The following is a 57,671-nucleotide window of genomic DNA, read 5'->3' as shown; positions in this document are numbered from 1 at the left end:
ATATGGCAATATAGATGTTTTGGTTAACGCAGCTGGCGGAAACATGAAAGGTGCTACCATATCACCAGAACAAAGCGTACTCGATAGTGATACAGAGGCCTTACGTACCATTATCGATTTAAACTACATCGGAACTTACTTAACCATTAAGGCTTTTTTACCGCAGTTCATTGAGGCAAAAAAAGGAAATATCATCAATATATCGAGCATGAGTGCCGAAAAGCCATTGACACGGGTAATGGGTTACAGTTCGTCAAAAGCTGCAATAAACAATCTAACGCAATGGTTGGCAGTAGAATTTGCGCAAAAATATGGCGAGGGTATTCGTGTCAATGCCATTGCTCCTGGCTTTTTCTTAACAGAACAAAATAGAACCTTATTAACCAACGAAGACGGTAGCTATACCAATCGCGCTAAGCTTATAACAAATAACACACCTATGAACCGCTTTGGACAACCAAATGATTTGCTAGGTGCCATGCACTTTTTATGCAGCGAAGCCTCAAAATTCGTTACAGGAATCGTGATGCCAGTAGATGGTGGATTTAGTGCATTTTCTGGTGTATAGACTTATCAAGTAACTAAGGAAATTAAGAATTGAATTGCGGAAAGAAATTTCCACTTTTGCAAAAATTATATGAAAAAACTAGAACAAACCATGCGATGGTATGGCCCTAAAGACCCTGTAAGCCTTGTAGATATTCGTCAAGCGGGAGCAACAGGGGTAGTGACCGCTTTGCACCACATCCCTAATGGAAAGCTTTGGACACTTGAGGAAATTTACAAACGTAAGTCAGAAATTGAAGCAGCGGGTTTAATTTGGAGCGTAGTGGAAAGCATTCCTGTGCACGAGGACATCAAAACTCGCAGCGGCAACTACCCCGAATATATTAAGATTTACAAACACTGCATTCGCAATATGGCAGAAGCTGGCATCAAAACTATCTGTTATAATTTTATGCCAATTCTTGATTGGACACGAACGGATTTAGCTTTTGAACTGCCTAATGGCGCCAAAGCCCTACGTTTTGAAATGGCCGCTTTGGTAGCCTTTGATGTCTATATTTTAAAACGTCCAAATGCTGAAAACGACTATACCGAAACACAACTTAAAGTAGCAAAGGATAAATACAATTCAATGATTGATACACAAAAGGATGAATTGACCAAAACGATTATCGCAGGTTTACCTGGTGCAGAAGAAGGCTATACTATTAAGCAATTTCAAGAGCAATTAGACAAGTATGCAAATATTGACCATAAAAGTTTGTCGCTTCATCTTAAATTATTTTTAGATGAAATCATTCCTGTTTGTGAAGAAGTTGGTGTAAACATGTGTATTCATCCAGACGATCCCCCTTACGATATTTTTGGTTTACCACGAGTAGTAAGTACGGCATCGGATATTGAGCGTATTTTTTCAGAAACAGATAGCTTTAATAATGGCTTGACCTTTTGTACAGGTTCTTTTGGTGTTCGTGCTGATAATGATTTACCCGAAATGGTGCGCCAATTTAAAGACCGTATTCATTTTATTCATCTTCGTGCCACACAACGTGATGAATTTGGCAACTTTCGCGAAGCAAACCACTTAGAAGGTGACGTACCAATGGCTAAGGTGATGAAGGAACTCATTCTTATGCAACAGGAAAAAGAGTATCCTGTACCGATGCGCCCAGACCATGGCCACCAAATGTTAGATGATTTGGATAAGAAAACTAATCCTGGATATACAGGTATTGGACGTTTAAAAGGTATGGCTGAATTACGAGGTCTGGAATTGGGGATTCAGTTCAATTTAGAACAATAAAACAATATGCTCAATTGTTATTGACAGAATAATAAAACCTATATAACAAATTTGCTTTCAGTTTTTAATCATCGAGAAACTCGGCCAAAGCTTTTTCATCTAGAATTAGACCTAAGCCAGGTTCCTGAGGTATATAGATGTAATTCTGTTCAACCTTAAAATAGTTTTTGAAGAATTTTTGTAAACCCATGTTCAATCTCGGACCTCCGTATTCCTGTACTCGCGCTGGATTAAAAATACTCGCCACCAAATGTAGAGAAGCCGCCGTTGCAAGTGTAGGTCGGGCGTTGTGTACCATAACTTCACGCTCAAAGGCTTGGCAAAGTACGGCTGCCTTTTTCATTTCGCTAATGCCACCGCCTTTTGTAGCATCCAGATTAAGAACACCGACATTTCCTTGAAGAATAAGATTTTTAAAATCCCATCGGTTAAATTGATGTTCTCCTGCTGCTATTCGAATTGGACTTTGCTGTACTACTTCTGCCAATGCTTTATAATCATGGTAATGAACAGGCTCTTCTACCAGGGACACGTTGTACTTTTCATAAAGCCGTTTTATCATTTCTACAGCTTTTCCTGCCGTATAACCATAATTAAAATCAACAAAAAGTGTGTTATTATCTCCAATAACCTCACGAACTGCTTTGACGTATTTTTCAGTTAAATCATTTTCAGGATTTCGGTTTTTTATGCGGATTTGCATACGTAGTTTGAACGTATCATAACCATTGTCAAGAAACTCTTGCGCTGCTGCTTGTGCTTTTTTTGTTGATTTTCTACCGTTATCAACACCAAAGCTTCCGTAAACTTTCATTTTTTCCATGCCGGCACCGCCCAAAAGCTTATAAACTGGCATGTTTAGCAATTTACCCTTTAGATCCCATAAGGCATTATCAAAACCTGCAAGTGCTGCTGTAAGTACACCGCTAAGTCCTAAATCCTCCCCAGAATACAACATATCGTGCCACAAAGCTTCACTTTGGAAAGGATCCTTATTTAACGCCATTGGCTTTATTAAACTTCTAAAAACTTCACTCACAACAGCAGGATTATCATGTCCAGCCTCGCCCCAACCACTAACACCTGCATCTGTTTCAACCTTTATGAAAATAGCTCTTGGTACACGATAGACCTTAACACTTGTGATTTTGACTACTTCTTTTACTGAATTTGGCACCTCCTCAAGCATAAAGGTCTCGTTAGTGAAACCACTAGTTTGTGCAGCTGCATACCCAAAAAAGGGTGTGACTAATGTACCTAATGCGGTGGTTCTTAAAAAATCTTTTCGTTTCATAAAACTATATTTTTGAATGATGTAGGGCAATGTCTTCCAACATTATCTTTGCCACCTTGCTAAGTGCTCCTTTGGGATTGGACAACGATTTCACTTTTCCAACGCTATCACTTAGGCTGTACCACTTTATAACATCGAGTTGGTCTTTTTGCATCTCCATTAGTTTAACACTTCCACCTATAACATAGCAAGGAATTCCTCTGTTTTTCGCCTCTAGAGCTACACCAAAAGGTACTTTTCCATTCAATGTACTTTTATCTATTTGTCCTTCGGCAGTAATAATAATATTTTGATTTTTAATTCTTTCACTAAACTTTGTTAATCTCATTATTTCTTCTGTACCGGGACTTAACTGCGCTCCAAGAAAAGCATAGGTTCCTAAACCCATTCCACCAGCTGCGCCACCACCTCTTATCTGTTCTAAATTTTGAAAGTCGTCTTTAGCAGGTCTTATGTTTTCAAATGAATCGTTGTTAGTTTTTAATAGTTCCACAATGTTGGTTAAGCCATTCTCTAAAATTCTTACCTCCTGAATATTGGCTCCCTTTTGTGGTGCGAATGCAGGTGCAGCTCCCTGTGAACCAAGTATTGTGTTGTTAACGTCATACAAGGTTATAAATGAGGTTTGCTTTATTACTTCTAAATTCTGAGGTAACTCAATTTTAGTTACTCTGTTTAATTGTCCTCCAAATGGTTGTATTTGCTTACCTTCTTTATCAAGAAATTTGTAGCCAAGTGCTGTTGCCATGCCAATACCAGCATCGCAAGTGGCACTACCTCCAAGAAAAAGATATACTTTTTTTATTCCGCTAGAAATTGCATGATTTATAAGTTCACCAAAACCATAGCTAGTGGTATGCATACAATTTCGTTTTTCAGGTGACACCTGAACCAAGCCAGCCGCTGCTGCCATTTCCACATATGCATTTCCTTTATTATCTACAGCATAATGCGATCGTATTGGTTCTAAAAGTGGTCCTTTAACTTTTAAATTTACTTTTTGTAATTGTAATACATTTTTAAGCACACTTAATGAACCGTCACCACCATCTGCAAGTGGCAAACTAGTGCAGTTAAATTTTACACTATCACCAATCGAATCTACATAATTATTTTCTAAAGCGACGCTTTCAATAATTTCGCAAATCTCTTTTGCAGAAAGTGTACCTTTCATCTTGTCTGGTGCAATAAGAATGTTGATAGGCTTGCTCATATTAAAATGATACTTAAAATTAAAACTATAGTCAACACGGTTAGTCCTTGTACACCAGAAATTAATGTATAACTCCTAAGCGCATCTTTAGTTTTTATACCAGAAAATTGACTTACAACCCAAAAGTAACTATCGTTAAGATGGCTCACCGTCATTGCGCCACCACCAATTGTAAGAACAGCTAATGCCAACTCCATTGATGATTGCCAACCAACAACCGGAAGCAAAGGTGCAAGAATACTTGATGTAATAATCATAGCGCTTGTACTACTGCCTTGAGCGCTTTTAAGAATTGCAGCAAGACCAAAGGTTATCAACAACAAAAAAATACTACTTGATGTTCCAATCTCCAACCAAGATGCTACTTCAGCAGATATTGTTGTAGCTTTTAAAACACCACCAAATGCGCCGCCAGCACCCGTAATGATTAATATTGGCCCTGCTGTTTTTAATGCGTAAGAAAACCAATCTTGTGTTACCTTTGAAATAGAAGTTTTACCCAGTACATCCTTAGATTCTTGTTTCACATCTTTCGTTTGTGGTTTTAACAAAAGCATCGCCAAAACTGCACCGACAAGAAGTGCTATTGTCGGATTGCAAATAAAAGCTATCCAATTAGGAAGTTCATGGCCTAAATTTAAGATGCTTCCTATCGCAATTAGTACTATTGGTACTACCAATGGCGATAAGGCTTTATAGAGTTTTGGCAAATTAAAGGTATCTGTGTTTTTTGGTTTTGCTATTTCGTTTGTTTCTATTCTTTTACCTAAATGTTTCGACAAAAAAATAGAGACTAAAAGCACAGGAATAGAGACTAAAATTCCTAAAAGAATAATAACCCCTAAGGCATCTATGGCATTTAGATTTCCAGCTGCTGCTACTGGACCTGGTGTTGGAGGGATTAATGTATGTGTGGTATACAATCCACTTGCAAGGCCAAGACTTAATACGGATTTTTTATTTTGAGTAGCTTTAGCTAAATCTTGTGTAATTCCATTTAATAAAATAAATCCGCTATCACAAAATACAGGAATACTTACGGTTGCACCTAATAAAGTTACAGCCAGTAACGTTTTTTTTTGACTGACGAATTTTGATATTCGATGGGCAATAGCGTTAGCGCCACCGGATTTTTCGAGATAAGCACCAATAATGCATCCAAAAACGACTATTAACCCAATAGATGCTAACAAATTACCAAAACCAGAAGTAATGCTTTTTAATAAAGTCTCTAGAGGCATTCCTGTAAACAGACCTAAGGCGAGACAACCAAAAATTAAAGATAGAAATGGGTTAAACTTAAAGCGAGAACTGGCAATGACTACTACTATGATTGATAGTACTATAGCCACCATAAGTCCTGCGCCAGTGTCCATTTAATTCTTTATTTTTATTTGGTATTGCGCTTCCATTTCATCATAGAAGGATTTGAGTACCCAATAGGCTTCTTTTTTAAATCCTCCATCACTGATTAATCCCTTACGATTCCAACCGTCTTGTATTAAAGGTAAATTTCGACGTGGCGACCTAAAATCCACTAAAATCCAAGGTGTACTACCACGAAGCGTTGGTATGCGTTTGAGCATGGCTATTTGTTTTTCATACAAGTATTTTTGGTAATCTTCCGTCCATCGTTCTAGCTTATCTCCACGGTGATTATACAAAGCACCGCCACCAAATTCACTAACAAAAAATGGCTTGTTGTTTGGCAATTCCCAAGATACCTCATCGCAACGGTCTGGTAGACCAGAATACCAACCAATATATTCATTACAGGCAATAATATCTACATCTTCTGCAAACGGGTCTGGAATTGTAATCACATCTGCTTTACTCTTTTCATCTCGCTCTAGTGCTGCACTGATAAAACGTGTATCGTCAATTTCTAGGGCAATAGCCTTTAATTTTTTTAGAAAGTTAAGACGAGATGGTACTTCTGGTGTTTCGTTTGCAAGAGACCAGATAATGACACTAGCTCGGTTTTTATCGCGTTGTATCAAGGTTTCTAGCTGTGTTTTTGCTTGGTTGAACACTTCAGGGTTTTCATAATCAATCCCCCAATAGACTGGAATTTCTTCCCATAACAAAATACCTAATTCATCGGCCAATCTTGGCATATATTCGTTATGTGGATAATGTGCCAAACGTACGAAGTTACAATTAAGTTCTTCCGCCCAACCAAATAGCGTTTTTGCATCTTCGTTGCTGTAAGCTCTACCACCACGTATGGGGTTTTCTTCATGAAGTGAAATCCCTCTTAAAAAAATAGATTGCCCGTTTAATAGAATGTCTGCCCCTTTTGTTTCAATGGTTCTAAAGCCAATTCTATCTGTAATGACATCCGCTGAAGCACTGATTTTTATATCATATAATTTCGGTCGTTGTGGATACCACTTTTTAATCTTTTTTGCAGGAATACTAAGTTCAGCTATTCCTTCAGCATTTGTAACGAGTTGAATTTCTAGTTTTATCTCGGGTATGGAAACATTTATTTTCTGTCCAATTTCATTAACATTCAACTTAATAAAACCTTTAATGTTTTCTGGGCTTTTGGGGTCTAGTTGAATCATGTAATCCTGAATATAGGTTTCTGGTAACTCCACAAGTTTTACTTCTCTTGTTAGACCACCATAATTCCACCAATCACTTGTGAGTCCAGGTACACGATTATTTTCCCTGCGGTTATCAACCCGGACCACTAAGGAATTGCGCTTTGGTAAAACCAGTTCAGTAATGTCAAAATTAAATGGGTCATAGCCACCAAGATGCATTCCCACTTTTTGACCATTGAGATAGACATCGGTTTGGTAATTGGCTCCTCCAAAATATAGGATAAGTCGTTTGTTGCTAGGCAAATCGTAATCGAATGTTGTGCGGTACCACGCACTTCCTTCATAGTAAAATAATTCTGGTTTCTGGGTATTCCAATCACCTGGCACTAAGATTTCGTCACTGGTATTAAAATTGTATTCCACACGGTCAGTTGGTGATTCTGCCACACGGTCTGTCCAATAGGGTTTTGCACTGGCCTTTGTGCTTTCAACTTTATCAAAAGGCTGCCAATTTCTATGATTTCTGTAGCCTGTTTCGTAAGGGTCAGCTACAAATTTCCAATGTCCGTTGAGCGAGGTTGCATCACGGCTATAAATGTTTTGAATCAGTGGTGTAGATTGGGCATTTAAGTTTAAAACAAAAAGCCAAAGCATTATGTTTAATAAGTTTATCTGTGTCAATTTACTCTTCAGGCGAAATTTTAAAATCTTTTTCATATTAACTGTTCTTTGAGGTCCAGTAAATTTTTTCTTTTTTCCAGATGTTACTATCATATTCTATACCAAGTCCTGGCTTTTCTAATATGGCTAACTTGCCGCCTTTAGGAATCACCGGACTATGCCAGTCCTTTTGAGTTTCTTCACCACCCACGCGGTATTCTTGATGGTGGGATAGTACAGGACAGACTGCAAAAACTTGGTTTGGAGCTGCTGCCATTGGGCCAGATTTTGGCGAATGCGGTGTAAAGCCAAGCCCATAATAGTCTGCTAAGTAAGAAATCTTTAAGGTTCTGACTATGCCGCCGTGGTAATAAACATCAGGTTGTAGAGTATCCATGGCACCGATTTGTGCCATGAGTTTGAACTGGTCAAAACTAAAATCCTGTTCACCACCTGCTATTTTGCAGCTTGTGGCGGCATCTTTTACCAATTTATGAGACCATAGGTCTTGCCAGTAGCATGGTTCTTCAAAAAACTCAACACCATAAGACTCTATCATTTTTAGGACTTCAATGGCCTCATCTGCAGTGTATGAACTGTTACCATCTACATACAAAGTAACGTTTTCGCCCACTTTTTTTCGCATGTATGGTACCCAGTCATTGGTGCGTTTAACATAAGGTTCTGTATTTTTCATACGGCCACCTATTTTAAATTTAACTGCCTTAGCACCTGTTGCCTCCAATGTTTTTAAAACACGTTCCGTTTCATCTTCATAGGGTTTTTCGCGTTCCAAACTAGAAATGTACACCTTATAGGCATCACGTTTCTTATCTCCTAAAAACGTATATGCAGGGCGATTAGCAATTCTTCCCAATAAATCCCAAAGTGCAATTTCAATAGTACCAATGGCATTCCAATAGGGTAGGCTTACAAACTTATAATTGCGTTCTATTTTTAGAATCTCATCAGGTAAATGAGCAATGTTTCTAGCATCCTTTCCTATGAAATTCATCGCAGCTAATTTGGCAAAAATGGTTTCTGAACTTCGGAAACGGCCTTTGTTCATAGGTGATACTCCGGTATTACCTTCTTTATCCGTAATGCGGCAAAAAAAACGTTTTTTCACATAGGCTGAATCAATTACTTCTATTTTATCAATGGTAATTGGACTAGGAAAAGTATCCATTACGCGTTGATGGATACGCTCTTCCAAGGCAGAGCCTGCAAAAGGCTTTTTTTGTACTTGAATTTCAGGTTTAAGGACTTTTGGTTTATCAGTACAGGCCACGAGTGGTAAAGTCGCTAGTCCTGCACCTGCTATCGTGGTTGCTTTTAAGAATTTCCGTCTATCGAACATAGTAACTATTTTTTGTCTTTATTCAGGGTTGTGTTAACATCAGCGTTGGTAATCTGTTTCCCATTGATGGATACCTTGTTCAATATCAAGTTTTGGGTATGATTGACAATAAAAGGTGCTGATGATTCCTTTAGACTAAGATTTTCGAGATAAACTCTTTTTATTTTTTGTTCATTTCTACCATTGATTTTTATAGAAATATCGGTGGCTTTGTTAACATCGATATTTTGAAAATAGAAATCGCTATACAACGTGTAGTATTTATTGCCTCTCCAACCTTTATAATCCGTCGTAAATTCCAGACCGTATTTTACAGTATCTAAAGCTTTGAAATTTTTGATAAAAACATCTTTTATAAAACCACCTCTATCTGGATTACTTTTAAACTGAAAAGCGTGTTTTTTACTTCCATTGAGCGTATTGTCATGGACAAACAAATTTTGAACGCCGCCACTCATTTCGCTACCAATACAAAAACCACTACCAACAGCTGTAGAAAAGGTGTTGTTACGGATAATAATGTTTTCTGAAGGCGGATAGTCCCAACCATCTTGGTCACGACCTGCCTTGATGCTAATACAATCGTCGTAGGTGTTGATGTTGCAATTTTCAATAAGAACGTACTGACTATTTTCTGGGTCAAAACCATCATCGTTATGAGTACCTTTTTTGATATTTAAATATCGTGTTATAACATTCTTACATAGCACTGGATGAATGGTCCAAAAGGGTGTTTCTTGAATAGTGAAATCTTCAAACAGAATGTTTTGGCAGTTAATAAATTGGATGCCCGAAGGGCGCAAAAAATGACCTTCACCAAATACACGTTCTTCAATTGGGATTTGATCATTGCCCATTTGTCTGATACGTTTTTTATCTTCTTTTTGTTTAAATTTCCACTCAGACCAAATGGGTTTGCAATTACCGTTGATTTGCCCTTTACCCGTGATTGCTAGATTTACTTTATCTATGGCATAAATTAAGGGGCTGTAATTCATAGCAAAAGTACCCTCCCAGCGAGTTTTTACAACAGGCAAATAATCTTCTGGATGAGGTGAAAATTCTAATATGGCGTTTTCAGCAAGATTGAGATTGATATTTGATCGAAACACAATAGGCCCGTTAACTTTGTAATTCCCAGTAGGAATATGAACAACGCCACCACCGGTTTCTGAAAGCTTGGTCATAGCTTTATGTAAACTTTCTCTAAAATATATCGTGTCGTTTACAACTATTGTATCTGGTTTAAATTTTGGCGGAACTATCTTTTTGACAATCTTTGGATAAGTCATATTCCAAGCCGTATCTATTTTTGCCTTGGCATATTCAATTGAAAAATCGTTTATAGTAGTTCGATTTTTTTTGCAGCCAACTATCAAAATAGAAGTGATTATGATTATGACAAACCTTTTCATATTTATTCTTTGAAAGCACTTTTATGGATTTCACTTAAAAAACGCATTCCAAATGCAGTATTGATGTCCCTATAATAGAGTTGCATTTCACCATTTTTCTTGCTTCGTTGTCTAATGCCGTAGTAAGCCCCAGCTAAATTTTTGTCAGGATGGTTTTCAGAAAACTGATTGGTTAAAGTGAATTCCAGTGCTTCTCGAATGGATTGTTCGAAACGGTCATAACCCAAGTGCCACAACTCCAACCATAGTATTCCTGCAAAACTGGTACAACTACCACAAGGGCTTCGCTTGTCATGATTACCATCCAAATAACTGGCATACCAAATCACACCAGTACGATCCTGAACTCCAGCCAAGGCATCTGCACATTTTAGAGCAGATTCTAAATAGTCTTTGTTATCTGTGAGTTTGTAAGCTTCAACCAATGCTTCTGCATTCCAAGTATTGAATCGTCCATGGACTCTACCTTTTGCAGGGTCATTAGGCTCATAATCCATCCAGAAACCGCTAGGACTTTGGTCTGCCACGAGTTTGTCACAAATTTCTAGAAAGGCTTTTTTATAACGTTCTTGGCCAGTATGATGATACATATCTAACCATAAATAGCCTTCAGCATTGGGTCTGGCCACATGTTTTATATCAAAAGGTAATCCTTCATGCTGCTTGTGCGGGCTTCTGGTTTTCCATATTTCACCAGTTTTACCATCTACAATATTATAAGATAGACGTTGATCTAAAATGTAAAGGTTATCCAAAATCCAAGCACCTGCATTGGTGGCAACATTTGCATAGGTATTATCTCCTGTAACTTTAGACAAAAGGAATAGTCCAGGCGTACCATCTGTAATGGTTGTGGTGTTGATAAGCTCTCCCATTTTGTCTCCATGAACTGCATTAAGAAAACCTTCGAGCTGGTGTCCTTTTGGAAATTGTAAACCTACCCACCAATTACCAGCCTTTAGCGAAGCATCTAAAGCACGCTGTTCTCCAGTAATTTTGTAAGCCTCTAACAAACCGAAAATGGCTTGACCAGTATGCCATGCCGTTTCGTAAGCTTCCCATTCACCTTTTAACCAACGGTAATTTCCTTTTGCTTCACCGTTTTCGGATAGCATGGCGTTAATGGTGTGACTGGTGGCATGCATGAGAGATTCAATTATTCTTTGGTTGTATGAAGCATCTAGCTTAAAGGTTCGTTGTTGAGCGCAGGAAGAAAATGAAAGCCATAAGAATACAGAAAAAAGCAAATGGATTTTTCTATTACGATATATTATGACGTTAGAATTTTTCATGCTTCAATATTTAGTTAAAGGCCTTTTGCTTTGTGTTTTCAATTTTAATTTGAGTGGTGTCAACTTTAGCCTTAATTAATTCAAAATTGGATTTGACCATACTATCCTGTTTTAAGACCACATTTTCAAAGGTTACAGCGTCTGCATGAGCAATAAGCATATCTGCTTTAGTTTGCACGTAATCACCCGCAGTTTCCCAACGTTGGATTGTTTTATTGCCTTTAGGTTTTACCCAATCGCTATTATCCAAACGTTGCTTATAGTTAAAGCTAACATTTTTAAAGCTAATGGAATCTATACCCTGTAATGGATGACCACTGATATAAGTGATGCCACTAGTATTAAATTCGCTATCACGAAAGTATATCTTTGAAATATCGCCTACGTTCCCATTTTCAGTTCTCGTATGGACATCAATAAAAATTGGATATTCTTGCTTATGTCTGCTTCCTGTTGTGGCGTTTATGTTAGAAAAGGTAATCTCCTCGTATCTGCCGCCATCCATCATAAACAAGGCAATTGCATATCTGGTTTTTTTTATTTGGATATGGTCAAAACTAATATTACGGGTAAGGTAACCACTACCCGTACCCAGCTTTAACGCAGAATCATCACTTTCGATATAACATTTACTAACATGTATGTTTTCAGTAATTTTTGATCTTGCTTCCCCTTTGCTATTTATCCATTTTTCCGGTTTTCGATCATTCTTGACGCAAATGGCATCATCTCCTGTTCGGATATCACAATCTGAAATCCTGACATTTGAGGAATTTCGGATATCAATACCATCTGTATTTGGTGATTGTGGATGATTTTTAATAGTTAGTCCCTTTACTTTAACGCCATTACAATAACTAAGATTTAATGTATGAGAAGGACTGTTAATTAGTGTTATATCTTCAATTCTTACATTTTTAGCATCTTTAATGTCTATCCACGGTTGTGGGCGTTCCGTAAATTGCCATTTATCATCAAAAAACGAACGTCCATTACCGTTAATGGTACCTTTACCCTTTATGGTGAGGTTATCTGCATAAGGCGCTAAAATAAACTCGTTGTGTTTATAATCTTCTAGATTACTACTCGCCATCAACACACAGCCTTCTTCAAGTACAATTGTAATATTCGGACCTAAAGTGAGTGCACCAGAATAATAGGTCCCCTTAGGGAAGACTAAAGTTCCTTTTTTTGAAATAGTAAAGTTAATAGCATCTTGAATGGCTTTTGTCGATAAGGTTTTTCCATCTGGGATAGCCCCAAAATCTGACACATTGAATATCATATTTTCTTTTTGACAGGTACTTAAATACAGTCCTAAGATGAGGAATAGTAGTTTGTAAAAAGTCAACTTTAGATATTTCAAAACAATACATTTATGTAATGGGTTAAGAACAAGTGGCAACCCCAAAATTAGATTGCCACTTTATCAATTAACTAACCTAACTACAAATTATAATCAATTAACTAAAGCACCTACCTGCCTTGTAAACATTAATTTCTTGGTGTGCCATCAATATTTACACACCATCCTAAAGTCCAATCATTTCCAACCTCAACAGCTCCTACATAATTAACATCGTCGAAAAAGGGATCTAATGCACCAGCAGATGTTGAATTTGTTGTATCTGTTCCGACATAGGAATCAACAATAGTAAAAGGTGTCACCGAGTTATTGAATGTTGGAATATAATCATTGTCTGTAGGATTAAAAAAATCTGTTGTACTGTGAAAACCTGTACCATTATTAGCTTCATTGTTAAAAGAAGCTGAATTTGCAAAAAAGCTTTCACCGTTAACAACACCTTGCTCACTGCCATTGCTAAACCTTATACTTGTATCAACTCCAGTAATGACAGCATTATATATTTTCGCAGTACCTCCATTTCTAATTCTAAATCCACGACCAGTTGGGTTTGCAGAAGAATTGTTAAAGGCAGAACCCGTAATAGTAATATTAGAAAGAAAACCACTACCCTGTCGTCCCTGAATAGCCTCCGAACCTTCTAACATATTTACGACCCAAAATTGACCACTACCATCCCAGTTTTCACTCCATCGAATACCAGCTTCATTTGCAAAAGGATCAGTAGAGACCATATACTTTAAATTAATGGTACCATCGTTTACTCTGATACCATTGTCCCCAGGACGATACACTTGAATATATTCCGCAACGGTTTGATCTCCAGCATTTGTAAACTGAATAGAATCATCGTTACTTCCTGGGTACATTAATCTTACATACCTCACTATACCTGAGTTATCATTACCACCAGCGCCTTCTATACCTATGCCGCTCCATTGGCCTCTATCGGTATTCCCTGCACCTTGCCCAGGTGCATTGGCCAGAGCATTGAAAACAATAGGGTTGGTCGCTGTACCCTGCCAATCTACTAAGCCCAATTGATTAACCTCTAAACGGGTATCTTCAGTTTCCGCATAAATTTGCGTCCCCTCTAAAATCGTCAAAGTGGTTTGTTGGAAGACTTCAACCTGTCCTGAAATAATCCACAGGGAAGAACTGTCTAAAGTTTCGTCAAAATTAATGATGCCTGTAATGCGTTTGAATGCTTGTCCATTAAGTGTAACATCTTCAATAGTGTATTGGGGTACAATTTCTGATATATTTACAGTTATTGCAGTTTGCCCAACGTTATTTTGAGTATCCCTAGCGGTAAATACTACTTGACGTGTGGTATTAAACCAAGCCTCGGGCACTTGAAATGTAAAAGAAGAATTCACTACCCCCGACGTACCGTTAAAATTCTGACTCTCTAGCACATTGCCATTTTCAGAGATGGTGATGTTTGTTATACCAACAGCACCCTCAACGTTTAAATTTGGAATATTAATCAACTGGGCAACACCTAAATTTAATTCTGTTATATCACCAACACTTATTATTGGATCTGGATATGTTGGATCTGGAAAGTTTTCATCGTCATTAAGCTCACATGATGCCAAAAAGATAACTGGTATTACAATTAATATTGTTCTTAAAAATTTTGACGTTTTCATTTCTTAAAAATTAAAGTTTAACCCTAATCTGGCCACGATGCCATATATCTCATGATTAGTTACCTGATCCCTGAATTGATTGAATTCGATCACAGGAGTATTTAACAAGTTTTGGGCTTCAGCAAAAACGGTTAGTCTATCATTAATTCTATACGATGCGTTGGCATCCAACTGATAGCGTTCTTCTATTACAAAATCGTTAATAGGAATAATGTCGAAACTATCAAATGATCGACCATTATAGTTCAGAGCGCCTCTTATACTGAATTTGCCCTTATCATAGTAAAGTGCGGCGTTCCATGTATGGTTTGCTTGACCAACTAAGGGTACATCATCCCTTCTAAGTACAGTTCCATCTTCTTCTATAAAGGTGAATGAACTACTACTATTTACATAGGTATAATTAGCATATACACCAAATCCATTAAGCCATCCCGGCAAAAAGGTAAACTTCTTAGCAAAATTTACTTCAACCCCTAGAACATCAGCCACTTCACCATTAACTGGCTGTATGAGTTCAAAACCTTCTATAATAGGATCATCTAATACAACAGACTGCTGCGTGAAAATAAAATTATCTATTTGCTTGTAATAGACTCCTAAACTGATCGTACCTTCGTCTTTAAAATAATGTTCTAAAAGAACATCAACGTTTTGAGAAAATGCAGGAACAAGATCGGGATTACCTCTTTCCACCTCATTATCCGCAAAATTTCGATTCTCAGCTGGTACCAAATTAATAAAATTAGGTCGAGCAAAGGATTCAAAATAGGAAGCTCTTAAATTGGTTCTATCGGTAAGCCTGTATTTTAAATGCACACTAGGGAGTAAAAAGTTGTAACTCGGGCCACCTTCATCTAATCGAATTGTGGTTTCGCCTACCACTTGTTCTACAACATTTGCCCGATAATTGGTAGCGGTCGCCTCGTAACGTGCACCAAATACCGCACTAAACTTACCAAAGCTCAATTTACCCTGCCCATACCAAGCATAGATATTCTCTTCCACGTCAAAAGTGTTTGAAACGGTATTGAAAGTACTCTCTGCAGGATCAAAAGTATAAAGATCAAAATTAGCATTGAAATGCCTAGTCGATCGAGAGGGTGAAGGAAAAGCTCCCATATTGTATCTTCCTTCGAATATCGAGCCTTGGTCGTCGCCAACAACTTGATCCAAAGTATAGATTCCATCGTAACCTTCCCATTGTAGATTTGATCTTCGCCTTGAATTTTCTTGTAATCTAAACTTACCACCTGTTTTGAATTCTCCTGTTACCTTCTTGCTTAAACGCAAGGGAACAGTAACATTGATGTAACCTGTTTGATTGAAGCCATTAATTAAATTAGGATTGTCGGTCTGATAACCACCAAACTCATACTGACTGTAATCATTAACATCAAAACCTTGAGGCACAAATTGAGGAAAATCTCGATCAGATCGGTCTATAATATAATTAATTCCTGTTGCCCTGAATACTGTTCTAAATGAAGTCTCCTCTCTTTCAGACCTTGAAAGGGTATACCCATAGTTCAATTTTCCCCATGAACCCAAATTATTCCTACCACCGACGGTAAAAGTCACATTTTCCCTTCTTTCATCATCATCGGACATATCTCGTCTTAAACGGGCTAAACTATTTTCGCCGCTTCCTATAACATTTAGATTATTAGGATCTGGAAAATCACCCATAGATCTAAAACGAATCCGATAACGCTCGTTCTGATCTCTTAGAAAATTATAGGAGAATGACGTGAAAATAGTACTTTGTTCATTGAACTTATAATCGAATGTCGCGTTGGCACCGATTCGAGTTCGTAAATTTAATAAAGGCCTAAGTGCTAACTCATCTAGTACATATGTCATTTCTTCATTAGGTCCTACTTCTCTGAATCTGTAATTAGTTTCCAATCGTTCCTCGCCATTGACCGTATTGTAATAGCTACCGCCTACGATTATTCCAAATTTATCGTCTTTACTTCTCTTGTCAAATCGAAGTTTACTTCTAAAACTACCACGTTCAAAAATATCTGCATAACCTCCTGCAACTGTTCCTTTTACTCGACCTTTAGCACTTCTTGCTGTTGGTGTAATTAAATTTACTGTACCACCTATGGCATCACCGTCATTTTCCGGTAACAAGGCTTTGGTAATCTCCATTGAGGAAAGCAATTCTGCTGGAATTAGATCAAGGGATTCCGTTCGGTTACCACCAGCGTCTGTTGTGGGTAATTGGGCACCATCTATTGTTACAGTTGTATAATTTCTAGGTGTTCCACGTAATCTTATGTTCGCACCTTCACCATTATTTCGTTCTATATTTACACCAGCCACCCTCTGTAAAGCCTCACCAACATTAATGTCGGGGAATTGATTTACAAGATCTGCAGAAACTATAGTTTTGATATTGTCAGCATTTCGTTGTTGGTTGTATGCTTTTTGCTGACCTTCAATCGAAGCTGTAACAATAACCTCCCCTAACTGATTTAAGGAAGGCTCTAGCGTTATAGAACCTAAGTTTAGATTATCATCTTCTTTAACAATTATCTCAATAGTTTTTGTAGTGTAACCAAGATAAGAAATCTGTAATTGATGACTTCCAGCTGGAATAGCTGTAATCAAAAATCTTCCATCAAAATCGGTCACACCTCCAATATTAAGGGCTTCTATGAAGACAGATGCTCCAGGCAATACACCATCATTGTCGCTAGCCAAAATAATCCCAGAAACAGAACCCTTTTCGGACGAATTACTCTGAGAAAAAGCGGTTAGTGATATTAAGAGGCTGCAAGTACATAATAACCTCAAATAAATACTCATAAACGTCATAGTAAATAATTTTACAGTGCAAACGTTTGCATAATTACAAATAAATTATCAAATCACAAAATTTAAACTAATTATATTGCTTTTATCATATTGAAAAGACCAATAAATTCATAATTACCTAAAGAATGTAATGAATGAAATGCTTAATCATCAAAATTATTTATATTTGCGCATACGATTACGCAAAAATTGCGCACTTTTAAAAACAATATCTTGAAAAGAAAACCGACCATACAGGACATAGCAGCAAAATTGGATATAACGCCATCAACTGTTTCCAGAGCTTTAAACGATCATCCCAGAATAAGTGTTAGTACAAAAAAAGCAGTACAGCGCGTTGCAGACGAAATCAACTATCGTCCCAACTTTGTCGCTAGTGCGTTACGTAAGGGAACTACCCAACTCCTAGGTCTCGTGGTTCCAAGGATAGACCGTGCATTTTTTTCTAGTGTTATTAGAGGGGTTGAAGAAATTGCCTTAGATAAAGGCTACAGTGTTATTGTCGCTCAATCAAATGAAGATATTAATCGTGAACGTGACGTCATTAAAGCATTCTTAAATGCACGAGTTGCTGGAATTTTTTGTTCTTTAGGTAAAAATACTACCGAATTTGACCACTATCTTGAAGCTCAAAAGCAGGGTATTCCCATTGTATTATTTGACCGGACCACAACGTCAATTGACGCCAGTAAGGCTGTTATTGATGATTATTTGGGTGGATACATGGCTACTGAACATCTTATTAAACAGGAATGTAAACGGATAGTTCATCTAACAAGCCATCAAGTAAGCAACATTTACAAGGAAAGGCAAAGAGGATATCTAGATGCCTTGAGTGACCATGGTATAGCGGTGGATAATAACTTAATGATTCGATGTGACCTTCAAGTGGAAGATGGCATTAATGCTGTAAGTAACTTTTTAGTAAATGAACCATACGATGGTATTTTCAGTGCCTCTGATTATGCTGCTTTAGGTGCAATTCAAGCTTTAAAGAGTAAAGGTAAATCTATTCCTGAAGATGTGTGTGTCGTAGGTTTTTCTAATGAGCCATTTACAGAATTTGTTGAACCGGCCCTAAGTACAGTCGATCAATTCCCTGAAGATATGGGTAGAGCAGCTGCAGATTTATTCTTTAAACAAATAGAATCAGATTTAGACCTATCTACAACTTATAAAACTATGCTGCAACCGCAACTGATTATTAGAAAGAGCTCCAACCGGCTCAATTTAAAATTAAAGTAAAAAATGAAAACATTCATTACGGATAATTTTTTATTGCAAAACAATTATGCCCAAAAATTGTTTCACGACTATGCAAAATTATTATCCATTATAGATTATCATAACCACCTTATCCCAGAAGAACTGGCCAAAAACAAGCAATTCTCTAATATCACGCAAGTATGGCTATATGGTGACCATTACAAATGGCGCGCCATGCGTACCCTAGGTATAGAGGAGAAATATATTACTGGTGGTGGCTCGGATAAAAAAAAATTTGAAAAATGGGCCGAGTGTGTACCCTACACTATGCGTAACCCTCTGTATCACTGGACACATTTGGAGTTGTTACGCTATTTTAACATTGACTCCTTATTAGATTCAAAATCGTCGGACGATATCTACAGTGAAACGAACCATCTATTGGCATTAAATGAGTATTCTGCAATGGGCTTATTACAACAGATGAATGTAGAATCAGTTTGTACAACAGATGATCCAACAGATTCATTAACTGCGCATCAGGAACTTGGTAAGGCAAAAAGTAATATTAAGGTTTTACCAACTTTTAGACCCGACAAGGCTTATAATTTATCCAATGTTGAACAATATAAGTCTTATATTAAAAAATTAGAATCAGCCTGTGGCTTAACTATCGAAGATTACGACAGCTTACTTAGTGCCCTATTAAATAGAATTGAATTCTTTCATCAAAATGGTTGTCGCTTGTCTGACCACGGTCTTGAATCATTAGTTTTCGTTGAAAACAACCATTTAAATGAAGGTAAGATTTTCTCAAAAGCATTGGAGGGAGAACAAGTAAATCCTGAAGAGGGAGAGTTCTTCAGATTTAAACTGCTTACATTCTTATGTAGAGCTTATTGTGACCATGGATGGGTTCAGCAGTTTCATTTGGGAGGTTTAAGGAATACCAACCATCGCATGTTGAGTAAGCTTGGTCCTGATACTGGTTTTGACTCGATTGGAGATTTTAGCCAAGCCGAAATGATGGCTAGGTTCTTTGACCATTTGGAATCGACCAACCAACTTGCAAAAACTATTGTCTACAATCTTAACCCTGCCGACAATGAGGTTTTTGCCACAATGACAGGTAATTTCAATGGTGGGAGTATTAAAGGCAAGGTACAATTTGGAAGCGCCTGGTGGTTTTTGGACCAAAAGGATGGCATAGAAAAACAACTTAATACGCTATCTAATTTAGGATTGTTGAGCTGTTTTGTGGGCATGCTTACAGATTCTAGAAGTCTATTGAGCTTTCCAAGACACGAATACTTTCGTAGAATTCTCTGCAATTTAATAGGAGAAGATGTTAAAAATGGTCTCCTTCCTTGGGATGAAAAATGGTTAGGGAAACTAGTAGGCGATATATGTTATTACAACGCTAAAAACTATTTTGATTTCTAAAAACCCATTGCTTTTATGTCAAAACACAAGCTTCCGGTAAAAATCATTCAATTTGGTAAGGGTAATTTTTTAAGAGGTTTTTCTACATGGATGATAGAAATTTTGAACGAGGAAACTGATTTTAACGGTTGTATTGAGATTGTCGAAACCTTCGATACGATAAAATCCCAACAGCTGATTGACCAAGACTTTAAATATCATGTCATAGAAAGAGGCATTGAAAATAACAGCATTATTGACCGAATCACCAAGATTAATGCCGTAACAGGGCTTACGAATGCAGTAAAGGAGTACAACAAATTCTTGAAGCTGGCTCTTGACCCTCAATTAAAATTTATAATTTCCAATACCACCGAAGCTGGTATCATATTCAAAAATGAGGACACTGATATTAGCACACCTCAGACATTTCCAAGCCGCCTAACGGCATTGTTATTTCATAGATTTCAACATTTGGGGCATCTTGAAGAGCACATTTTTGTACTGACTTGTGAATTGATTGATAAAAACGCAGATACCTTGAAAAGCTTCGTTCTAAAATATTGTGAGTTGTGGAAATTATCCTTGGAGTTTATTGAATGGATCGGCAAATCCATTGTGTTTTGTAATACCCTTGTTGACCGTATTGTATCGGGTTATCCTAGAATACCAGAAACATTTCATAAGAGAATTGATTTTCAAGATGAACTGCTGGTAGAATGCGAACCCTTTCATTTTTGGGCCATTGAAAAAAAGGGCGGAATAAATAAAGTTTTGCCGGTTCACAAAACCAAGCTCAATGTTCAATTTGTTGAGAATATTAAACCCTACAAGGACATCAAGGTTCGTATCCTTAACGGTGCTCATACGGCTATGGTTGCATTAGGCATGGTTAATGGCATTAAAACTGTTGATGAGTTTATGCATCACAAATTGCTGAGCGCATTTTTGGAAAATATGTTGAACGATGAGATACTACCAACTTTATCCCGTAACCATAATGATTCCAACGACTTTAAAGACAAGGTTTACGACCGGTTCAAAAATCCGTTCTTAAAACATCAACTAAGCGCCATTCAACTGAACTCTATTTCTAAATTCAGAAGTAGATTACTTCCTACATTAAAGGATTATCTCAGTATTAAAGGTAGTCTTCCGCATTATATTACAGAAGTACTAGCGCATTTATTTTTGCTTTATCGAGACAGTCATTCCCCATCGGGATTTGAACTTAAAGATGACCCTAGAGTTCTGGATATTTTCAGAAAGGCTTGGTCACAAAATAACCTTGAGACCACGTTGAGTATATTACTAGGAAATAAAATTCTTTGGGGAGAAAACCTGTGTTTAATAAAAGACTTAAAAGACGAAATAGCAGCTATACTTGAGCGATTAAATACTGCGAAAGAGATGTAACATGAAATAAACTAAGGGTTTGTTTTGAAACTTGGCTTAAGAACCACGCCTCAAGGTTAGAGCGAATTTTTAATCAAAAATAAATGGGTCAACTAGATTTAGACGAATGAATAGGATTCAATTTTTTGGGTTGATAACCGGTCCCCTTTTGTTCATTCTGGTTTTACTGTTCTTCCAACCAGATGGACTATCAAAGGAAGCTAATGCCACACTAGCTTGCGCTTTATGGATCTCTGTTTGGTGGATTACAGAAGCTATACCCATTTCGGCAACAGCCTTATTACCCTTGGTACTTTTTCCATTGACAGGTGTCATGACTATTGATGCAGTTGGCAACTCATTTTCTAACAAGATGATTTTTCTTTTTCTAGGCGGTTTTATCATTGCGGTAGCGATTGAAAAATCTAATCTTCACAAGCGGATTGCCCTTAACATCATCAACAAGGTTGGTACGGATTGGAATAGGGTTATACTAGGCTTTATGATTGCCACAGCATTCCTAAGTATGTGGATATCCAATACAGCAACAGCTGTTATGGTTTTGCCAATAGGATTATCGGTCGTAAGCCAATTGAATATTAAAGGCTTATCTCAAGCTAAAATGAGCCGTTCCTTAATGCTTGCCATTGCCTATGGCTGTTCTATTGGTGGTACGGCAACACTTATTGGTACTCCGACTAACCCAATATTTGCAGGCTATATTGAGCAGAACTATGGTGTGACCATCACTTTTACACAATGGATGTCAATTGGTTTGCCGTTTTCAATTGCCATGCTTTCAATTGGCTGGTTATATCTCACTAAAATTGCCTACAAAACCAAAGCTGCCAGTATATCTGGAGGAAAGAACACTATAAGAAAACAGATCAAGGGTCTTGGGCCTATGAAATATCAAGAACGAATGGTTCTGGTTGTTTTTGTCAGTACTGCATTTCTGTGGATAACCAGAAAATATCTTGTTGAACCTATTATTGGAGGCACAAGCGATGCGCTTATAGCTATTTTAGGGGCAATAGTTCTCTTTGTAATCCCCTCTGCTAATAAATCAGGTCGAATAGGTCTTATAGACTGGCGTACAGCAGAAACTATCCCCTGGGGTATATTATTACTTTTTGGTGGTGGTCTGGCTTTGGCAGCAGGATTTCAATCAAGTGGACTGGCTTCTTGGATTGGAGAGCAATTGATTGTATTTGGCATTTTACCCGTACTTTTATTGATACTTGCTATTATCAGTGTGGTTAATTTTTTAACAGAAATAACAAGTAATGTAGCCACTGCGGCTATGTTAATGCCAGTACTAGGCGCATTGGCTCTATCTATTGATGTCCATCCCTACATATTAATGGTATCTGCTACTATTGCGGCGTCGTGTGCTTTTATGCTTCCTGTAGCCACGCCCCCAAATGCGGTTGTATTTAGTTCTGGTTTTTTAAGTATTCCACAAATGATACGTGTAGGGTTTTGGATGAATATTATTTCCATAGTTATTGCCACAATACTGATTTACATCTTATTACCATTATTCTGGGATATTAAAATTCGTGTTTTTCCGGAGGATTTTATCAAAATCTAGCCCAATAAGAAGCACAACCGTTTGTTCATTCAGCGATAGAACCTGTTCATTTGTTTAGAATTCGAAATTCGCGATTATGCCATTTATAATTCATCTTTAAGACTAGCTATGAATTGCTTCTTAAATTGAAATAGTGCTAAACGTGATATTCATCTTTTGTAATTTCCACTGAGGTTAACCTTAAAATGAGAAAATTGCGGAAAGAAAAAGTAAGGCTACTATTTTTGCTTGATTTTAATTTATCTGCACTAACAGTAGAAATCGAACCCAAGTTCTCAAATAATACGATGACTGTTTAAAGCAATACGTCGTACAATTCAATGTCGATTATTGGACGTAGGGCTATGGTTCTCCTGAAAAGAATTTTTCTTAGAAATAGTCACTGTTTCACCACTTTTTAACTGTATAGTAATTGGTTCACCTAATTTAATCAATTGGCGTTGGTATTTATTTAAAGTACAAAAATCAGTGAATTTCTTCTCGTTATATAGTACTATTTCATCCCCTTGTCTCGCACCTAAATTCCAGACGTCACTTCCTTTTACAATACTAATAATTCTAATTGCACCATTGTAATAAGAAACGTAACAAGAATGGTAATCATAATCCTGTTTGATATGGGAAGATGACACATAGAGCTTATTCTTTTTTAAGCTCAAAAAAAGCGATAATTCACCCCACAAATAGTTTCCAATTTTTGAAGATTTTAGATTATTGTAATAAATGACTGGAGATAATGTAACGTCTTTAGATGTACTTTCTGGAAACTGAAACACTCTTGGTGTCGTGGTGGTAAATACCCCATTAACATCAAAACTACCTGAATGTACTTCAATATGTGGAAAACTATCAATAGTGGTCAAATTATAATCTTTTTGCGATATGTTAGACGATTTACCTGCACCAGTATCTAACAAAAACCTTAAACGACTCTTTTTGCGCTTTAAATACATATAAGGATGGTTGTTAGTAAAAACAAAGTCTAATTGGTGCATTGAATTAACTTCATTTGGAATGTGATTTGAAGGGTACATGATCAATATTTTCTGCTTAAAATCAATTTTCCAATTGAGTTCCTTAATAATATCCACACCCAAAATACCATCTACTTTATGGCAAGAAAAAATATCGTTCTCAGCCGTATTTAATATGCGGTGTCCTGTAATTTTTCTACTTCCTATGCTGATATTGCCGCTTTTGTAAAAACGCATTTTACTTCGTAAGCCACTAGAAGATACTACACTAATAATTTTATTGGTTCTTTTTAACTCATCTTTTGCCCAGTCGTAAGCAACGGAATACTCTGCGCCAGTATCAAAAGCAAATTGTTTTTCTACACCGTTAAATGAGATTGGAATTATAATTAAGCCTAAATCATTTCGAAAGGGAATCGTATCCTGAAACTTTTGGCCTAAGGCGAGCTGGGTGAACAACAAGGAAATAAAAAGTAAAAATCGACTTTTCATAGTATTGACAGGCTGAGCTACCAATATAATAAACTAGATAATTCTAAAGGCTACATTTATGTTTTTATTATAAGATACTTAAAATAAAAAACTTCCAATGTTCAAAGACATTGGAAGTTTTGTACTCAAGGTGGGAATCGAACCCACACTTCCGAAGAAACTGGATTTTGAATCCAGCGCGTCTACCAATTCCGCCACTTGAGCAAATTAGTTCCTAATACAAATGGGAAGCAAAAATATAAAATATTTTTCGTCAACCAACTAAAAATAGAGGGGATTATCCTTTAATGAGCAAATAATTTTCCTAAATTTGAGCCAAGCTAATAACTCGACTAACAACTCTTTTAATTACTTACTCAAATGCCTAATAACACCACTGAAGCTAAGATTTTTACATGTTCACAAAGCAAAGATTTAGCAGAAGAAATTGCTGCTGCCTATGGCGTAGAATTAGGCAATGTTATTACATCTACTTACAGTGATGGTGAATTTCAACCTTCATACGAAGAATCAATAAGAGGTACTCGTATTTTTATTATAGGTTCTACACATCCTGGGCCAAAGAATTTAATGGAAATGTTGTTAATGATCGATGCCGCTAAACGTGCATCAGCTAGGCACATTACAGCAGTAATGCCTTATTTTGGTTGGGCACGACAAGATAGAAAAGACAAACCTCGCGTTCCTATTGCTGCAAAGCTAATTGCCAAAATGCTAGAAGCTGCAGGTGCAACGCGTATCATTACTATGGACTTGCATGCAGATCAAATACAGGGGTTCTTTGAAAAGCCCGTAGACCATTTATTTGCATCAACCATATTTTTACCTTACTTGAGAAGCTTAAATCTCGAAAACTTAACCGTCGCATCACCTGATATGGGTGGTTCTAAACGCGCATACGCCTATTCAAAAGCGCTTAAGAGTGATGTGGTTATCTGTTATAAGCAACGTGCTAAGGCCAACGTAATTTCGCACATGGAACTCATTGGCGATGTTACTGGTAAAAATGTGGTATTGGTAGATGACATGGTAGATACCGCAGGTACATTAACAAAAGCAGCAGACTTAATGATGGAGCGTGGTGCACGTAGTGTTAGAGCTATTTGTACTCACCCTATACTATCTGGCAGTGCTTACGAACGTTTAAAGGATTCCAGACTCGAAGAACTCATCGTTACCAACTCCATTCCGTTGAAACAAAAAAGTGATAAGCTGAGAGTCTTAAGCTGTGCTAATTTGTTTGCCGAGGTGATGTATAACGTCCATCACAATCAGTCTATTAGTAGCAAATTTGTGATGTAGGCTAATCTACTTATAAGGCTTAATTACCTTTTTAAGATAAAAATAGTATAAAAAGCTAGTATTTCTCTATTATATGCTTAAATTTGCAGCCCTCTTAGCTAGAACTAGCTTAGAAGGACAAACCCTCAAAATGAGGTAATTAATTATATAAATCAAAATTTCTAAAATGAAATCAATTACAATCAATGGATCTCAAAGAGAAAGCGTGGGCAAATCGTCAACAAGAGCCTTACGTAATGCTGGTCAGATTCCTTGCGTATTATACGGAGGAGACAAGCCATTACATTTCTCTGCACCAGAGTTGGTATTCTCTAAACTTGTATACACACCAAATGCGCATACAGTTGTGATTGCCTTAGATAATGGAGAAACTTACAATGCTATAATGCAAGACATTCAGTTTCATCCTGTAACCGATAGAATTTTGCACATCGATTTCTATCAAACTTTTGAAAACAAAGAAATCACTATGGAAATCCCTATACAAATTGTAGGAACTTCTAAAGGTGTTTTAAATGGTGGTGTGTTAAGAAGACCTTATCGAAAACTTAGAGTAAAAGCGATTCCTTCTAAGTTGCCAGATTTTATTGAGGTAGATATTACACCACTTAAAATAGGCAACAAGCTTTACATCACAGAATTAGAAAATGAGGATTATAAATTCTTACATCCAGATAATACTGTAGTTTGCCAAGTAAGACGATCTAGAGCATCAATGTCGATGGGTGATGATGATGAAGAAGATGATGAAGAAACTACAGAAGGAGCAGATGCACCTGCAGCAGAAGCAGCACAAGAATAATAAATTAGTATTCCAAACTTTTAAAAGCATTCTGTATCAGGATGCTTTTTTATTTTTATACAAAGCAAAAAAAATGTTTGAATTTTTAAGGAAATGGCTTGGTATTAATAAAGAAATTGAACAAAATGAAGAAGATCTTATGAAAAAATTCTTAATTGTTGGTTTAGGAAATATTGGTGAAAAATACCATAATACCAGACATAATATTGGTTTTAAGATATTAGACTATCTAGCGGAAAATGAGTCCATCTCTTTTGAAACGGCTAAATTGGGCGATAGATCTACACTAAAAATCAAAGGACGGACACTGGTTCTTCTAAAGCCAAGCACTTACATGAATCTTAGTGGTAAAGCCATAAAATACTGGCTAGACAAGGAGAATGTCCCTTTAGAAAACTTACTTGTTGTTACTGACGACCTCAACTTGCCCTTTGGCACGCTTCGCCTAAAAACAAAAGGCAGTGATGGAGGCCATAACGGCTTAAAAGATATTCAAGACAAATTGCAAACTACTAAATATAACCGTTTTAGATTTGGAATTAGCGATGCTTTTAGCAGAGGAAGACAGATCGATTATGTATTAGGAGAGTGGAACGACGACGAATATGCAAAACTCAATGAACGTTTAAAAACATCAACTGAATTGATAAAATCCTTTGTTTTAGCAGGTGTCAATAACACAATGAATCAATATAACGGAAAATAATAGCGAATACCATTGTGTTCGCTATTTAACTCAATATATTATTCTATTCGTTAGTTAATAATCAATTTTTCTGTCATTTCATTAATTCCATCTTTCACCTTTATGAGGTAAACACCTGACTGTACACCATCTAACTTAACCAATGCTTCAAAATCACTTATTGAATCATAAGTTCTAGTATAAATCTTTCTTCCATTAATGTCATAAAGTTCAATATCGATCTTTTCAGATAAAGGATTTGTTAGCCTAACTGTGAATTCTCCATTGTTAGGGTTTGGATAAATTTCGAAAACCATACTAGATATTTCATTATCATCTAGGGACAATACTTCTTGGGTACATAATTCTAATGTAAACTCAACGATCTGTCCCCCATCGTCGAAACCAAAATCGTCATCTACTGATAATGTCCAATTACCTGCGGACATTTCACCGTAAAGTGTAGAAAGATCACCTTCTGGTATAAATGTTCCCGTAAATGGTGAGGTCCCAGTTGTGATGGAGTTGGTTGCTTCTTGGTCAAAAACTGTATCCGTATAATCATTATCATCATCGTCGCCATTATCCGTGGAAAGTTCTACGGATGTCCCTGATGGGCTTATTAAGAAAATATCTAAATCGTTGTTCCAATCGTGCGAGATATTAATGGTTACATTGACATCAGTGACAATCGCATCGTTAGCAACGTTAATCACTGAGCTATAGTTATCGGTGCCGTTAAATGTCTCTAAAATATCAATCGGTAAATCCGTAGCACTATAAGAATTACATAAAATATTGGCAGTAGTGAAACTTGCCTCTGAATACGGACCAGAACCACAATCATTGACCCCTCTTACTCGCCAAAAATACGGTGTGGTAATATTTAATGTTGTAACCGTAAATGTTGTATCATTTAGGATGCCACCAGCAACGATATTAGTAAATGCAGCATCTGTTGCCACATTAATTTCGTAAGACGTTGCATTAGGATCTGCATCCCACGTAAAGACTGCATTAGAAGCATTTACATCACTAGCTCCGTTTACTGGTGTTAATATATTCGGTGCTGTAATACTAGTATCGAAAACATTAAACTCTACATCTGCGGTACTAGTAATAGTGCCCGATGTTCCTACCAAAGTAAAGGGATAATTCCCTACGGCTAAACTACCTGTACCAGATATTGTTACGGTTACATTAGTTGCATCTGAAGTAGCACTTGTTGGTGAGAATACAGCAGATGCCCCAAGTGGCAAGCCTGTGGCACTGAATGTTGTTTCATCTGTAAATCCTAAAAATGTGTTGTAAGTAAAATTATAGACTACATTATCTGGTGCACAAACGTCTATTGAGCTATCTGTAACATTCAAAACAAACTCTGAGGCTTGAATAGAGAAATTTGTCGAATTAATGGCATAGAAAATATTATTATTCCCTTCTACTTTTACCCTTACCGTAGAAGAATCTCCTCCTGTATTGGGCACATTAACATCATGAGAACCGTCGTTAGGAACATTTGATGCTACTACAAAAGGGTATGTAAAACCACCATCAGTCGATAATAATATATTCACAGTAGGCGTATTCACAGCACCTCCGTCTGTACCTGCAACGTTCCATGTTACAGTTTCTATAGAACCAGCATCCCATGTTACATTTGTTGTTTGGGAGGTGACTTCAAAAGGTCCAGAAGAACCATCTACATTGACGGTCATGGTATCAAAATCACTTTGTGGAGTTTGATCAACACCATTGGCTTCACTCCTATCTCTAACGGTTAATGCAAAATCTAACGTTCTTGTGACGTTAGAGACTGTTTCCCATGATGAATTATCGACAGTTTCAACTGGATTAGATTCCTCCAATTGTCCGGCAATAACGCGTTCAATAATTGGCATGTAACGATTTGGAGAAGTACTTGGAGGTCTAGATCTCCAAACAGCTCCTGTTGTTTTATTTGGCCCAAAATTGCCTGTTGTAGTAATACCATTATCAATTTGCTCCCAACAATAGGTTAACACATCACCTACATCAGCATCTGTAGCTGCACCTTTAAGCACAAAAGCTGTTCCATAAGGTATAGTATAATTTGAACCCGCATTCGCTACAGGTGGGGTATTTGAAATTGCACTTCCAACCCAACATGTCCTAGTTGCTAGATTATTGGATATCTGCAAAATACTATAATAATGAAAATAAGGATCTGAATGGTCTTGCACATCATTACCTCCTGTTATGCCAGCATAACCCATAATTGTAGTTCCACTACCTGGCTCTGCATTAACACCAGTTCCTTCACTACTGAAAGACCATGTATGGTTGGCTCCCATCTGATGACCTATTTCGTGCGGTACATAATCTATATCAAAGAAGTCTGACATATAAGGCCCTCCATCATTATCTAAAAAAGAATGGGATGAGAAACCACTTCCTTTCTGATTGTCTACACATACACAACCTATACAACCAGCATTTCCGCTATTACTACCAAAATGGAACAAGTGACCAATATCGTAATTGGCCTCGCCAACGTTAGCCGTTAATGTGCTTTGCAATTGTGAGTTGAACGAACCTGTGTAAGGGTCTGTCCCAGCATTAGGATATATAATTTCTGTCCCTGTAACGAGTGTAAAGGTCACCGCCATATCAACTTCAAATACTTCGTTGTTTCTGTTTAGGGTAGAAACGACTTGAGCCAAAGCATCTTCTTGAGCATTACCATTTGCTGTATTACCATCATCCCAAAAATTAGTGTACTCTCCAGTAGCGGAAATTGCTATTCTAAATGTCCTTAGTATTTGGTCGTTAGCATCTCTACTTGTATTTTCTCCTAAATTTTTTGTAATATGTTCATCATTAGTAAGACATTGAAAATCTTTCAACCCTTCTTTTCTGGCTTCTCTACTATAAGAAATGTACGAGGTATTGTCCGTTTTACTTAAAGGCACTGTAAAATTCATTGGCCCATCAGGATAAGTTGTCATGGTCTGCAACCCTTGTGGCGTAACACTAAATCTTACTCTTACACCTGGATTTTCGGTGCTATACCCAAGATAAGTTTTAATCTTCGGATACAAACTAGACAGTTCTTCTGATAGTACTGGTGTCTCAACAATTTTAAATTCTTCGAGTTCACCTTTAACATTCGGAAAATAAACCCTTGAACTAGAGTTTGTGCCAGATACAGAACGTAAAGGAGCTCCTATAAGTTGGGTCTTAAACGTTTCAAAATCGAGTTGATAGATCTGATAAAAACCCTTATCTAATGTCGTTTTCTCATCAGTAAGAGTTAAACTCTTATCGGTTTTCTTCCAATAACCTTGTTGAGCCACTGCATAAAATACTGATAAAAACATGGATAATGACAAAACAAAATGTAGCTTTGCTTTCATAGTTTTGGGGTAAAAAATTAAATTCTTCGAATTTAAGGTTTTTTAACAAAAGTCAATACGATTATTAAAAAAACAGTAAAATCAAATAGCATTAGGCCCTTGATTGAGAATTCTGCAAAAATCATTACAGTTGGAACTTTTGACGGTGTCCATATTGGACATAAAAAAATATTGAATCGCGTGGTGAATATTGCCATTGAGAATAATTATACTCCAACAGTGCTAACCCTTTTTCCTCATCCAAGAATGGTACTTCAAAAAACCGACAACATTAAATTACTAAATACCATAGATGAGCGTATTGAGATCTTAAAAGAATTTGGCATCAAAGATGTAATAGTAAAAGAATTCAATGAAGAGTTTGCCAACCTTTCTGCAAAAGATTATGTAAAGAATGTTCTGGTTGACGAACTCAAAACTAAGCAAATCGTTATTGGTTACGATCATCATTTTGGGAAAAACAGGAGTGCTAATATTAATGACTTAAAACGATTTGCAGAAAAATACAGTTTTGAAGTTGAGGAAATTCCAGCTCAAGATATCGAAGATGTTACGGTGAGTTCTACTAAAATTAGAAACGCATTGAATACGGGTAAAGTAGCTATCGCGAATTCCTATTTAGGCTACAACTATTTTATAACTGGCCAAGTAATTGAAGGTAAGGGCTTGGGCAGAACCTTAGACTTCCCTACGGCAAATATTCATATCAAGGAAAACTATAAATTGATTCCTGCCGATGGTGTCTATGTCGTAAAATCGAAAAATGAAGATTCTATTATCTATGGCATGATGAATATTGGAACTAATCCAACTGTGGATGGAAAATCGCGTTCTATTGAAGTTCATTTTTTTAATTTTAACAAAGATATTTACGGAAAAGTGCTGAGAATTGAATTTCTTCACTGGTTAAGAAGTGAACAAAAATTTGCAAATCTTGAAGCCTTAAAAAAGCAGCTAAGTATTGATATGAAAGATGCCTTAGACTTTATAAAAACTATAAATGAATAAATTTTTGTTTAAACATATCGACAATTCAGGATTGATCGTTTTTAGAATTGTCTTTGGGCTTCTATGTTTTTTAGAATCGGTAGGTGCCGTCTTTACTGGCTGGGTAAGGCGAACGCTTATAGAACCAGAGTTTACGTTTTCATTTATTGGATTTGAATGGCTACAACCCCTTCCTGGAAACTGGATGTATGTTTATTACATAGTCATGGGAATTTTTGGCTTGCTTATTATGGTAGGCTATAAATACAGATTCAGTATGTTTATGTTTGCCACGATGTGGACAGCGACATATTTAATGCAAAAATCATCGTACAACAACCACTATTACCTTCTATTCATTTTGAGCTATCTAATGGTGTTCTTGCCAGCAAATAGATATGCATCCTTAGACGTAAAGCTCAATCCTACTCTAAAGCGAATATCAATGCCTAGCTGGTGTAAATGGATTTTTGTTATTCAGCTATTTATACTTTACACTTATGCCTCTATTGCTAAGCTTTATCCCGATTGGTTAGACACTTCTGTAGTGGCATTACTGATGAAAGGCAAAGCTAGTTATCCGATTATTGGAGAATTACTACAGGAAAAGTGGATACATTATTTCATAGCGTATGGGGGAATATTATTTGATGGACTCATCATTCCGCTATTACTTTTTAAGCCTACGAGAAAATATGCCTTTTTTGCTTCTATATTTTTTCACCTGTTTAATTCTATAGTGTTCCAAATAGGTATATTTCCATATCTGTCATTGGCTTTTAGTTTATTCTTTTTTGAACCAAAAACCATTAAGAACATATTCTTAAAGAAAAAAGAGTTCTATACCGCAAATGAACTTAAAGTTCCAACATATAATAAGCTGTTAATCGGCATTTTTTCGGTTTACTTTTTGATACATATTGCACTGCCTTTGCGTATCCATTTTTTTGAGGACAATGTCTTATGGACCGAAGAAGGTCATCGATTGTCTTGGCGTATGATGTTACGTTCCAAAAGCGGTAGTGCACGTTATACAGTAATTGATGAAGCCACCAACAATGCTATTCCTATTAAGCTTGATGATTACCTGACTAAAAAACAGCAACGCAGTGCAAGTACCAAACCAGATTTCATCTGGCAATTTGCTCAATATTTAAAACAAGATTTCGCCAAGCAAGGAAAATCGGTCAAAGTATATGTTAGAACTTATGTGAGAGTAAATGGCAAACCCTCAAAACAGCTTATAGACCCTAAAGTTGATTTAGCCAATGAAGAATGGCATCATTTTAAACACCACAACTGGATATTACCTTCAAAATAGTTTTTATCTGCTTAAATTCTCTTTACTTTTCTTCCGTGAAACTAAATCTTGTCTCATAAAGATTGCAAAATTTAGTTGCACATTAGTAACCGCTTCACTAGTCCATGTAATCATTTTATTTGGCTTCTGGGAATTTCCAAATAAAAAAATTCATGTACTTTTGTGGCTTATTTTTTGTACTTAACGGTGTATTCCCAAAATTAAAGATATGTTACAAGTTGCTTTTATAAGAGATCATAAAGAAGCTGTTATTAAAGGTTTGGCAAAACGAAATATCGATGCTGCTACAATGATTAATGAAGTCATTGCTTTAGATGAAGAACGAAGACATCTCCAAACCAAATTAGACGGCACTAAGGCAGAGTCTAATACTTTATCTAAGGAAATTGGCAACTTATTTAAATCAGGTAAGGCCCAAGAAGCAAATCTGCTAAAAGAAAAAACCTCTCTATTAAAGGAGACCGTTAAGACCTTAGAACAGGAGTTAAATGAAAAAGCTGATGCGCTTAAAGAGCTGCTATACAAAATTCCGAACGTTCCTCACACTTCTGTACCTGAAGGCAACTCAGATGAAGACAACGAAGAAATTTTGAGGGCAGGTGAAATTCCTCAGTTATTTGATGGCGCTTTACCGCATTGGGAATTAGCAAAGAAATATGACATCATTGATTTTGAACTTGGCAATAAAATTACTGGTGCTGGATTCCCTGTTTATAAAGGCAAAGGGGCTAAATTACAGCGCGCTTTAATTACCTATTTCTTAGATAAAAATACAGAAGCAGGTTATACAGAATATCAATTACCGCATTTAGTGAATGAAGCCTCTGGAATTGGAACTGGTCAGTTACCAGATAAAGAAGGACAGATGTATCATGTAACGGCAGATAATCTGTACCTTATTCCAACAGCCGAAGTTCCTGGCACCAACTTGTTTAGAGATACCCTTTTAAATGAAAACGATCTACCTATTAGTGTCACGGGTTACACACCGTGTTTTAGAAGAGAAGCAGGAAGTTATGGTGCGCATGTTAGAGGCTTAAATCGACTACATCAATTTGATAAGGTAGAAATCATACGAGTAGAGCATCCCAACAATTCCTACAATGCATTTGAAGGTATGATTGCCCATGTCAAAGAGATTCTTAACGAACTAAAATTACCATACCGCATTCTAAAGCTTTGTGGTGGTGATGTTACGTTTGCTTCAGCTTTAACATATGACTTTGAAGTGTTTTCAACGGCTCAAGACCGTTGGTTAGAAATATCTTCAGTGTCTAATTTTGAAACTTTTCAAGCCAATCGATTAAAATTGCGTTTCAAAAATAGTAATGGCAAAAATGAATTGTGCCATACCTTAAATGGAAGCTCATTGGCATTACCAAGAGTATTGGCGGGTATTTTAGAAAACTATCAAACCGAAGACGGTATCAAAATTCCTGAAGTTTTGATTCCATATACAGGTTTTGATATGATTTCATAGTCTCAAAATTTTGAAGAATTCTGACATATTTGTTAAAAAAATATGTTTTTTATCGATTTATAGTGTATTTCTTCGGTTTTTTTGATTATTTTTGAGAAGTTAGTAGTCCCAAACTTTAGAACTAAACCTAATTATGAAAAATATAAAGCGCATTGTACTTCTTGTTGTATTAGTTGTTATGGTAAGCAAAGTGTTTTTTTAACTATAATTAGTAAAATAATAAATAGTAAAACGCCAAGACAAAGTAATTGAATCATATTTAGAACAAATAATGGTTAATAGCACATTTATTTTGCTGGTTAAAATGCCTAAACTCTACGTTTAGGCATTTTTTTATCAAAACATTTACAATAACTAGATATAGCATTTGTTATATTTACAAAAAATGCTTCGATGAAAACATGTCTTTTAATATTAGTACTTCTTTTAGGTCTCAGTTTTGGCTTAGCCCAAAATAGTGAGGTCCTAGCAGACAGCTATTATAAAAAAGGGGAGTTTAAAAAAGCGCTGGTTATCTATGAAAATCTCAATAAAGAAAAACCATATAGTTACAAATACCTATACAAACTTGTTGAAACACACCAGCAATTAGAACAGCTTGATGAAGCGGAAAATATTCTAGTACAACGCTTAGCTAAACGTAGAAACCCTAGTCTACTGGTAGAATTAGGTTATAACTTTCAACTTAAGGATAGTTTAGACAGAGCAGACCTGTTGTATAAAGAAGCAATTACTTACATTGACGAAAACCCAAATTATATCTACAGTGTTGCCAAAAAGTTTGAAGATCACTCATTATTGGATCAAGCCATTATAGTGTACGACAAAGGCAGAATATTAACACCAGATAAAAACTACAGCATTCAATTAGCTCGCATCTATGGTGACCAAGGCAATATCGAAAAGATGTTTGAGAACTATATAGATTATGTGGCCTACCGCCCCAATTATCTCAATAATATTAAACGTGCAGTTAGCGACTTCATATCCGAGAATAAGGATAATGAAAACAATATATATTTAAGACGTTTATTACTTAAGAAAATTCAACAAGAACCAAGCCCTTATTGGTACGAACTATTAAGCTGGCTGTATGTACAAGAAAAAGCTTATAATAAGTCCTTTATTCAAGAAAAAGCACTTTACAAGCGTAATCCCGAAAGCTTGGATCGTATCATTGAATTAGCTATAACTGCTCTCAATGATAATGATGATGAGACATCTAAAGATATTTTTAATTATATATTAGACACCTCTCAAGATGCAAGTACAGCGCTGACAGCACATCAATACATCTTGGAAATTGACACCCAAAATGCAAATTCAGACAAAGAACTCAACCGCATTGATGAAGCCTACAATAACTTATTTGATGCCTTCGGAAAGTCAGAACTCACTTTATCACTTCAATTAGCTTATGGTGAGTTTTTGGCCTTTTACCAAAAAGATACAGAAAGTGCCACCACATTTTTGAGAGAAAGTATGAAGCTTAATATTTCAGAGTTTCAGGAAGCCAAAGTGAAATTACTATTAGCAGATATCTTGGTACTTCAAGAGCGCTTCAATGAAGCTTTGATCTTTTATTCTCAAATTCAGCTGAGCCTAAAAAATAGCACCATTTCCCAAGAAGCGCGGTTTAAAGTTGCTAAAACCAGCTACTACAAGGGTGATTTCGATTGGGCAGAATCGCAATTAAAGATTCTAAAATCTTCAACCTCACAACTTATTGCCAATGACGCTTTGGATTTAAAACTTTTGATTTCAGACAATAAATATCAAGACAGTACGCAAACGGCATTAAAACATTATGCGAAAGCCGATTTATTTGCCTTTCAAAATAAAACGGATGAAGCCATTACCTTGTTAGATAAAATCTTAGAAGAACACAAGGGCGAAAGCATTATAGACCAAACCTTATTCCAACAAGCCAAGCTGTTTGAAAAGAAAAAGCAATACAATAAGGCCGAAGTCAATTACCTTAAAATAATTACGGATTGGAAAGAAGACATCTTAGCCGATGATGCACATTATCATTTGGCCGAACTTTACAATACATATTTGGCTAAACCAGAAGAAGCTAAACAACTTTACGAGAGAATCATCTTTGATTTTGAAGACAGTATCTACTTTATCGAAGCGCGAAAAAAGTTTAGGATGCTTAGGGGTGATAGTATCAATTAAATTCCAAATCTCAAAAAACTAATTTCCAATTCATGTATTTTTGGAATTTGGAACTTAGCAATTGAGTATTTAATCAAATGATCATATACAACGTTACAGTCAATATTGACAATTCCGTTCACGATGAATGGCTTACTTGGATAAAAGAACATATCCCACAAGTCTTAGCAACAGGTAAATTTGTTGATGCCAGACTTACCAAAGTATTGGTAGAAGAAGAAATGGGAGGTACTACCTATTCTATTCAGTACAAAGCACATTCTCGCGAAGCCTTAGATGCCTATTATTCAGAAGATGCTGAACGTCTAAGAGGTGATGGCTTAAAACGTTTTGCAGATAAAATGTTGGCCTTTAGAACAGAATTGGAGGTTATTGACGAGTATTCCGTTAATTTCAATTAAGTTTGTTTGTCATTCCAGCAGAGCTGTCACACTGAGCGTAGTAGAAGTGAAAGCGACGAGAAACCTTCAGGTTCAGCGTAGCTAAATCTGATAATTTGAGTACATCAGTAATGAAATTTTTCAACTTTAGCCTGTATTGAACCTTAGTGTAAAGATTCGAAATGACAAATCATTACTTTATCTTTGAATGATAAATTTTTCTATTTCGTGCCAAACCAACATCAAGTCAAAGCCAAAAAACACTTAGGGCAACATTTTCTAAAGGACGAAAATATTGCCAAAAAAATTGCGGACACGCTGTCCCTAAAAGGTTATAACGATGTTTTGGAAATTGGTCCAGGTATGGGCGTATTAACCAAGTACTTGCTCAAAAAGAATATCACTACACACGTTATAGAAATCGACACCGAATCCGTAGAATATCTAAAAAACAACTACCTTAACCTTGCTGACAGAATCTACGAAAAAGACTTCTTAAAGTATGATTTAACTGAAATCTTCAAGGATAAGCCTTTTGCCATTATTGGTAATTTCCCATACAATATATCGTCACAGATTATTTTTAAAACCCTAGAGATGCGTCATCAAATTCCAGAATTTTCAGGCATGTTTCAAAAGGAAGTAGCCCAACGCATTTGTTCTAAAGAAGGTTCAAAGGTGTATGGTATTCTCTCGGTACTAACGCAAGCATTTTACGATGCCGATTATTTATTTACAGTGCCACCTTCAGTGTTTAATCCACCTCCTAAAGTAGATTCTGGTGTTTTACTGCTTACCCGAAAAGCTAACTATACATTGCCTTGTAATGAAAGTCTATTCTTTAAAGTAGTTAAGACTGGCTTTCAACAGCGCAGAAAAACATTGCGCAATAGTTTAAAAGCCCTTAATCTTTCCGATAATTTAAAAGCAAATACTATCTTTGGGCAGCGACCAGAGCAATTAAGTGTTTCAGCGTTTATTGAGTTAACGTCGTTAATAGAAAAAGACAAAAATTAAATACTTTGTCATTGCGAGGACGAAGGACGTGACAATCTCGGCTAATGATTACTTTTATTAAGTAGATTGCTTCACTATGTTCCCAATGAAAGTACTAAATCGCGTGGAAGAACTTCAAGATAACATACAGTTCCAGTTAACGGATGAGCTTATAGAAAAGGTCGAAATCCTTGTCGAAGATCAAAAAGACAAAGAACTTAAAAATCTTCTCAATGAGTTTCACTATGCTGATATTGCCGAAATTCTTGATGAACTCGACCTAGACGACGCCATTTATGTTATTAAGCTATTAGATTCGGAAACCACCTCTGATATACTCACAGAGATGGACGAGGATAATCGCGAAAAAGTACTTAAAAACTTATCTGCCAAAGAGATTGCCGAAGAGGTTGAAGAACTGGATACCGACGATGCCGCAGATATCATTGCTGAGCTTCCCGAAGAACGACAAGAAGCCGTAATCTCTCAAATAGAGGATGAAGAACATAAAGCCGAAATTCAGGAGCTACTAAGCTATGATGATGATACTGCGGGAGGTCTGATGGCAAAAGAACTCGTTAAAGTCTATGAAACCTGGACTGTTGCGGGCTGTTTACGACGCATCAGAGGTCAGGCAAAAGAGGTTAAGCGTGTACATTCGATCTATGTTGTTGATAAAGAAGAAAAATTAATAGGACGACTGTCCCTTAAAGATTTAATCGTAGCCAGAAGCGATCAAAAAATTGCAGAAATCGCTAAAGACAACGTCGATTATGTTAATGTAAATGATGATGCTGAAGATGTGGCCAAAGTAATGGCAAAATACGATTTGGAAGCCATTCCTGTGGTTGACGATAATCAAACACTACTAGGTAGAATTACCATTGATGATATTGTCGATGTTTTAAAGGAAGAAGCCGACAAAGATTACCAATTAGCAGCAGGTATTACGCAAGATGTAGACTCTGATGACAGTATTATTGAACTCACAAGAGCACGATTACCATGGTTATTTTTAGGATTGATTGGTGGTGTCGGTGCTTTTATCATTATGTATTATTTTGAAGGTTTTCTACCTAAACAGGCTGTTATTTTGTTCTTGTTTACACCGTTAATAGCAGCCATGGCTGGTAATGTTGGTGTGCAATCTAGCGCAATTATTGTACAAGGTCTAGCCAATGATGATGTTAAGGGCAGTATTAATAAGCGTCTTATCAAAGAAATGCTACTTGCGGCATTAAATGGAGTTATTTTGTCTTTGTTTCTCTTTTTGTTTGTTTGGATCTGGACTCAAAATTTTGAATTAGCGTTAGCCATATCCATTTCTCTTATAGCTGTAATTATAGTTGCAGGTTTAATTGGCACTTTTGTCCCTTTATTTCTAGATAAACGGGGTATTGATCCTGCCATCGCAACAGGACCATTTATTACCACCAGCAATGATATTTTTGGCATTGTTATTTATTTATTAATTGCCAAATTAATTTTGGGGATATAGTTAATTGTCATCCCTGCGCAGGCAGGAATCCACAAAAAACACAGCATTTTAATGTTTAAAAATGTACATCAGTACTACCTATACATACTTTCAAACAAATACAATGGAACACTATATATTGGTGTCACTAATGATTTAGAGTGCAGAATGTTTGAACATAAAAATAGATTAGTAGATGGATTTTCCAAAAAGTATGGGCTTGATAAATTGGTTTATTTTGAAACTTTTCAATACATTAATGACGCCATAAAGAGAGAAAAGAACATGAAGAAGTGGAAAAGACAATGGAAAATAAATTTGATTGAAGAAGACAATCCTAATTGGAAAGATCTATCTAAAGATTGATAAAATTTCAACCTATTAAATATTAAATAGATTCCTGCCTACGCAGGAATGACAGAAAAATGAAAGCAATAAATATTAAGGAAAAATTTTCAAAATTCCACAAAAACTGGCATCCTCACCAAATCGCTGTTGTGGATGATATGCAGGTAATCCTTGCTAAATTAAAGGGTGAATTTGTTTGGCACAGTCACGATAATGAAGATGAATTGTTTCAAGTTATCAAAGGGACTTTGCATATGCAATTTAGGGCTTCGACAGGCGAAACAGGAAGTGAAGGCGGAATTAGAACCGAAATTGTTAATGAAGGTGAATTTATTGTTGTCCCAAAAGGTGTAGAACACAATCCTTGTACAAAAAATGACGAAGAAGTCCACGTGCTTTTATTTGAAAAACTTTGTACTGCCCATACAGGAAATGTAAAACACGAACGAACACAGACTGAATATCCAAAGATTTGAAAGTACTACATTTAGATAGCAACCATCCTCTACTCATCAATCAGCTTAACGATTTAGGGTTCACAAACCATGAAGATTACGAATCTTCAAAATTAGACATAGAAGCAAAAATCGCAGATTACGAAGGTATTATCATTCGCAGTCGATTTACCATAGACCAACAGTTTCTAGATGCTGCAACACATCTTAAGTTCATAGGTCGTGTGGGTGCTGGATTAGAAAACATAGATTGTACTTCTGCAGAAGAAAAGGGAGTTCACCTCATCTCTGCACCAGAAGGGAATAGAAATGCAGTCGGTGAACATACCTTAGGGATGCTATTATCGCTTTTTAATAAGCTTAACAAGGCCGACAAAGAGGTAAGACAAGGCAAGTGGTTACGTGCGGCCAATAGAGGCCTGGAGCTTGATGGAAAAACCGTAGGGCTTATTGGTTATGGCAACATGGGAAAAGCTTTTGCCAAAAAACTTAAAGGATTTGATGTAGAAGTAATATGTTACGACATTAAAGCTAACGTAGGCGATGGCCATTGTAAGCAAGTACCTTTAGAGGAGCTTCAAGAGAAGACTGATGTATTGAGTTTACATACGCCACAAACGCCTTTAACAATGAATATGATAAACGCCGACTTTATCAATACCTTTAAAAAGCCCTTTTGGCTTATCAATACGGCTCGCGGAAAAAGTGTGGTTACCGAAGATTTAGTTGATGCTTTGGAATCTGGAAAAATTCTAGGTGCAGGATTAGATGTTTTAGAATATGAGAAGTCCTCATTCGAAAATCTGTTTAAAATGGATGAGTCCAAGTTTAGATGGATGCGCAAAGGGAAAAAGACCAACTTGCCCGATGCATTTCAATACCTTGTCAATGCTGATAATGTGTTATTGACACCACATGTCGCTGGTTGGACAGTTGAAAGCCATATTAAATTAGCGCAAATTATAGTTGATAAAATCAAAGCAAAATTTTGCTAATTCTTGTTAGCTTTAGTAGTCTGGCGTGATTCTATCGAAAACAAAAAAGTTTAGAGGTCGAATGACTTCACGATACAAAATTCTCATGAGAATTTTACTCGAAGTGACATTGTTAGTTTAAAATTTTTAATTTTAAAACATGAAGAAAACCGTTCTTGTTTTTGGATTGCTTATTCTAGCACTACTTTTACTATTTAAATTTAGCAAGTACACTATTACTTCTGGGGATGTTAGCACTGAAGTTGTTGTTTCAGTTATTGCTATTGTATTTTTCTTTATAGGAGTATATATTAATAAAAAATCCCTGAATAGCCATAAAACGGATGCTACCGAAATTAATCATGATAAAGTAAAAGATTTAGAAATCACCCCTAGGGAATACGAAGTTTTAAAATGTATTTCCGAAGGTTTATCTAATAAGGAAATTGGAGAAAAATTGTTCTTGTCAGAAAGCACCATTAAAACCCATGTTTCTAGTTTACTATTAAAGTTAAATGCCAAACGCAGAACCCAGGCACTTCAAATTGCAAAAAATCTTAAAATCATATAAAATATATACTTTTAGACTAAAGTACTAGGGCTTTGGTACTTTAGTATGAGCCCTAAAACTTCTACTGAAACTACTTTTGCTGTGAACTAAAAACTAAAAATTATGAAAAACACAGTACTAAAATTTGGTGGCTACGGTTTAATACTGGGAGCCGTTATTTTTGGGTTAGCTCTTACATTTGGAAATAGTCTTAGCTACTCAGCCCAAGAAATTATTGGCTATGGCTCAATAGTGGCCTCTTTATCATTTGTTTTCTTTGGTATTAAACATTACAGAGATAAAGTTAACGACGGGAAAGTATCCTTCGGAAAAGCGCTTTTATTAGGCTTATTGATTTCTGCTTTTGTTGGTCTTGGTGTAGGATTAATTGATTACCTCTATACAACAGTCATTAATCCTGATTTTGCCCAAGAGTATCTAGCTAAAACATTAGAAAGTTATGAAACAATGTATTCTGGGGAAGAGCTCGCTGCCAAAAAAGCGGAGTTAACTAAGCAAATGGAAGATTATGGAGGCTCGGGGTTCATGGCAGCACTGATGTTTATGACCGTAGTTTTAATCGGATTAATAATTTCTATAATTTCAGCATTAATTTTACAACGAAAATAAATATTAAATCCCTCTAAACCATGCAATACAAAGCAGACTCCCCCGAAGATTATATTAGTCAACTTCCTAAAGAGAGGAAAACACCGATCACAAAATTGCATAACCTAATTAAAGATCATATGCCAAAAGGGCTAGAATCTGGAATGAGTTATGGCATGTTAGCTTACCATGTCCCTAAATCCATCTATCCCCCAGGTTATCATTGCAAACCTTTTCCTCCACTACCATTTATAAACGTAGCATCACAAAAGAACTTTATCGCACTCTATCACTCTGGTTTGTATGCTAAGAAAGAGCTCTATGACTGGTTTGTGGCTGAATACCCCAAACATTCCAAGTATAAGTTAGATATGGGAAAAAGTTGTGTGCGTTTTAAAAAAGTTGATGATATTCCGTACGATTTAATAAAAGAACTCTTGGGAAAAATGACTGTTGAAGAATGGATAGACATCTATGAAACCTCTATAAAGAAAAATCAAAAATGAAAAAACGCGTAACAGGAATTGGTGGTTTGTTTTTTAAGACCAAAGATCCACAAGCATCAAAAGATTGGTACAGAAAACACCTAGGCTTCGACACCGATGAGTATGGATGTACGTTTTGGTGGAAGGATAAAGAAGGAAAGGATTGTTCTACACAGTGGAGTCCTTTTAAAGAGGATACGTCGTACTTTCAGCCTTCCGAAAAACCCTTTATGTTTAACTATCGGGTTGAGAATCTAGAAGCTTTATTGCAAGTTTTAAGACAAGAAGGTGTAACAATTGTGGGAGACATGGAGACATATGATTACGGGAAGTTTGCTTGGGTGCTAGATAATGAAAATAATAAAATTGAATTGTGGGAACCTATTGACGCCGCATTTCAATAATTGCATTACATTTTTTAGTAATTTTAGGCAACACTATTAATTATTAAAACTATTTAATCATGTCAGACGATAATAAAGATTTAGGCGACGAACTAAACGATATGTTGGGAGACGCCAAGGAAAGTGCAAAAAAAGCTGGGGAAAAAATTAGCCAAAAAACCAGTGAATTAGCAGAAGATGCTAAAGAGTTTGCTGAGGAAGCAAAAGAAAAAGCTTCTGAATTTGCTGAGGAAGCAAAAGAAACTGCAAATGAATTTGTAGACAATGCCAAAGAAACCTTTAACACTGCATCAGATAATAAAAAGATCTTAGCAGGAATCTTAGGAATCATTTTTGGAAGTCTCGGTATACATAAATTTATACTTGGTTATAATAAAGAGGGTGGTATTATGCTTGCCATAACACTTATTGGAATAGTACTTTCTTGCGTAGGAATTGGTGTTTTTCTTGTCTGGATTATGAGCATTATTGGTCTAATTGAAGGCATCATTTACTTAACAAAATCCGATGCGGATTTTTACAATACTTATCAAGCAGGTAAAAAACCTTGGTTTTAATATTAAACCAAAAAAAATAATGACCCCAGAATTAATGTTTTGGGGTTTCTTTTTATAATCCGTAATCTAGAGGTAATGTATCACCGATACGTTGGCTTCCCATAGCTCCTGTAAAATAAATCCCCTTTATGGCTGAGTAATTTCCATACACATCAACCAAAAAACTGTCTACAAAAACATCGATATCAGACTGATATTGCTTATCATACAAAATAGATACTTTTCGTCTTAGAGTGACTTCTTTAAAATCAGAATCTTCCTTGGGTTCAATATTAAAATAGTCATATTCATCAACTTTAAAACTATTGAAGTAAATCTCATAACCTTCTTCCTTGAGCTTTTTATTGTATAGAGCACGCATAAAGTGCTGTACAGAACCTTTATAAGCCTCCTCTCGTTTTCGTTTGGTACTTTTTTTATTGGCTTTTTCCAAATCTTTATAATATGTTGTACCTGTGTAAGCCACTTTATCTAAAGCAAAGTTTTGGGTTTCTATGTTGGCATAACGATAGCTGGCCTCAAAATCGATAATATCGAAAGCTATTTCGTATTGAAGCGCTCTGTTTCTTATAATAATCGGTGCATTGGCATTGACATATAGTACCCTATTTTTTTTATCATAACGTAAAACAAGATCATCTTCATTTAAGATTTTGCATGTCTTAGCAAATATTGAAGTACCCAAAAACTCTTTTCTAAACAATCTTAACTTTTGTCTTCTGGTTAATCCGTCATCATAATTTATATAAACTTCATCTAGTGCAACCGAACTGGGCTTTAGTGCAATGTTTAAAACCGTTTGACTCCTGTAATCGTTAATAATAACTTTCTCATAGCCCAAATAGGATATGACCAAACTCGATTGAATAGCATCGGTATAGTTAATAGCAAATTCGCCTTTTTCATTGGTAGTCGTTCCAACAGTTGTATTATCGAAATAGACTGAAACCGTCTCTAAAGGTTGTTTAGTACTGTCATCAACAACTGTACCTGTTAATGTCTGCGACAAACAGCAAACAGGAAACAATAAAAAAATCCACAGTTTATTTATCATGGTTATCCATAAATTTACGCTCTAGCTCGGCCTGGAACTCTTCCATTACTGGTCTAACCGTACTTTCTGGTAAATCTGCTATTTTTATGTACATCAATCCGTCTACAGCATTATTAAATAAAGGATCTACATTAAATGCTACAAGCTTAGCATTTTGCTTTATATACTTTTTTAGCAAAACAGGAAGTCTTAAGGCTCCAGGTTCAACTTCATCGATGATCTTGTCAAATTTATTTAAATCGGCTTCCGTGGCATCAAAAACAAAATCCTTATCAGCGTCCTTAAGCTTTACTTTAAACTCTTTTTTAGGGTGCACGTATTGTGCCACATAAGGGTCATAGTAGTGCGATTTCATAAACTCGATCATCAAGCTCTTCGAAAAGTTAGAGAATTGATTGCTTATACTAACACCGCCGATTAAATATTGATGTTCAGGATGACGCAATGTAGTGTGAACAATTCCTTTCCAAAGCAAAAAGAGTGGCATTGGTTTTTGTTGATACTCCTTAACGATAAAGGCGCGCCCCATTTCAATAGATCGGCTCATCATTTTATAAAGTTCGGGCTCAAAACGAAACAAATCCTGAAGATAAAAACCATTGATACCAAAACGCTCAAAAATCTGAGACCCTAATCCCATTCTGTAGGCACCTGCAACCAGATGTTTATCTGTATCCCATAAAAACATGTGGTGATAATAGGTGTCAAAGGTATCTAAGTCTATGGCTTCATTAGTGCCTTCACCCACCTCCCTAAAGGTAATTTCACGCAACCGTCCTATTTCCCGCAACACATTGGGCATATCTTTAGCCGATGCTAAATACACTTCATAGTTCTTACTCACCAAAAGTCGGCAATCCTTTTTTCTTAGTCTTTCAACTTCATTCATCATCACCTGAGGATCAATAGGTGTCACGATTCGTTTGGCTGTTTTCGGAACTTTAACCGTAGATTTAATGTTGTCTAAAATCTTTGGTTTATCCTCAAAACTCTTTGAGAGCATATAGGTTTTTCGCCTTAAGAAATCCGAAAAGTCGGGTAACGCGCTATGTTCTTTTTGATCCTTAACCGAAATAGGTCGACCAATCCTCACATTGATAATTCTTCGCTTTTGAGTTAACAATTCTGAAGGTAATTTTGCTGTTCTTAAGGTATCACTAATTTTAGATAATCGGTAGAATAGCCTACTATTTTTGGCATGAAAATATATAGGAACTACAGGCACTTCGGCTTTTTTTATAAGCTTCATGGCAGCTTCTTCCCATGGTTTATCAACCACCAATTTTCCATCCTTATAGGTAGAAACCTCTCCAGCGGGAAAAACACCCAGTGGATGCCCTTCTCTTAAATGTACTATAGCATTTTTAAAACCTGTAATGCTACTTTTTACATCCTTTCGGTCTTCAAAAGGATTAACTGGCATAACATAAGGCTTAAGAGGTTCTATTCTATGCAACAGGAAATTTGCAATAATTTTAAAGTCTTCGCGCTGCTCTAACATCAACTTCAACAACAAAATCCCGTCAATACCACCGAGAGGATGGTTGGATATGGTGATGTAGGCACCATCTTTTGGAAGACGCTTTAAATCCTCTTGGGGAATTTCGAATTTAATCTGAAAATCATCCAATAAGGCATTTAAAAAATCTAAATCAGACAGATGTTTGTTACGTCTGTATATTTTATTGATAGTGGAAATCTTGAGTACTTTCATCAATAGCCAACCAAAAAAAGTACCTATGAAACCATACTTGTCTGCATTAATAGCTTTAGCAACTTCCTTTGCTGTAACTAATCCTATATCAGACGATTTCCCCATAAAACAAATTTAGTAAATTGTTATTTAGTTACGATTTGAACGGTTTCTTGTGTTAATTGCTTCAATAAGACCGTTTTATCTTTTTCGAGTTCTCGAATGGCAATATCATTATAGTGTCTAATGGTATATAGACTCACATTATCGTGGCATGTTACATTAAATTTTGCCTTTAAGTGTTGTAATAACTTATCGCGATTGTTATAAATATTATCTATACACACCGAAAAACTTATCGCAGAATTCTGAATGACATCCACTTTCATTTTATAAAGATGCAATAAACTAAAAATGTCGCTAATGTTTTCTTCGACGATATATGAAAAATCTAGCGATGACAATGAAATTAAAATCTGATTTTTCTTGACAATAAAACAAGGAATTTGAGGATCAATAGCTTTTCCTTTGCTTACACAAGTCCCTTCTGCTACAGGATTTAAAAACGATTTTACATAAAGTGGAATCTCCTTTTGCTGTAACGGCTGAAGTGTTTTCGGGTGAATAACGGACGCTCCATAAAAGGCAAGCTCTATGGCTTCCCTGTAAGAAATTTGATGTAGCAGCTGTGCATTTTCAAAATAACGTGGGTCTGCATTTAATACCCCGGGTACGTCTTTCCATATGGTTACACTATTAGCATTTAAACAATACGCAAAAATAGCAGCAGTGTAGTCACTACCTTCCCTACCCAAAGTTGTAGTAAAATTATTGGCATCACTGCCTAAAAATCCTTGGGTAATATTGAGAACCGAACTGTTTAAGTGAGATGAAATATTCTCTTGGGTTTGCTCCCAATTCACATTAGCTCGTCTGTAATAATTATCGGTTTTAATATAGTCCCTTACATCTAACCACTTATTTTTTATGCCAGTTTCGTTGAGATACTGGCTTATAATTGTCGTAGATATCAGTTCGCCAAAACCTATGGTCTGGTCATAAACATAGTTATAGTCTGGTGATTTATTACTCTTAAAGAACAAGGCCAGTTCATCAAAAAGTGCTTTTACAGAAGAAAATACGTGATGGTGTTCATTATCAAATAAATCTAGAAGAATCTCATTGTGGTATTTTATAACTTCGTGAATTGAGCTTTGTAACTCGTCTTTGTTTTCAAAGTAATTCTTGATTACAACTTCCATAGCATTAGTAGTTTTTCCCATAGCAGAAATAACAACCAATGTATTGTCATAGCCTGTAGTTTTTAAAACTGAGGCTAAGTTTTTTACCCCTTCAGCATCCTTTACCGAAGCACCGCCAAATTTATAAACGCGCATTAAAACTCTTTTAAATAATTGTCAATTCCTTTTTCATCAAGCTGAACCACATCCCAATCGCGCATCACTTTTGCTCCTTTCTTTTCGTAAAAATCTATGGCTGGCTCATTCCAATCGAGAACTTCCCAACTGATGCGTTTTACACCTAAGGATTTACCATATCTTACCACTTCATCCAAAAGCATGGTTCCTATGCTTTTACCTCTTTGTGTTTCACTCACAATTAAATCTTCAAGATGTAAGACCTCTCCCTTCCAAGTTGAATATCTCATATAGACTAATGCCATGGCTTCAACCTTTTGATCTACTTCAACAACAAAACATGTAAACTTAGGCTTATTACCAAACCCATCAGATTCTAACTTGTCTAAAGTAACCTCAACCGCATTGGGTTCTTTTTCAAAGACGGCCAGTTCTTTTATAAGTTCTAGAACTCTTGGCATATCTTCTATTATGGCAAGTCTTGGTTGGTTCATTTTTTCTTTTTTAAAAAAGAACTCAAATATAGTTCAAACAGACTTTAGATAACAATTTATTTAAATCACGAAAACGTTATAGTTTGTTAAAAAATGCGATATTTGTGCCTATTAATCAATATAAAACTTCATGTCTCAACGCAATCAAACACTTGGTGAGTTTATCATTGAAAACCAAGCTTCTTTTAAATATACTTCTGGCGAACTTTCAAGACTTATAAACTCTATTCGATTAGCCGCAAAAGTGGTAAATCACGAAGTTAATAAAGCAGGTTTGGTAGATATTCTCGGTGCAGCTGGAGATACTAACGTACAAGGCGAAGATCAGCAGAAATTAGACGTTTACGCCAACGAGAAGTTTATACAAACTATGACCAACAGAAACATTGTTTGCGGTATTGCAAGTGAAGAAGAAGATGATTTTATTACAATTAACAGTCAAGATGAAAATCATCAGAATAAATATGTGGTCTTAATAGATCCGTTAGATGGATCTTCAAATATTGACGTTAATGTCTCTGTTGGTACCATATTCTCGGTATTTAGACGCGTTACTCCTGTGGGAACACCTGTGCAGCTAGAAGACTTTCTTCAGAAAGGGACCAACCAAGTTGCGGCTGGATATATTATTTATGGAACCTCAACTATGTTGGTTTATACCACTGGAGATGGTGTAAATGGTTTTACGCTAAACCCTGCAATAGGCTCGTATTATTTGTCTCACCCAGATATGAAATTCCCTGAAGACGGACGTATTTATTCTGTTAATGAGGGGAACTATATACATTTCCCACAAGGGATCAAGGATTATATTAAATATTGCCAGATGGAAGAAGGTGATAGACCCTACACTTCTAGATATATAGGTTCGTTAGTTTCAGATTTTCATAGAAATATGATCAAAGGTGGTATTTACATGTACCCTAAAAGCTCTAAAGCCAGCAACGGAAAACTTCGTTTGCTCTATGAGTGTAATCCAATGGCATTTTTAGCCGAGCAAGCCAACGGAAAAGCTAGTGATGGATTTACACGAATCATGGAAATTGAGCCAACAGAACTTCACCAGCGCGTCCCTTTTATTTGTGGCAGTAAAAATATGGTGGAAAAGGCTGAAGAATTTATGCGAAAGACAAACTAAAAAAAGCGAACACTATTGTTCGCTTTTTCTAACGCTAAGCATCTATTATTGATTCATTTTTTTCATCTTCTCCGTAAACTCATTTAAATCTACCTCGTAATAAACTAAGCTTAGTGCCTTATCGGCAATATATTTTACATTTTCAGGGTTAAAACCTAATCCAATACATAATTTTTCTAGAAGCACTACTTGGTCTTCTCCTTCAATATGGTCGGCCCATACCATACGAGTTAAGTCGTACAAGCGTTCTAAACGCTTATCATAAGAAACTGGAGCGTTAATCGGGTGACTTTTATAATCCTTTAAAATGGCTTTGTAATCGTGTTCTGTGATATCTAAACGAACGGCTAAACGGTCTAAAAATTCTCTCTCACCATCATTGATAATACCGTCACTCATTGCTACCCTAGCTATAGCTGCAAAATGGTCTTTATTTCGTTTTTTGAATCCACTTTCGAACAAATCTGAAATTGACATATACATTGTTTTTTTAATCGGGCAAATATATATTAATCCAAAATCAAAATATCCTCAATCTGCTATTTTTTGCAGCTTACTAATGACATTAAATAATAAGAACTCCATTACCACCACAAAATGATAAAAGAAATCATAAATTTGACTTGTGCAACACTTCAAAACCATATCGAATTATTGTAAGGCCATTAACATTTCTAGCCCTAAACAACCTTATTTTGATATTCGAAGTTTTGAAGAAAACATGCCAACGGTTGTTCCAAATATGCAGCCGTTTAAACACGAGTTCTATGCCATTGCCATAAAAGTTGAAGGCTCTGGTAAAGCCATTACTGGACACTATTCTAATTTCCCTGAAGGGGCTACCGTATTTTTCAACACACCTTTCCAAATTATTTCCTGGGATATTCTACCCGATTGGGAAGGCTATTATTTAATGTTCGCTAAAGAATTTGTGACTAGCTCAAAACACTTGCAACAGCTTTTGGAGGAGTTTCCGTTTTTAAAGATTGACAAGTCCATTCCATTTAAAGTTCAACCCAATGAGGTTTCTAAGTTGTTATCCCTTTATGAATCTATTTACAATGAACAACAAAACCTTAAAGACGATTCATTAGCAATTATAGAAGCTCAAGTATTGGTACTGCTTAACTTTGTAAAACGCTATTTTAATACCCAAGTAAATAAAGAAGAGGCCGAAACTGCTTTTAGAAAAGCAGATGTTAATTTGCTGTCGCGTTTCCAAACCTTAATAGAAACAAGTTTTTATGACAATACTTTGGCAAATAAAAAAACACATTCGCCAAGTTTTTATGCAGAGCAATTAGCAGTACACCCTAACCACTTAAACGCCACGGTAAAGCAAATTACAGGACATACAGCCAAAAATCATATTCAAAATCACATTATGCGATTGGCAAAATCGCGACTGCTTCAAACCGACATGAGCATCAAGGAAATTGCTTATAACTTGCATTTCGACGCACCCAATAATTTTAATAGTTTTTTTAAAAAACAAACTGGGTTGACGCCAAATTCATTTAGGAAGAATAACTAGCCCCTATCCATCAGTAGTCAGCTTGAGTGTTCTGATTCCGATAGCTATCGAAACTGTCGGGATGTATCGAGGTGACAATTCAATAGTCTTTGATTTTTATACTTCTCTATTTGATTCTATAAATCTTTCCTGAGAAAGCCGTCGCATCTTTGTACTATCAAAACAAAACGAAGATGAAAACACTATTTATAACCTTATTAATGACCACTTCATTAATTATAAATGCACAACACATGAAAGACAAGATGAATATTCAGGAAACCATTACCGAAATGTTTGTCAATTCTGATAATAGCAATTGGACAGAAGTAGAAGCACAATTTGCCTCAAAAGTAACATTAGATTATTCTTCAATGACCACAAATCCTGCGACAGAAGTTTCGCCTGCCGATATTACCGCTAGCTGGAAAACCGTATTACCAGGCTTTACATTTACACATCATCAAATAGGAAACTTCATTACTAAAGTTGATGGCAACAAAGCACATTCGTTTTGCTACGGCACCGCTACACATTGTTTAGAAGATGATAACGGCAATATTTGGACCGTAGTAGGAAGCTATGATTTTGATTTAGAAAAAATAGATGGTATTTGGAAAATCACAACGATGACCTTTAATTTCAAATATCAGGATGGAAATACAAAACTTATTGAAAAAGCTGTAGAACAAGTAAAATCAAACTAAAATGAAAACAATAACCTTAGCATTAACCCTTGCACTAGTATGCTCTTGTGCAAATTCAGAAAAAAAGAAGGAAGAACAGAACGAAACTAAAAACACAGAAGTAACCATGAAAACCGTAAATTTTAAAAGTGAAGGCTTAAACCTTGTAGGCAATTTATACTATCCGCCAAACTTCGAAGAAGGAAAAAAGTATCCAACTATTGTGAGTTCTGGCAGTTGGACAACCGTTAAAGAGCAAATGGCTGGTTTGTACGCCAAGCGATTTGCAGAAAATGGTTTTATCACCTTGGCATTCGATTTTAGAAATTATGGTGAAAGTGAAGGTGTACCAAGAGCTTGGGAGAATCCAACCATGAAAATCCAGGACATTAAAAATGCCGTAGCCTATTTAAAGACGCTTCCAGAAGTCGATGGTACTAATATTGGAGCCTTTGGCGTCTGTGCAGGTTCTATGTATACCTTAATGGCAGCTTCAGAAGATAGTAATATCAAAGCTGTAGCAACAACAGCCTCTTGGTTGCACGATGACGAAGCTGTAAAATTGTTTTATGGTGGTGAAGAAGGTGTACAGCAACGTAAGGATGCTGCACAAGCTGCCAAAAAGAAATATGCCGAGACAGGTGAATTCACATATATTAAGACCATTTCAACAGATGACCCAACAGCAGCCATGTATGGTAACTTTGATTATTACTTAAATCCTGAGCGTGGAGCCATTCCACAATGGAGTGCTGACCAATTTGCTGTGGCCACATGGGAAGATTGGTTGAACTTGAATCCATTTCCATCAGCATCAAAATTAGATAAACCGCTATTTATGGTACATTCTGATGGCTGTGTTTTACCAGATTACACCAAAAAATACTTTGAAGCTGTACCATCAAAAAATAAAGAACTGGTTTGGGTAGAGACTGATTTGGCATCACCAATGCATCAATTTGCATTCTATGACCAAAAAGAAGAAGTCGATTTAGCCGTTGAGAAAACAAGTCAGTTTTTTTACAAGAATCTACAGCTCTAAAAGTTTGGACTCTAGAAAGTTATTGACAATTGCTTTCACTTCTTTAATTTCAAATAGGTCTATAGGTATAATTTACATGTAGGCCTATTCATCGTTTCTTAACTTTGAAAATTCGAATTTTCAAAGTTATTTTTTTAATTTCATCAGTCAAATTTTAAGTCTATCTATAAGCTTTAACAATTAGAAATGCTGTTAGATTCCTTTAAATAATAAAAAAATATGTCATTAGAATTGCTTAAAAAAGAAGGGATTGAAAAAATCCATACCGACTTTCAAGAACTGGTTACATTATTCAAAGAAATGCTAATCTCAATAGGCGAAGAGGATTTGGCTGAAAGTTTGCCCTTTGGAAAATCCAAAACTATAAACCAAGAATATCGCTCAGAAGAAAAATTTATTCAAGCTATTGGAATTTGCTTTGAGTTATTGAATTTAGTTGAGGAAAATGCCGCTGCCCAATACAGACGCCGAGCGGAGACGCAACTGGGTATAGAATCCACAAGAGGTTCTTGGGGAGAAGCTATAAGTGAGTGGAAAGAAAAGGGCCTTAATCCAGAGACGATAGCCCAAACATTACAGAACATGAGTGTTATGCCAGTACTAACAGCGCATCCTACTGAGGCAAAACGACTTACGGTACTCAACATTCATAGAGAGTTCTATCTTTTATTGGTAAAAGGGGAAAACCCAAACTGGTCCTATGCCGAACAAGAAAGTCTAAAACAAGAGATTATCAGTTTAATGGAGCGTTGGTGGCGAACAGGCGAAATCTATTTGGAAAAACCAAGACTTCAGGATGAGCGAAATAACTTGATGCATTATTTTGTAAATGTCTTTCCTGATGCTGTGGCTCTTGCTGATAATCGTCTAAAGGAAGCTTGGAGATCTTTCGGTTTTCCAAAAGAGTTATTGGAATGGCCAGAGCATTTCCCCTTGGTACATTTTGGCAGCTGGGTCGGTGGTGATAGAGATGGGCATCCTTTTGTAACACCAGAGTTTACCAAGTCTACGCTAGAGTTACATCGCAAGGCAGCTCTAGATATGATTCGTAATCAACTTATAGAATTAACAGTAAAACTTAGTTTTTCTAGTTATCGCGTTCCTTTTCCTGAGGAGGTCTTAAAAAACATCGAAGATCTGGGCAATTTCTTTGGAGCTCAAGGTCAAAAAGCATTAGATAGAAATCCATCGGAACCTTTACGCCAATATGTTAATTTACTTCTGGTAAAGTTGGATAATACTATAGAAGAAAAACACGATCTTGGTGAAAATGGCTACTTTAAAAGCTCCAATGATTTGGCTAAAGAACTTAAAAAGTTAAGACATCTACTTGTCGAGTTAGGTGCAGAACGCATTGCTAAACAAACGCTTTTCCCCGTAGAACGTTTGGTGCGATGCTTCGGATTTCATTTGGCCAAATTAGACATTAGAAATAATAGTACCTATCACGAAAAGGCGATAACTCAAATCTTGGTCACAGCTGGTTTTGAAGATTCAGATTACGCATCATGGGATGAAGAAAAACGACTGATGTTTTTAAATAAAGAGTTAGAGAGTAGTCGCCCTTTTCTAGTTTCGGGCACTTTATGCGGAACGGAAGCTGATAATGTATTGGGCTATTTAAGCGCTGTAAAACATTATATTGACAAGTACGGTATAGATGGTATTGGCTCTATTATTGTAAGTATGACGCGTAGCTTAAGTGATCTGCTGTTAGTGTTCGTTCTCTTAAGGGAAGTCGGTTTGCAGGATGTTCGTCTGCCTGTAGTACCCTTGTTAGAAACCATCGAAGATTTAATTGCTGGCCCTGATATCTTATCTGACTATTTAAGCCATCCTGTATTACAAAAACAGATTAAAGCATCATCAAAGTTTACCCAAGAAATTATGCTTGGCTACAGTGACAGTAATAAAGACGGGGGCATCTTAACGAGTCGTTGGAACATTTATAAAGCAGAAGAAAACCTTACCAAAGTGGGAGATAAATTTGGTGTAGATTTACGTTTTTTCCATGGTCGTGGTGGCACGACGAGTCGTGGTGGTGGAAAAATTCATCGCTTTTTGGATAGTATGCCAGCAGTTGCCATGAGCGGAAAAATTAAAATGACCGTTCAGGGCGAAACCATAGCCAATCAGTTTGCCAATCGTCTCACGGCGACCTACAATTTAGAGATGTTTACGGCAGGAACTGCAAAACAAGCCCTGATTAAGAGTGACGGTAATCAAGATGCTGAACTTTATAACATTATGGACAATATGGTCGCCTTGGCCAGAAAAAAATACAGAACCCTCATTGACCATGATAATTTTATTGCGTTTTATTCTAAAGTGACCCCAATCGATGTATTGGAGCAAAGTAAAATCGGTTCAAGACCAGCACGACGTACTGGTCAACGAAGTCTAGATGACCTCCGATCCATACCATGGGTGTTTAGTTGGAGTCAATCTAGATTTAATCTCACAGGTTGGTTTGGTATGGGAGAAGCTCTTGAAACCTTTAGAAAACAAAATCCCGAAGATTACAACAGATTGCAAACACTTGCAAAGGATTGGCCCTTCTTTAAGTACTTACTAATTCAGGTTGAGACCAATTTATTGAATGTTGATACTGAAATAATGCATGTCTTTTCTGAAATGGTGGAGGACGAGAACACTAAAGAGGAATTGATGCAATTAGTTCTTAACGACTTTGAAAAGTGTCTTGAAATCATTCAAGATATTATGGGAGAGTCTTCAGACACGAGAAGGATTGCTGCAACAGAAAATAAAAAATTAAGGGATTCATCCCTAAAAGCATTGCACAAGATTCAAGTCGACTATATTAAGAAATGGCGAGAATTGAGAAAGGCTCATTCTCCAGAAGGAGAACGTTATCTATTACAACTTTTACTATTGGTCAACGCACTTTCGGGCGGATTAAAAAGTACGGGATGATATTTAAAAGCGAGAGATTGACTCTCGCTTTTTTTATTATTCCTTAACCAAAAGACAAGCAAATGGTCAGATCATATGGTTAAGGTTAATACCCTTTGATTATTTCCAAAATAGCATTAGGTTTTAATGATGTTTTAAGAAAATAAGTGAAGTTGTTTCACTATTTTGTCATCCGAATATTTGTTGCCAAATCTTCTTTACTTCAGCAATGTAATAAACGTATTTTTAGAACATTAAATTAAAGAATTGTGTAACTAATGAATAGGTATTTAGACTGACTCTTAAGAAATAAAAAATTAAATATTACAGATGAGTTTTTTAAAACGCGTATTGTCCACAATTGTTGGACTAATTATTTTTTCAATTTTAAGTTTTATAGTATTTTTTATGTTCATTGCTTTTCTTGGAAGTCAAGGAGAAGAGCCAATTATAGTAGAAAATAATTCGGTACTGAATTTAAAGCTGGATTTTAATATAGAGGATCATATTGGTAAGAAAGAATATGAAAATTACACCTTTCTAAACGAGTACCCTAAACATAGCCTCTTTGGGATGATAAGAGCCATTGAATTTGCTAAAACCGATCCTCAAATAAAAGGTATTACCATAGAAAACAATTTCACTTTTGCAGGATATGCGCAGCTTAAAGCTTTGAGAGATGCTTTGATTGATTTTAAGGATAGTGGCAAATTTGTAGTTGCTTACTCGGACATCTTCACACAACAATCGTATTATTTAAGTTCGGCAGCAGACACTTTGTATGTTAATCCTTCGGGCACTATTGAATTTAAAGGGCTAGCTTCAGAACAATATTATTTTAAGGATTTTCAGGAAAAAACAGGTTTAAAAATGGAAGTGGTCCGCCATGGTAAATACAAAAGTGCGGTAGAGCCATTTTTAGAAAACAACATGAGTGAGGCTAATAGAGAACAAATAAAATCCTATTTAAATTCGATCTGGTCGACGATTAAAACGGATATTAGTAAGAGTAGAAGTATCCCTCCAGAAACATTACATACCATTGCCGATAGCCTACTAGGTCGTACGCCAACATTGGCATTAGAAAATAAACTGGTTGACAAAGTTGGTTATTATGATGAATTTACTAATGGCATTAAGCATCAAATAGGACTTAAGACTGAAGATAAATTGCCGAGCATTGACATTCGTGATTATTCAGAATATACCTATTCTAAGCAGAAGTCTAGCTATAAGACAGATAAAATAGCAGTGATTTTTGCTGAAGGAGAAATTATATATGGCGAAGGTGACGAAAACTTTGTGGGGCAAGGTATCATAAACAACGCTTTGATAAAAGCGAGAGAAGATGATAAAATAAAGGCTATTGTCTTACGTGTAAATTCCCCAGGGGGAAGTGCACTCACTAGCGAATTGATTTGGAGAGAAATAGAATTGACCAAAAAAGTAAAGCCCGTGGTTGTTTCTATGGGTAACTATGCGGCTTCTGGAGGCTATTATATTGCTTCTAATGCTGATTATATTGTGGCTGAACCTATGACTGTTACAGGAAGTATTGGTGTGTTTGGAGTCTTACCAAATGGCACCAAACTTTTTGAGAAATGGGGAATTAGCACACATCAGGTGATGACTAATAGTAATGCTATTACGTATAGTTTTTCTAAGCCATTATCCGAAAATCAACGTAAGTTTATCAAAGAAGGCATTATAGATGTTTATGACTTGTTCTTAATTCGAGTTGCAGAAGGTAGAGGCATGACAAAAGATGATATTAATACTATTGCACAAGGACGTGTTTGGACTGGTAGTGAAGCCATTGACATTGGACTAGTTGACGAATTAGGA

At 36.3% G+C, this 57,671-nt stretch carries 47 protein-coding genes and 1 tRNA gene (2 of these 48 cut by a window edge); 30 read left to right on the top strand and 18 right to left on the bottom strand.

Features of this window, described 5'->3' with window-relative positions; genetic code table 11:
* Together Q0972_RS09625 and uxuA are read left to right on the top strand one after the other, a co-directional pair.
* Positions 1-568 carry the 3' portion of an SDR family oxidoreductase gene (locus Q0972_RS09625; protein ID WP_299365269.1) on the top strand. The gene continues 248 nt to the left of window position 1, outside the view, so the window shows 568 of its 816 coding nt (coding positions 249-816); the start codon falls outside the window, past its left edge; the stop codon is at positions 566-568.
* Between the two features lie 69 nt (positions 569-637).
* The gene (gene uxuA / locus Q0972_RS09620) at positions 638-1,810 is read left to right on the top strand and encodes a mannonate dehydratase (protein WP_299365267.1); all 1,173 of its coding nucleotides are present in this window, start codon (positions 638-640) and stop codon (positions 1,808-1,810) included.
* Between the two features lie 64 nt (positions 1,811-1,874).
* On the opposite strand, the gene Q0972_RS09615 is transcribed toward uxuA, so the two are convergent.
* From Q0972_RS09615 to Q0972_RS09570, 10 genes are all read right to left on the bottom strand, one after another.
* The gene (locus Q0972_RS09615) at positions 1,875-3,104 is read right to left on the bottom strand and encodes a mandelate racemase/muconate lactonizing enzyme family protein (protein ID WP_299365264.1); all 1,230 of its coding nucleotides are present in this window, start codon (positions 3,102-3,104) and stop codon (positions 1,875-1,877) included.
* A 4-nt stretch (positions 3,105-3,108) separates the two neighbouring features.
* Positions 3,109-4,317 carry a glycerate kinase gene (locus Q0972_RS09610; RefSeq protein WP_299365262.1) on the bottom strand — a complete coding sequence of 403 codons (1,209 nt, stop codon included), beginning with the start codon at positions 4,315-4,317 and terminating at the stop codon, positions 3,109-3,111.
* Positions 4,314-5,693 carry a GntP family permease gene (locus Q0972_RS09605; protein WP_299365260.1) on the bottom strand — a complete coding sequence of 460 codons (1,380 nt, stop codon included), beginning with the start codon at positions 5,691-5,693 and terminating at the stop codon, positions 4,314-4,316. Before Q0972_RS09605 ends, Q0972_RS09610 begins: the two co-directional genes overlap by 4 nt.
* Positions 5,694-7,586 (bottom strand): glycoside hydrolase family 2 protein, encoded by a 1,893-nt coding sequence (locus tag Q0972_RS09600; RefSeq protein WP_299365258.1) that lies wholly within the window; start codon positions 7,584-7,586, stop codon positions 5,694-5,696.
* 1 nt (position 7,587) lies between these two features.
* Positions 7,588-8,889, bottom strand: a complete 1,302-nt coding sequence (locus tag Q0972_RS09595; RefSeq protein ID WP_299365256.1) for a mandelate racemase/muconate lactonizing enzyme family protein — start codon at positions 8,887-8,889, stop codon at positions 7,588-7,590.
* 5 nt (positions 8,890-8,894) lie between these two features.
* Positions 8,895-10,304: a glycoside hydrolase family 28 protein gene (locus tag Q0972_RS09590; RefSeq protein WP_299365254.1), complete on the bottom strand. Its 1,410-nt coding sequence runs from the start codon at positions 10,302-10,304 to the stop codon at positions 8,895-8,897.
* 2 nt (positions 10,305-10,306) lie between these two features.
* A complete protein-coding gene (locus Q0972_RS09585; RefSeq protein ID WP_299365252.1) occupies positions 10,307-11,596 on the bottom strand; it encodes a hypothetical protein in 1,290 nt (429 codons plus the stop codon).
* Between the two features lie 10 nt (positions 11,597-11,606).
* On the bottom strand, positions 11,607-12,962 hold the full coding sequence (locus tag Q0972_RS09580; RefSeq protein ID WP_299365250.1) for a glycosyl hydrolase family 28 protein: 1,356 nt from the start codon (positions 12,960-12,962) through the stop codon (positions 11,607-11,609).
* A 128-nt stretch (positions 12,963-13,090) separates the two neighbouring features.
* Complete coding sequence (locus Q0972_RS09575) at positions 13,091-14,617, bottom strand: hypothetical protein (protein ID WP_299365248.1); 1,527 nt, start codon at positions 14,615-14,617, stop codon at positions 13,091-13,093.
* Positions 14,618-14,620: 3 nt separating this feature from the next.
* Positions 14,621-17,434: a TonB-dependent receptor gene (locus Q0972_RS09570; protein ID WP_299365246.1), complete on the bottom strand. Its 2,814-nt coding sequence runs from the start codon at positions 17,432-17,434 to the stop codon at positions 14,621-14,623.
* Between the two features lie 222 nt (positions 17,435-17,656).
* Here Q0972_RS09570 and Q0972_RS09565 point away from each other — a divergent pair, with 222 nt between their 5' ends.
* The 4 genes from Q0972_RS09565 (at position 17,657) to Q0972_RS09550 (ending at position 23,060) form a co-directional block, all read left to right on the top strand.
* Positions 17,657-18,688 (top strand): LacI family DNA-binding transcriptional regulator, encoded by a 1,032-nt coding sequence (locus Q0972_RS09565; RefSeq protein WP_299365244.1) that lies wholly within the window; start codon positions 17,657-17,659, stop codon positions 18,686-18,688.
* 3 nt (positions 18,689-18,691) lie between these two features.
* Positions 18,692-20,092: a glucuronate isomerase gene (gene uxaC / locus Q0972_RS09560; RefSeq protein WP_299365241.1), complete on the top strand. Its 1,401-nt coding sequence runs from the start codon at positions 18,692-18,694 to the stop codon at positions 20,090-20,092.
* Positions 20,093-20,107: 15 nt separating this feature from the next.
* Positions 20,108-21,487: a tagaturonate reductase gene (locus tag Q0972_RS09555; RefSeq protein ID WP_299365239.1), complete on the top strand. Its 1,380-nt coding sequence runs from the start codon at positions 20,108-20,110 to the stop codon at positions 21,485-21,487.
* Between the two features lie 106 nt (positions 21,488-21,593).
* Positions 21,594-23,060, top strand: coding sequence for an SLC13 family permease (locus tag Q0972_RS09550; protein ID WP_299365237.1), 1,467 nt, complete (start codon positions 21,594-21,596; stop codon positions 23,058-23,060).
* Positions 23,061-23,377: 317 nt separating this feature from the next.
* Here Q0972_RS09550 and Q0972_RS09545 read toward each other — a convergent pair whose 3' ends face one another.
* Together Q0972_RS09545 and Q0972_RS09540 are read right to left on the bottom strand one after the other, a co-directional pair.
* A complete protein-coding gene (locus Q0972_RS09545) occupies positions 23,378-24,526 on the bottom strand; it encodes an aspartyl protease family protein (RefSeq protein WP_299365235.1) in 1,149 nt (382 codons plus the stop codon).
* A gap of 122 nt (positions 24,527-24,648) precedes the next feature.
* Positions 24,649-24,730 (bottom strand) — tRNA-Leu (locus Q0972_RS09540).
* A 156-nt stretch (positions 24,731-24,886) separates the two neighbouring features.
* On the opposite strand from Q0972_RS09540, the gene Q0972_RS09535 reads away from it, so the two are divergent.
* The 3 genes from Q0972_RS09535 (at position 24,887) to pth (ending at position 27,336) form a co-directional block, all read left to right on the top strand.
* The gene (locus Q0972_RS09535) at positions 24,887-25,828 is read left to right on the top strand and encodes a ribose-phosphate pyrophosphokinase (RefSeq protein WP_299365233.1); all 942 of its coding nucleotides are present in this window, start codon (positions 24,887-24,889) and stop codon (positions 25,826-25,828) included.
* 166 nt (positions 25,829-25,994) lie between these two features.
* On the top strand, positions 25,995-26,630 hold the full coding sequence (locus Q0972_RS09530; protein WP_299365231.1) for a 50S ribosomal protein L25/general stress protein Ctc: 636 nt from the start codon (positions 25,995-25,997) through the stop codon (positions 26,628-26,630).
* Positions 26,631-26,703: 73 nt separating this feature from the next.
* The gene (pth, locus tag Q0972_RS09525; RefSeq protein ID WP_299365229.1) at positions 26,704-27,336 is read left to right on the top strand and encodes an aminoacyl-tRNA hydrolase; all 633 of its coding nucleotides are present in this window, start codon (positions 26,704-26,706) and stop codon (positions 27,334-27,336) included.
* 50 nt (positions 27,337-27,386) lie between these two features.
* Here the strand turns inward: pth and Q0972_RS09520 are convergent, their stop codons facing one another.
* A complete protein-coding gene (locus Q0972_RS09520) occupies positions 27,387-30,710 on the bottom strand; it encodes a reprolysin-like metallopeptidase (protein ID WP_299365227.1) in 3,324 nt (1,107 codons plus the stop codon).
* A 99-nt stretch (positions 30,711-30,809) separates the two neighbouring features.
* On the opposite strand from Q0972_RS09520, the gene Q0972_RS09515 reads away from it, so the two are divergent.
* The 15 genes from Q0972_RS09515 to Q0972_RS09445 all read left to right on the top strand — a co-directional run bounded on the left by Q0972_RS09515 (position 30,810) and on the right by Q0972_RS09445 (position 43,914).
* Entirely contained in the window at positions 30,810-31,718 is a 909-nt protein-coding gene (locus Q0972_RS09515; RefSeq protein ID WP_299365225.1) for a bifunctional riboflavin kinase/FAD synthetase, read from the top strand.
* A complete protein-coding gene (locus Q0972_RS09510; protein WP_299365223.1) occupies positions 31,711-33,018 on the top strand; it encodes an HTTM domain-containing protein in 1,308 nt (435 codons plus the stop codon). The genes Q0972_RS09515 and Q0972_RS09510 overlap by 8 nt, the downstream gene beginning before the upstream one ends.
* Before the next feature lie 208 nt (positions 33,019-33,226).
* Positions 33,227-34,498, top strand: a complete 1,272-nt coding sequence (gene serS / locus Q0972_RS09505; RefSeq protein WP_299365221.1) for a serine--tRNA ligase — start codon at positions 33,227-33,229, stop codon at positions 34,496-34,498.
* Between the two features lie 393 nt (positions 34,499-34,891).
* Positions 34,892-36,679: a hypothetical protein gene (locus tag Q0972_RS09500; protein ID WP_299365219.1), complete on the top strand. Its 1,788-nt coding sequence runs from the start codon at positions 34,892-34,894 to the stop codon at positions 36,677-36,679.
* Between the two features lie 77 nt (positions 36,680-36,756).
* A complete protein-coding gene (locus Q0972_RS09495; RefSeq protein WP_299365217.1) occupies positions 36,757-37,080 on the top strand; it encodes a DUF4286 family protein in 324 nt (107 codons plus the stop codon).
* A gap of 207 nt (positions 37,081-37,287) precedes the next feature.
* Positions 37,288-38,076: a 16S rRNA (adenine(1518)-N(6)/adenine(1519)-N(6))-dimethyltransferase RsmA gene (gene rsmA / locus Q0972_RS09490; RefSeq protein WP_299365215.1), complete on the top strand. Its 789-nt coding sequence runs from the start codon at positions 37,288-37,290 to the stop codon at positions 38,074-38,076.
* A gap of 85 nt (positions 38,077-38,161) precedes the next feature.
* On the top strand, positions 38,162-39,553 hold the full coding sequence (mgtE, locus tag Q0972_RS09485; RefSeq protein WP_299365213.1) for a magnesium transporter: 1,392 nt from the start codon (positions 38,162-38,164) through the stop codon (positions 39,551-39,553).
* Between the two features lie 51 nt (positions 39,554-39,604).
* Positions 39,605-39,898, top strand: a complete 294-nt coding sequence (locus Q0972_RS09480; protein WP_299365211.1) for a GIY-YIG nuclease family protein — start codon at positions 39,605-39,607, stop codon at positions 39,896-39,898.
* Between the two features lie 59 nt (positions 39,899-39,957).
* Complete coding sequence (locus Q0972_RS09475) at positions 39,958-40,356, top strand: cupin domain-containing protein (RefSeq protein ID WP_299365209.1); 399 nt, start codon at positions 39,958-39,960, stop codon at positions 40,354-40,356.
* Positions 40,353-41,330: a 2-hydroxyacid dehydrogenase gene (locus Q0972_RS09470; RefSeq protein ID WP_299365207.1), complete on the top strand. Its 978-nt coding sequence runs from the start codon at positions 40,353-40,355 to the stop codon at positions 41,328-41,330. The genes Q0972_RS09475 and Q0972_RS09470 overlap by 4 nt, the downstream gene beginning before the upstream one ends.
* Positions 41,331-41,469: 139 nt before the next feature.
* Positions 41,470-41,880, top strand: coding sequence for a response regulator transcription factor (locus tag Q0972_RS09465; RefSeq protein ID WP_299365205.1), 411 nt, complete (start codon positions 41,470-41,472; stop codon positions 41,878-41,880).
* A 102-nt stretch (positions 41,881-41,982) separates the two neighbouring features.
* Positions 41,983-42,489, top strand: coding sequence for a DUF4199 domain-containing protein (locus Q0972_RS09460; RefSeq protein ID WP_299365203.1), 507 nt, complete (start codon positions 41,983-41,985; stop codon positions 42,487-42,489).
* A 20-nt stretch (positions 42,490-42,509) separates the two neighbouring features.
* Positions 42,510-42,974, top strand: a complete 465-nt coding sequence (locus Q0972_RS09455) for a DUF1801 domain-containing protein (RefSeq protein ID WP_299365201.1) — start codon at positions 42,510-42,512, stop codon at positions 42,972-42,974.
* Positions 42,971-43,357 carry a VOC family protein gene (locus tag Q0972_RS09450; protein ID WP_299365199.1) on the top strand — a complete coding sequence of 129 codons (387 nt, stop codon included), beginning with the start codon at positions 42,971-42,973 and terminating at the stop codon, positions 43,355-43,357. Before Q0972_RS09455 ends, Q0972_RS09450 begins: the two co-directional genes overlap by 4 nt.
* 59 nt (positions 43,358-43,416) lie before the next feature.
* Complete coding sequence (locus Q0972_RS09445) at positions 43,417-43,914, top strand: NINE protein (RefSeq protein ID WP_299365196.1); 498 nt, start codon at positions 43,417-43,419, stop codon at positions 43,912-43,914.
* 52 nt (positions 43,915-43,966) lie between these two features.
* Here the strand turns inward: Q0972_RS09445 and Q0972_RS09440 are convergent, their stop codons facing one another.
* Genes Q0972_RS09440 through Q0972_RS09425 form a run of 4 tightly spaced genes read right to left on the bottom strand, consistent with a single transcriptional unit; the run spans position 43,967 to position 48,534 of the window.
* On the bottom strand, positions 43,967-44,968 hold the full coding sequence (locus Q0972_RS09440) for a carboxypeptidase-like regulatory domain-containing protein (protein ID WP_299365194.1): 1,002 nt from the start codon (positions 44,966-44,968) through the stop codon (positions 43,967-43,969).
* Positions 44,958-46,787, bottom strand: a complete 1,830-nt coding sequence (locus tag Q0972_RS09435) for a lysophospholipid acyltransferase family protein (RefSeq protein WP_299365192.1) — start codon at positions 46,785-46,787, stop codon at positions 44,958-44,960. Before Q0972_RS09435 ends, Q0972_RS09440 begins: the two co-directional genes overlap by 11 nt.
* Positions 46,788-46,807: 20 nt before the next feature.
* Complete coding sequence (locus Q0972_RS09430) at positions 46,808-48,058, bottom strand: aspartate kinase (protein ID WP_299365190.1); 1,251 nt, start codon at positions 48,056-48,058, stop codon at positions 46,808-46,810.
* Positions 48,058-48,534, bottom strand: a complete 477-nt coding sequence (locus tag Q0972_RS09425) for a GNAT family N-acetyltransferase (RefSeq protein WP_299365188.1) — start codon at positions 48,532-48,534, stop codon at positions 48,058-48,060. Before Q0972_RS09425 ends, Q0972_RS09430 begins: the two co-directional genes overlap by 1 nt.
* A gap of 130 nt (positions 48,535-48,664) precedes the next feature.
* Here Q0972_RS09425 and fbp point away from each other — a divergent pair, with 130 nt between their 5' ends.
* Entirely contained in the window at positions 48,665-49,672 is a 1,008-nt protein-coding gene (fbp, locus tag Q0972_RS09420) for a class 1 fructose-bisphosphatase (RefSeq protein ID WP_299365185.1), read from the top strand.
* Between the two features lie 45 nt (positions 49,673-49,717).
* On the opposite strand, the gene Q0972_RS09415 is transcribed toward fbp, so the two are convergent.
* Positions 49,718-50,149, bottom strand: coding sequence for a TerB family tellurite resistance protein (locus Q0972_RS09415; protein ID WP_299365183.1), 432 nt, complete (start codon positions 50,147-50,149; stop codon positions 49,718-49,720).
* 148 nt (positions 50,150-50,297) lie between these two features.
* Here Q0972_RS09415 and Q0972_RS09410 point away from each other — a divergent pair, with 148 nt between their 5' ends.
* The 5 genes from Q0972_RS09410 to sppA all read left to right on the top strand — a co-directional run.
* A complete protein-coding gene (locus Q0972_RS09410) occupies positions 50,298-51,206 on the top strand; it encodes an AraC family transcriptional regulator (RefSeq protein ID WP_299365181.1) in 909 nt (302 codons plus the stop codon).
* A gap of 173 nt (positions 51,207-51,379) precedes the next feature.
* Complete coding sequence (locus Q0972_RS09405) at positions 51,380-51,892, top strand: nuclear transport factor 2 family protein (RefSeq protein ID WP_299365179.1); 513 nt, start codon at positions 51,380-51,382, stop codon at positions 51,890-51,892.
* Between the two features lies 1 nt (position 51,893).
* Positions 51,894-52,913 (top strand): alpha/beta hydrolase, encoded by a 1,020-nt coding sequence (locus tag Q0972_RS09400; protein ID WP_299365177.1) that lies wholly within the window; start codon positions 51,894-51,896, stop codon positions 52,911-52,913.
* A 219-nt stretch (positions 52,914-53,132) separates the two neighbouring features.
* A complete protein-coding gene (locus Q0972_RS09395) occupies positions 53,133-55,847 on the top strand; it encodes a phosphoenolpyruvate carboxylase (protein ID WP_299365174.1) in 2,715 nt (904 codons plus the stop codon).
* 309 nt (positions 55,848-56,156) lie between these two features.
* Positions 56,157-57,671, top strand: partial view of a signal peptide peptidase SppA gene (gene sppA / locus Q0972_RS09390; RefSeq protein WP_299365172.1) — the 5' portion only. The gene runs 249 nt beyond the window's last position; 1,515 of the gene's 1,764 nt are visible here — the first part of the coding sequence; the start codon lies at positions 56,157-56,159; its stop codon lies off the right edge, out of view.

It is taken from the genome of Winogradskyella sp. (assembly GCF_028282165.1).
Lineage (GTDB): Bacteria > Bacteroidota > Bacteroidia > Flavobacteriales > Flavobacteriaceae > Winogradskyella.
The sequence above is the reverse complement of the archived record's forward strand: the minus strand, read 5'-3'. Positions and strand labels throughout refer to the sequence as shown.

What these genes read in the sequence shown, in the direction of transcription:
- Q0972_RS09500 (WP_299365219.1), top strand. Translation starts at nt 34,892, where the DNA reads ATGAAAACATGTCTTTTAATATTAGTACTTCTTTTAGGTCTCAGTTTT.
- Q0972_RS09440 (WP_299365194.1), bottom strand. Translation starts at nt 44,968, where the DNA reads ATGATAAATAAACTGTGGATTTTTTTATTGTTTCCTGTTTGCTGTTTG.
- Q0972_RS09475 (WP_299365209.1), top strand. Translation starts at nt 39,958, where the DNA reads ATGAAAGCAATAAATATTAAGGAAAAATTTTCAAAATTCCACAAAAAC.
- Q0972_RS09615 (WP_299365264.1), bottom strand. Translation starts at nt 3,104, where the DNA reads ATGAAACGAAAAGATTTTTTAAGAACCACCGCATTAGGTACATTAGTC.
- Q0972_RS09600 (WP_299365258.1), bottom strand. Translation starts at nt 7,586, where the DNA reads ATGAAAAAGATTTTAAAATTTCGCCTGAAGAGTAAATTGACACAGATA.
- uxuA (WP_299365267.1), top strand. Translation starts at nt 638, where the DNA reads ATGAAAAAACTAGAACAAACCATGCGATGGTATGGCCCTAAAGACCCT.
- Q0972_RS09550 (WP_299365237.1), top strand. Translation starts at nt 21,594, where the DNA reads ATGAATAGGATTCAATTTTTTGGGTTGATAACCGGTCCCCTTTTGTTC.
- Q0972_RS09590 (WP_299365254.1), bottom strand. Translation starts at nt 10,304, where the DNA reads ATGAAAAGGTTTGTCATAATCATAATCACTTCTATTTTGATAGTTGGC.
- Q0972_RS09415 (WP_299365183.1), bottom strand. Translation starts at nt 50,149, where the DNA reads ATGTCAATTTCAGATTTGTTCGAAAGTGGATTCAAAAAACGAAATAAA.
- Q0972_RS09405 (WP_299365179.1), top strand. Translation starts at nt 51,380, where the DNA reads ATGAAAACACTATTTATAACCTTATTAATGACCACTTCATTAATTATA.
- fbp (WP_299365185.1), top strand. Translation starts at nt 48,665, where the DNA reads ATGTCTCAACGCAATCAAACACTTGGTGAGTTTATCATTGAAAACCAA.
- Q0972_RS09465 (WP_299365205.1), top strand. Translation starts at nt 41,470, where the DNA reads ATGAAGAAAACCGTTCTTGTTTTTGGATTGCTTATTCTAGCACTACTT.
- Q0972_RS09570 (WP_299365246.1), bottom strand. Translation starts at nt 17,434, where the DNA reads ATGAGTATTTATTTGAGGTTATTATGTACTTGCAGCCTCTTAATATCA.
- Q0972_RS09495 (WP_299365217.1), top strand. Translation starts at nt 36,757, where the DNA reads ATGATCATATACAACGTTACAGTCAATATTGACAATTCCGTTCACGAT.
- Q0972_RS09450 (WP_299365199.1), top strand. Translation starts at nt 42,971, where the DNA reads ATGAAAAAACGCGTAACAGGAATTGGTGGTTTGTTTTTTAAGACCAAA.
- Q0972_RS09555 (WP_299365239.1), top strand. Translation starts at nt 20,108, where the DNA reads ATGTCAAAACACAAGCTTCCGGTAAAAATCATTCAATTTGGTAAGGGT.
- Q0972_RS09595 (WP_299365256.1), bottom strand. Translation starts at nt 8,889, where the DNA reads ATGTTCGATAGACGGAAATTCTTAAAAGCAACCACGATAGCAGGTGCA.
- Q0972_RS09535 (WP_299365233.1), top strand. Translation starts at nt 24,887, where the DNA reads ATGCCTAATAACACCACTGAAGCTAAGATTTTTACATGTTCACAAAGC.
- Q0972_RS09610 (WP_299365262.1), bottom strand. Translation starts at nt 4,317, where the DNA reads ATGAGCAAGCCTATCAACATTCTTATTGCACCAGACAAGATGAAAGGT.
- Q0972_RS09455 (WP_299365201.1), top strand. Translation starts at nt 42,510, where the DNA reads ATGCAATACAAAGCAGACTCCCCCGAAGATTATATTAGTCAACTTCCT.
- Q0972_RS09435 (WP_299365192.1), bottom strand. Translation starts at nt 46,787, where the DNA reads ATGGGGAAATCGTCTGATATAGGATTAGTTACAGCAAAGGAAGTTGCT.
- Q0972_RS09520 (WP_299365227.1), bottom strand. Translation starts at nt 30,710, where the DNA reads ATGAAAGCAAAGCTACATTTTGTTTTGTCATTATCCATGTTTTTATCA.
- Q0972_RS09585 (WP_299365252.1), bottom strand. Translation starts at nt 11,596, where the DNA reads ATGAAAAATTCTAACGTCATAATATATCGTAATAGAAAAATCCATTTG.
- Q0972_RS09400 (WP_299365177.1), top strand. Translation starts at nt 51,894, where the DNA reads ATGAAAACAATAACCTTAGCATTAACCCTTGCACTAGTATGCTCTTGT.
- Q0972_RS09530 (WP_299365231.1), top strand. Translation starts at nt 25,995, where the DNA reads ATGAAATCAATTACAATCAATGGATCTCAAAGAGAAAGCGTGGGCAAA.
- Q0972_RS09460 (WP_299365203.1), top strand. Translation starts at nt 41,983, where the DNA reads ATGAAAAACACAGTACTAAAATTTGGTGGCTACGGTTTAATACTGGGA.
- uxaC (WP_299365241.1), top strand. Translation starts at nt 18,692, where the DNA reads ATGAAAACATTCATTACGGATAATTTTTTATTGCAAAACAATTATGCC.
- Q0972_RS09575 (WP_299365248.1), bottom strand. Translation starts at nt 14,617, where the DNA reads ATGAAAACGTCAAAATTTTTAAGAACAATATTAATTGTAATACCAGTT.
- Q0972_RS09395 (WP_299365174.1), top strand. Translation starts at nt 53,133, where the DNA reads ATGTCATTAGAATTGCTTAAAAAAGAAGGGATTGAAAAAATCCATACC.
- Q0972_RS09425 (WP_299365188.1), bottom strand. Translation starts at nt 48,534, where the DNA reads ATGAACCAACCAAGACTTGCCATAATAGAAGATATGCCAAGAGTTCTA.
- pth (WP_299365229.1), top strand. Translation starts at nt 26,704, where the DNA reads ATGTTTGAATTTTTAAGGAAATGGCTTGGTATTAATAAAGAAATTGAA.
- Q0972_RS09430 (WP_299365190.1), bottom strand. Translation starts at nt 48,058, where the DNA reads ATGCGCGTTTATAAATTTGGCGGTGCTTCGGTAAAGGATGCTGAAGGG.
- serS (WP_299365221.1), top strand. Translation starts at nt 33,227, where the DNA reads ATGTTACAAGTTGCTTTTATAAGAGATCATAAAGAAGCTGTTATTAAA.
- Q0972_RS09605 (WP_299365260.1), bottom strand. Translation starts at nt 5,693, where the DNA reads ATGGACACTGGCGCAGGACTTATGGTGGCTATAGTACTATCAATCATA.
- Q0972_RS09445 (WP_299365196.1), top strand. Translation starts at nt 43,417, where the DNA reads ATGTCAGACGATAATAAAGATTTAGGCGACGAACTAAACGATATGTTG.
- Q0972_RS09510 (WP_299365223.1), top strand. Translation starts at nt 31,711, where the DNA reads ATGAATAAATTTTTGTTTAAACATATCGACAATTCAGGATTGATCGTT.
- Q0972_RS09480 (WP_299365211.1), top strand. Translation starts at nt 39,605, where the DNA reads ATGTTTAAAAATGTACATCAGTACTACCTATACATACTTTCAAACAAA.
- Q0972_RS09545 (WP_299365235.1), bottom strand. Translation starts at nt 24,526, where the DNA reads ATGAAAAGTCGATTTTTACTTTTTATTTCCTTGTTGTTCACCCAGCTC.
- mgtE (WP_299365213.1), top strand. Translation starts at nt 38,162, where the DNA reads ATGAAAGTACTAAATCGCGTGGAAGAACTTCAAGATAACATACAGTTC.